This is a genomic window from Parabacteroides faecalis (assembly GCF_022809355.1).
In the GTDB taxonomy this organism is placed as follows: Bacteria; Bacteroidota; Bacteroidia; order Bacteroidales; family Tannerellaceae; genus Parabacteroides; species Parabacteroides faecalis.
The window spans coordinates 1-57,671 of record NZ_JAKZMM010000010.1 but is presented as its reverse complement, the minus strand read 5'-3'; the positions used below and the strand labels follow the sequence as shown (position 1 = coordinate 57,671).

47 protein-coding genes (1 of these 47 running past the window's edge) are annotated in these 57,671 nt (G+C 42.8%); 27 read left to right on the top strand and 20 right to left on the bottom strand.

All coding sequences use genetic code 11. The features are described from left to right. Together MUN53_RS05550 and MUN53_RS05545 are read left to right on the top strand one after the other, a co-directional pair. A protein-coding gene (locus MUN53_RS05550; RefSeq protein ID WP_243323783.1) for a corrinoid protein crosses the window boundary here: on the top strand, positions 1-631 show its 3' portion. Its footprint begins 8 nt before the window's first position; 631 of the gene's 639 nt are visible here — the last part of the coding sequence; its start codon lies beyond the left edge, outside the window; its stop codon occupies positions 629-631. Between the two features lie 18 nt (positions 632-649). After that, positions 650-2,545 (top strand): right-handed parallel beta-helix repeat-containing protein, encoded by a 1,896-nt coding sequence (locus MUN53_RS05545; RefSeq protein WP_243323782.1) that lies wholly within the window; start codon positions 650-652, stop codon positions 2,543-2,545. 21 nt (positions 2,546-2,566) lie between these two features. On the opposite strand, the gene MUN53_RS05540 is transcribed toward MUN53_RS05545, so the two are convergent. After that, positions 2,567-2,935 (bottom strand): YraN family protein, encoded by a 369-nt coding sequence (locus MUN53_RS05540; RefSeq protein WP_243323780.1) that lies wholly within the window; start codon positions 2,933-2,935, stop codon positions 2,567-2,569. Positions 2,936-3,002: 67 nt separating this feature from the next. Here MUN53_RS05540 and MUN53_RS05535 point away from each other — a divergent pair, with 67 nt between their 5' ends. Then, positions 3,003-3,230, top strand: a complete 228-nt coding sequence (locus MUN53_RS05535) for a hypothetical protein (protein WP_243323777.1) — start codon at positions 3,003-3,005, stop codon at positions 3,228-3,230. Continuing rightward, complete coding sequence (locus MUN53_RS05530) at positions 3,227-3,673, top strand: nucleoside deaminase (protein ID WP_243323776.1); 447 nt, start codon at positions 3,227-3,229, stop codon at positions 3,671-3,673. Before MUN53_RS05535 ends, MUN53_RS05530 begins: the two co-directional genes overlap by 4 nt. A gap of 112 nt (positions 3,674-3,785) precedes the next feature. Here the strand turns inward: MUN53_RS05530 and MUN53_RS05525 are convergent, their stop codons facing one another. The 14 genes from MUN53_RS05525 to MUN53_RS05460 all read right to left on the bottom strand — a co-directional run bounded on the left by MUN53_RS05525 (position 3,786) and on the right by MUN53_RS05460 (position 21,687). After that, complete coding sequence (locus MUN53_RS05525; RefSeq protein WP_243323775.1) at positions 3,786-4,952, bottom strand: redoxin domain-containing protein; 1,167 nt, start codon at positions 4,950-4,952, stop codon at positions 3,786-3,788. 34 nt (positions 4,953-4,986) lie between these two features. Further along, positions 4,987-5,292: a DUF4834 family protein gene (locus MUN53_RS05520; RefSeq protein ID WP_022456133.1), complete on the bottom strand. Its 306-nt coding sequence runs from the start codon at positions 5,290-5,292 to the stop codon at positions 4,987-4,989. A gap of 57 nt (positions 5,293-5,349) precedes the next feature. Beyond that, the gene (pssA, locus tag MUN53_RS05515; RefSeq protein ID WP_243323774.1) at positions 5,350-6,051 is read right to left on the bottom strand and encodes a CDP-diacylglycerol--serine O-phosphatidyltransferase; all 702 of its coding nucleotides are present in this window, start codon (positions 6,049-6,051) and stop codon (positions 5,350-5,352) included. A gap of 4 nt (positions 6,052-6,055) precedes the next feature. Continuing rightward, the gene (locus tag MUN53_RS05510; RefSeq protein ID WP_022456131.1) at positions 6,056-6,727 is read right to left on the bottom strand and encodes a phosphatidylserine decarboxylase family protein; all 672 of its coding nucleotides are present in this window, start codon (positions 6,725-6,727) and stop codon (positions 6,056-6,058) included. Positions 6,728-6,797: 70 nt separating this feature from the next. Then, on the bottom strand, positions 6,798-10,016 hold the full coding sequence (locus MUN53_RS05505; protein ID WP_243323773.1) for a UvrD-helicase domain-containing protein: 3,219 nt from the start codon (positions 10,014-10,016) through the stop codon (positions 6,798-6,800). 30 nt (positions 10,017-10,046) lie between these two features. Further along, positions 10,047-10,394 carry a translation initiation factor gene (locus MUN53_RS05500; RefSeq protein WP_243323844.1) on the bottom strand — a complete coding sequence of 116 codons (348 nt, stop codon included), beginning with the start codon at positions 10,392-10,394 and terminating at the stop codon, positions 10,047-10,049. Between the two features lie 319 nt (positions 10,395-10,713). Further along, positions 10,714-11,190 carry a 2-C-methyl-D-erythritol 2,4-cyclodiphosphate synthase gene (ispF, locus tag MUN53_RS05495; protein ID WP_243323772.1) on the bottom strand — a complete coding sequence of 159 codons (477 nt, stop codon included), beginning with the start codon at positions 11,188-11,190 and terminating at the stop codon, positions 10,714-10,716. Between the two features lie 9 nt (positions 11,191-11,199). Next, positions 11,200-12,393 carry a type IX secretion system outer membrane channel protein PorV gene (porV, locus tag MUN53_RS05490; protein WP_243323771.1) on the bottom strand — a complete coding sequence of 398 codons (1,194 nt, stop codon included), beginning with the start codon at positions 12,391-12,393 and terminating at the stop codon, positions 11,200-11,202. A gap of 56 nt (positions 12,394-12,449) precedes the next feature. Continuing rightward, on the bottom strand, positions 12,450-15,818 hold the full coding sequence (porU, locus tag MUN53_RS05485) for a type IX secretion system sortase PorU (RefSeq protein WP_243323770.1): 3,369 nt from the start codon (positions 15,816-15,818) through the stop codon (positions 12,450-12,452). Positions 15,819-15,909: 91 nt separating this feature from the next. Continuing rightward, positions 15,910-16,524, bottom strand: coding sequence for a fumarylacetoacetate hydrolase family protein (locus MUN53_RS05480; RefSeq protein ID WP_243323769.1), 615 nt, complete (start codon positions 16,522-16,524; stop codon positions 15,910-15,912). A gap of 1 nt (position 16,525) precedes the next feature. Next, on the bottom strand, positions 16,526-17,203 hold the full coding sequence (locus MUN53_RS05475) for a redox-sensing transcriptional repressor Rex (RefSeq protein WP_394803041.1): 678 nt from the start codon (positions 17,201-17,203) through the stop codon (positions 16,526-16,528). Between the two features lie 84 nt (positions 17,204-17,287). Next, positions 17,288-17,911, bottom strand: a complete 624-nt coding sequence (gene udk / locus MUN53_RS05470; RefSeq protein ID WP_243323767.1) for a uridine kinase — start codon at positions 17,909-17,911, stop codon at positions 17,288-17,290. A 359-nt stretch (positions 17,912-18,270) separates the two neighbouring features. Next, positions 18,271-19,026 carry an exodeoxyribonuclease III gene (locus MUN53_RS05465; protein WP_243323765.1) on the bottom strand — a complete coding sequence of 252 codons (756 nt, stop codon included), beginning with the start codon at positions 19,024-19,026 and terminating at the stop codon, positions 18,271-18,273. 21 nt (positions 19,027-19,047) lie between these two features. Further along, positions 19,048-21,687 (bottom strand): glycosyl hydrolase 2 galactose-binding domain-containing protein, encoded by a 2,640-nt coding sequence (locus tag MUN53_RS05460; RefSeq protein ID WP_243323764.1) that lies wholly within the window; start codon positions 21,685-21,687, stop codon positions 19,048-19,050. An 87-nt stretch (positions 21,688-21,774) separates the two neighbouring features. Here MUN53_RS05460 and dgt point away from each other — a divergent pair, with 87 nt between their 5' ends. The 3 genes from dgt to rprY all read left to right on the top strand — a co-directional run bounded on the left by dgt (position 21,775) and on the right by rprY (position 25,587). Further along, complete coding sequence (dgt, locus tag MUN53_RS05455) at positions 21,775-23,100, top strand: dGTP triphosphohydrolase (RefSeq protein ID WP_243323839.1); 1,326 nt, start codon at positions 21,775-21,777, stop codon at positions 23,098-23,100. A gap of 247 nt (positions 23,101-23,347) precedes the next feature. After that, complete coding sequence (locus MUN53_RS05450; RefSeq protein ID WP_022454759.1) at positions 23,348-24,853, top strand: sensor histidine kinase; 1,506 nt, start codon at positions 23,348-23,350, stop codon at positions 24,851-24,853. Between the two features lie 2 nt (positions 24,854-24,855). Further along, entirely contained in the window at positions 24,856-25,587 is a 732-nt protein-coding gene (gene rprY / locus MUN53_RS05445) for a response regulator transcription factor RprY (RefSeq protein ID WP_022454758.1), read from the top strand. Positions 25,588-25,684: 97 nt separating this feature from the next. On the opposite strand, the gene MUN53_RS05440 is transcribed toward rprY, so the two are convergent. Beyond that, complete coding sequence (locus MUN53_RS05440) at positions 25,685-28,156, bottom strand: bifunctional UDP-N-acetylmuramoyl-tripeptide:D-alanyl-D-alanine ligase/alanine racemase (RefSeq protein ID WP_243323763.1); 2,472 nt, start codon at positions 28,154-28,156, stop codon at positions 25,685-25,687. A 3-nt stretch (positions 28,157-28,159) separates the two neighbouring features. Continuing rightward, complete coding sequence (locus tag MUN53_RS05435; protein ID WP_243323762.1) at positions 28,160-29,146, bottom strand: GSCFA domain-containing protein; 987 nt, start codon at positions 29,144-29,146, stop codon at positions 28,160-28,162. Between the two features lie 120 nt (positions 29,147-29,266). Between MUN53_RS05435 and MUN53_RS05430 the strand changes: the two genes are divergently transcribed. Beyond that, positions 29,267-29,578: a T9SS type A sorting domain-containing protein gene (locus MUN53_RS05430; RefSeq protein WP_022455084.1), complete on the top strand. Its 312-nt coding sequence runs from the start codon at positions 29,267-29,269 to the stop codon at positions 29,576-29,578. 69 nt (positions 29,579-29,647) lie between these two features. On the opposite strand, the gene MUN53_RS05425 is transcribed toward MUN53_RS05430, so the two are convergent. Together MUN53_RS05425 and MUN53_RS05420 are read right to left on the bottom strand one after the other, a co-directional pair. After that, positions 29,648-30,595 (bottom strand): hypothetical protein, encoded by a 948-nt coding sequence (locus tag MUN53_RS05425; protein ID WP_243323761.1) that lies wholly within the window; start codon positions 30,593-30,595, stop codon positions 29,648-29,650. Positions 30,596-30,639: 44 nt separating this feature from the next. After that, positions 30,640-31,605, bottom strand: a complete 966-nt coding sequence (locus MUN53_RS05420) for a hypothetical protein (RefSeq protein ID WP_022455086.1) — start codon at positions 31,603-31,605, stop codon at positions 30,640-30,642. 841 nt (positions 31,606-32,446) lie between these two features. Between MUN53_RS05420 and MUN53_RS05415 the strand changes: the two genes are divergently transcribed. From MUN53_RS05415 to MUN53_RS05325, 19 genes are all read left to right on the top strand, one after another. Then, positions 32,447-33,271, top strand: coding sequence for a DUF6261 family protein (locus MUN53_RS05415; RefSeq protein ID WP_243323759.1), 825 nt, complete (start codon positions 32,447-32,449; stop codon positions 33,269-33,271). Between the two features lie 94 nt (positions 33,272-33,365). Beyond that, positions 33,366-36,590, top strand: a complete 3,225-nt coding sequence (locus MUN53_RS05410) for a SusC/RagA family TonB-linked outer membrane protein (protein ID WP_243323758.1) — start codon at positions 33,366-33,368, stop codon at positions 36,588-36,590. A gap of 19 nt (positions 36,591-36,609) precedes the next feature. Next, a complete protein-coding gene (locus tag MUN53_RS05405; protein ID WP_243323757.1) occupies positions 36,610-38,070 on the top strand; it encodes a SusD/RagB family nutrient-binding outer membrane lipoprotein in 1,461 nt (486 codons plus the stop codon). Between the two features lie 142 nt (positions 38,071-38,212). Next, entirely contained in the window at positions 38,213-38,578 is a 366-nt protein-coding gene (locus tag MUN53_RS05400) for an MmcQ/YjbR family DNA-binding protein (protein ID WP_243323756.1), read from the top strand. Next, positions 38,571-39,323 (top strand): biotin--[acetyl-CoA-carboxylase] ligase, encoded by a 753-nt coding sequence (locus tag MUN53_RS05395; protein ID WP_243323837.1) that lies wholly within the window; start codon positions 38,571-38,573, stop codon positions 39,321-39,323. Before MUN53_RS05400 ends, MUN53_RS05395 begins: the two co-directional genes overlap by 8 nt. A 240-nt stretch (positions 39,324-39,563) precedes the next feature. Next, on the top strand, positions 39,564-40,481 hold the full coding sequence (rsmH, locus tag MUN53_RS05390; RefSeq protein WP_243323755.1) for a 16S rRNA (cytosine(1402)-N(4))-methyltransferase RsmH: 918 nt from the start codon (positions 39,564-39,566) through the stop codon (positions 40,479-40,481). A 15-nt stretch (positions 40,482-40,496) separates the two neighbouring features. Continuing rightward, positions 40,497-40,850, top strand: coding sequence for an FtsL-like putative cell division protein (locus MUN53_RS05385; protein ID WP_243323752.1), 354 nt, complete (start codon positions 40,497-40,499; stop codon positions 40,848-40,850). Between the two features lie 2 nt (positions 40,851-40,852). Continuing rightward, positions 40,853-43,021, top strand: a complete 2,169-nt coding sequence (locus MUN53_RS05380; protein ID WP_243323750.1) for a penicillin-binding protein — start codon at positions 40,853-40,855, stop codon at positions 43,019-43,021. 2 nt (positions 43,022-43,023) lie between these two features. Continuing rightward, entirely contained in the window at positions 43,024-44,484 is a 1,461-nt protein-coding gene (locus MUN53_RS05375; RefSeq protein WP_243323749.1) for a UDP-N-acetylmuramoyl-L-alanyl-D-glutamate--2,6-diaminopimelate ligase, read from the top strand. Positions 44,485-44,489: 5 nt separating this feature from the next. Continuing rightward, positions 44,490-45,749, top strand: a complete 1,260-nt coding sequence (mraY, locus tag MUN53_RS05370) for a phospho-N-acetylmuramoyl-pentapeptide-transferase (RefSeq protein ID WP_022454540.1) — start codon at positions 44,490-44,492, stop codon at positions 45,747-45,749. A gap of 2 nt (positions 45,750-45,751) precedes the next feature. Then, entirely contained in the window at positions 45,752-47,089 is a 1,338-nt protein-coding gene (murD, locus tag MUN53_RS05365; RefSeq protein ID WP_243323748.1) for a UDP-N-acetylmuramoyl-L-alanine--D-glutamate ligase, read from the top strand. 19 nt (positions 47,090-47,108) lie between these two features. After that, positions 47,109-48,422: an FtsW/RodA/SpoVE family cell cycle protein gene (locus MUN53_RS05360; RefSeq protein ID WP_243323747.1), complete on the top strand. Its 1,314-nt coding sequence runs from the start codon at positions 47,109-47,111 to the stop codon at positions 48,420-48,422. A gap of 5 nt (positions 48,423-48,427) precedes the next feature. Continuing rightward, a complete protein-coding gene (gene murG / locus MUN53_RS05355; RefSeq protein WP_243323746.1) occupies positions 48,428-49,537 on the top strand; it encodes an undecaprenyldiphospho-muramoylpentapeptide beta-N-acetylglucosaminyltransferase in 1,110 nt (369 codons plus the stop codon). Between the two features lie 30 nt (positions 49,538-49,567). After that, on the top strand, positions 49,568-50,950 hold the full coding sequence (gene murC, locus MUN53_RS05350; protein WP_243323744.1) for a UDP-N-acetylmuramate--L-alanine ligase: 1,383 nt from the start codon (positions 49,568-49,570) through the stop codon (positions 50,948-50,950). Beyond that, positions 50,947-51,675: a cell division protein FtsQ/DivIB gene (locus MUN53_RS05345; RefSeq protein ID WP_243323743.1), complete on the top strand. Its 729-nt coding sequence runs from the start codon at positions 50,947-50,949 to the stop codon at positions 51,673-51,675. Before murC ends, MUN53_RS05345 begins: the two co-directional genes overlap by 4 nt. A 6-nt stretch (positions 51,676-51,681) precedes the next feature. Further along, positions 51,682-53,106 (top strand): cell division protein FtsA, encoded by a 1,425-nt coding sequence (ftsA, locus tag MUN53_RS05340; RefSeq protein WP_243323740.1) that lies wholly within the window; start codon positions 51,682-51,684, stop codon positions 53,104-53,106. Between the two features lie 15 nt (positions 53,107-53,121). Continuing rightward, the gene (gene ftsZ, locus MUN53_RS05335; protein ID WP_243323738.1) at positions 53,122-54,477 is read left to right on the top strand and encodes a cell division protein FtsZ; all 1,356 of its coding nucleotides are present in this window, start codon (positions 53,122-53,124) and stop codon (positions 54,475-54,477) included. 21 nt (positions 54,478-54,498) lie between these two features. Continuing rightward, on the top strand, positions 54,499-54,948 hold the full coding sequence (locus MUN53_RS05330) for a GatB/YqeY domain-containing protein (protein ID WP_243323736.1): 450 nt from the start codon (positions 54,499-54,501) through the stop codon (positions 54,946-54,948). Positions 54,949-55,060: 112 nt separating this feature from the next. Next, on the top strand, positions 55,061-56,473 hold the full coding sequence (locus MUN53_RS05325; RefSeq protein ID WP_243323735.1) for a carbon starvation CstA family protein: 1,413 nt from the start codon (positions 55,061-55,063) through the stop codon (positions 56,471-56,473). 67 nt (positions 56,474-56,540) lie between these two features. On the opposite strand, the gene MUN53_RS05320 is transcribed toward MUN53_RS05325, so the two are convergent. Beyond that, entirely contained in the window at positions 56,541-57,299 is a 759-nt protein-coding gene (locus MUN53_RS05320) for an endonuclease/exonuclease/phosphatase family protein (protein ID WP_394803042.1), read from the bottom strand. Between the last annotated feature and the right edge of the window lie 372 nt (positions 57,300-57,671).

Sequence of the window (57,671 nt, the reverse complement as noted above, 5' to 3'; positions counted from 1 at the left end):
TTTACAAGATTTATATAATGCGATTCTGAATGGTAAGCTGGAACAGGCAGTTGCCGTTACACAAGAAGCTATTAACGAAGGTATTTCACCTACTGAAATTATCAATCAGTATATGGTGAAGGCAATGGAAGAAATTGGTGCCCGCTTTGAGGCAGGAAAGGCTTTTGTCCCGAATCTGTTGCTGGCAGCCCGTGCGATGAAAGGTTCTTTGGAGTTGCTGAAACCATTAATGCGGGATAAGAATACGGCAACGATTGGAAAAGTTGTGATTGGTACGGTGAAGGGTGATTTGCATGATATTGGGAAAAACCTGGTAGCCTCTATGTTTGAAGGCTGTGGATTTGAAGTAATCAATCTGGGAGTGGATGTGAGCAGTACGAAGTTTATAGAAGCAGCCAAGGAACATCATGCCGATATCATCTGTATGTCTGCTTTATTGACCACCACCATGATGTATATGGAGAAAGTAGTTCAGGCTGTTGAAGCTGAAGGTTTGAGAGATCAGGTGAAGATCATGGTTGGCGGAGCTCCGGTAAATAATGCTTTTGCCCAGAAGATCGGTGCGGATGCTTATACTTCCAATGCCAATCAGGCTGTACAGGTAGCCAAACAGTTGTTAGCCGCTAGTTGAACTTAACCGTCTGTCATTATGAAGATAAAGTATTTCTTGTTATGGGCCTTGCTGAGCGTGGGCAGTACGGTTTGGGCTGTCGAATATCATGTCTCGGTGAAAGGAAAAGATACGAATAGCGGGACGATAGATGCTCCGTTCCGGACAATCGGTCAAGCCGCAAAGTTTGCTTATCCGGGCGATGTGATTACTGTTCATGCCGGAACTTACCGGGAATGGGTAAATCCACCTCGTGGCGGAGAGAGTGATTCCCGACGGATTGTTTATCGGGCAGCTCCCGGAGAGCGGGTTGAAATCAAAGGCTCGGAACGTATTACGAACTGGAAACCCGTAGAAGGACAAAAAGGGGTTTGGAAAGTTGTGTTGCCGAACTCTTTCTTTGGTTCCTATAATCCTTATATAGATGAAATCTATGGTGACTGGTTTGATAACTACGGTCGTGTACACCATACCGGTGAAGTTTTCTTGAATGATAAGTCTCTGTATGAAAAAGAAACGCTTGAGAAAGTTTATCATCCGGAAGCTCTTCCGAATGCGCAAGATCCGGAAGGTTCGACTTATACATGGTATTGCGAACATAATGAGCAGGAAACAACCATTTGGGCAAACTTCCATAAAGCTGATCCGAATAAGGAACTTGTCGAAATCAGTGTGAGAAGAACTTGTTTCTATCCGGAGAAAAAAGGAATCAATTACCTAACGATAAGTGGATTCCATATCAGTCAGGCTGCTACACAATGGGCAGCTCCGACTGCAGAGCAAATCGGAATGGTGGCAACACATTGGAATAAAGGCTGGATTATCGAGAACAATGTCATAAGCAATTCGAAATGTTCCGGCATTACCTTGGGAAAAGAACGTAACAGCGGTCATAACAAATGGCTGAGTGATACTAGTATTGATGGCTCTTTACATTATATAGAAGTAACATTCAATGCCATTCGCGAAGGTTGGAACAAAGATAATATCGGCCATCATATTGTACGTAACAATACGATCTTTGCCTGCGAACAAACCGGTATGTGCGGAAGTATGGGAGCTTCTTTCTCGGTGATCGAGAATAACCATATTTATGATATTTGGACGAAACGTCAATTTAGTGGAGCTGAAATCGGTGGGATTAAGTTCCATGCGGCTTTGGATGCCCGAATTGCCCATAACCGGATTCATAATACTGGCCGTGCTTTGTGGCTAGACTGGATGACACAGGGGACACATGTCTCTTCTAATTTGTTTTATGGCAATGATCTGGAAGATATTTTCCTGGAAGTCAATCATGGACCGTTCTTAGTTGAGAATAATATCCTGGCTTCTCACCGGAGTATCTTGGAGCAATCACAAGGTGGCGCGTATGTGCATAACCTGATTTGCGGTAAGATCCATAATTACGTTGAACATGGACGTTATACTCCTTACTTCTTGCCTCATTCTACAGAAGTTGCCGGTTTGTCTATTATTCCGGGTGGAGACGATCGTTTCTATAATAACCTTTTTGCTACGGTAGATTTTGAAAACTCCGATAAAGCGCTTGGCTCTTTTGGTCTGAAAGGGTATGAAAAGACGGCTTATCCGATGTATGTGGATGGAAACGTTTATTATGGAGCGGCTGTTCCGTTTGTGAATGAAGACCATAAATTGGTAGATGCCTCTTTTGTTCCTGATGTCAGGATTGAAGAAGAAGGTGATAAAGTCTTTCTTGTTATTAAGAACAAGGATTTAAAACAGGTTGAGACGCAAATGATCACGACAGATAAGTTGGGAACAGCGAAACTGCCGAAGCAACGGTATGAGTATCCGGATGGGAAACCGATTCAGATCAACTATGATTATTTGGGAAATCCACGGGGAGAACATCCGACAAGTGGACCGTTGGAGTCCTTGCAGGCAGGTGAAATGAGAATTCAGGTTTGGTAAAAATAGAATTACTGGCGGTATTCAGTGTACTGGAGCATAAAAGGCATCTTCAATATGCTCTTGGACTGAATACCGTCCGTTTTCTTTCTGCATTGTGATAATATCAAAACGAACAGGAAGCGGGTTGTTGAAATATCGGATATAAGCATCGGTAGCAGCTACAATGCGTTTGATCTTCTTTTGGTCGACGGCTTCTTCGGGCGGTAACAGGCAACCGACCGATCGTGTCTTTACTTCTACGACGATTAATTCACCTTCATAGATAGCTACCAGGTCAAGTTCGTAATGATGAAAGTGCCAATTGGTATGTAATATTTGATATCCTTGTTTTTCCAGGTAAGCACGAGCTTCCGATTCACCTTCTTTTCCTGTATTATTCCTTTCCGCCATAATTAGGTTTTTCGCAAATATACAGATTATTCTTTTGTATTTCCACGAAGCCTTGTACTTTTGTAACATGAAACGGACAAAGAAATATTCAGTGGCACAGCCGAATCATCCCAGGATTCATAAGATTACGTTTATGCTCAACGATGATGAGTATAAGACGGTGCAGCGTTATCTTGATAAATACCGGATTGCCAATAAATCGAGGTGGTATCGGGAAACGATTCTTTCGCATATTATGCGGACACTGGAAGAAGATTATCCGACATTGTTTAATGAAAATGAAATGAGAAGATGATCAACCCGTACGACGACATATATTTCATGAAACAGGCACTTCAGGAAGCGCAGGCTGCCGCTGAAGAAGGAGAAATTCCCGTCGGAGCCGTCATTACTTGCCAGGGAAAAATCATTGCCCGGGCACATAATCAGACGGAACGGCTGAATGATGTGACGGCACATGCCGAAATGTTGGCTATTACAGCGGCAACCAATGTGTTGGGAGCAAAGTATCTGACGGGTTGTACCTTGTATGTGACGGTCGAGCCTTGTATTATGTGTGCAGGAGCAATTGGTTGGTCGCAATTGTCAACGGTTGTATATGGAGCATCAGACGAGAAACGAGGATATAGCCGGTTTGCGCCACAAGCTTTCCATCCGAAAGCTGTTGTCAAGAAAGGTGTTCTGGAAGAAGAATGCGCAGCCGAAATGAAACGTTTCTTTCAAGAAAAAAGGAGGTAAAGTCTTTCTCCAAAAAGCCGGCGTATTTTTATGAAAAGCCGGCGTAAATTGACAAAAATACGCCGGCTTTTTCTCCATTGCTTATTACCTTTTTTCAGAGCTCTTTTTTATCCTATTTTTTCATTAAAGCATCCAGGTGTTTGTAAAACTCAGGATCTTCTCCTACAACCGTTTTTACAATATTTCCTTCTTTATCCAGAATAATCTTGGTCGGAAAACCTTCTATTCCGTAAAGCAAAGTTACATCCGGATTACCTTCGTTGCGGACATGAATCCAGGGTAAAGTATGTTTCTCAACGGCTGCTTTCCATTTCTCCTCTGTATCATTGCAGTCAATTCCTACAATTTCCAGTTGACCCTTATATTTCTCATAAGCTTTCTTCAGATCTGGAATGCCTTTGATACACCAGCCGCACCAACTTCCCCAAAAATCCAGGATGACATATTTACCTTTCAGAGAAGAAAGAGAGAAGTCCTTTCCATTAATATCTTTCAAGGTAAATTCGGGAGCAGGAGCACCTTCCTTAATCTTTTCCTGTGCTTTCCGACGTTCTTCCTGTTTTTCGTATGCCTGCTTGATCGATTGATACATGGGGGCCATCACGCCGTTGCGTACTGGTTCGGCTATCAAGTCAAGTAATTCTTTCAATTCATCACCTTCCAAAGCTCCATGTGTCAGTAAAAAAACAGATACATCCTGATCAGCATGCTCTTTTATAAAATGAATATAAGTTTCCTTAATTTCTTCTTGTACTTTCTCGATTTGGGCTGCAACCTTTTGAACTTCTTCTTGTGAAACACCTTCCTGAGCTTTCTTGCGATATGCAGACGACAAGGAATCTGTCTTTTGAACAATAGGTTCCATTTTAGTATTCAGCTCATTCAAGGATTCATAGAAAGGTGCACCGCCTAATTTATATTTATGTAATGAACCTTCGACCGTTACATATTTTCCCGGTAATAAAACGAGAGGAATCACTTCCATAGATACTGCAGGTCTGCTTCCATCTGGATTGGATTTAGATGAAGGAAATTCTCCGATTTGAACATATCTTAAATCAGTGCTATTTCCTAGGTTTAATGAAAACTTGCCATTTACTAATGGAACGGTATCCAAATCTAGTTCCGGACGTCCGGTGTTTGTCGGATACATAACAAATGAACGAACAAGTAAGGTGTCACTTCCAACTCCTGATAACGAACCGGAAATCTCACCAGGTTGATGAGAGGAACAGGCTGCCAATAAACAACAACCCATGAAAGAAAACAACTTTTTCATGCTATTATAATTATGTATGGTTTTATTTACCTTATTATTTTACCTCTTCATAATCGACATATTCACCTTCGTTTTGGCTATAAATTTTTCTTCTGCGTTTCCAACTACGAGGTGGATCTTCTACTTCTTCAGCGTTTGCATACGAGTCGGTAGATGAAGTCTTTTGAGAGCCATACGTTTGGTTTTGAGATTGCGAGGTTGTTCTTCGTTGGTAAGTTTGTTGTCTTTGGTTTCCTCCGTCACCAAACAAGAATCTTTTCAATCCGCGTAACAAGGAAAAGCCCAATAAGAATACGAGCAGAAAGAAAAGAAACACTATAAAAAATAAGAATTTAAACATAAACACTATATAGAATTAAGTACTCAAACAGAAAAACAAATTCTCATGAAGAGAGGTTTACTTATTCCTGTTAAAAAGAGACAAGATAAAATAAAGCACAATGGTTCCGGCTATTCCTAAGTAGCCCCAAAACGCAATAAATAGAATCGCAGCCAAAAGCAAGATGTATCGGCATTCGTTCCCTTTCCATGAAACTGATTTGACTTTCATGGAGAACATCGGTATTTCAGAGACTAACAGATAGGAAGTAAGACACGCTAAGATAATGCCTCCATATAATAACCAGGAAGCATTCATGGGCAACCAAGCTTGTACGGAATAAGCGAGCGAACCCCAAAACAGAGCATGTGCCGGAACAGGCAGACCAATAAACGAGGTTGTTTGCCGTTCATCTATATTGAACTTAGCTAATCGTAATCCGGAAAAGACGGGAATTACAAAGGCACAAAAAGGAAGCAAAGCCAAACAACCTTGTAAATTCATCAGAAGGGCTGCTTGTGAAAACAAAGAATAGAGAATCATTCCCGGAGCAACTCCAAAACTAACCACATCTGAGAGAGAATCCAGTTCTTTACCCATGGGTGAATAGGCTTTCAGTAAACGTGCAGCAAAGCCGTCCATAAAATCGAAGACCGCAGCTCCGACAATCCAGATAAAAGCTGTACGCAAATCACCTCCGATAGCAGCAACAATCGACATACATCCTGAAAATAGGTTCAGGCATGTAATTGTATTGGGAATGTGTTTGATTAGATTCATTTCTTTAGTTGTTTAATTTCCCTAAACGAGCGATAGGAGTTTGGTTTCCTGTTACCTTTTGGTCCATTTCGACCAGGACTTCTGTTCCTACCGGCAAATAAACATCTACGCGGGAACCGAATTTAATGAACCCCATTTGTTCGTCCACATGGCATTTGTCTCCTGGTTTGGCATACGTAACAATACGGCGTGCCAAAGCTCCAGCAATTTGCCGGGCCATTACTTCTACTCCGTTACGTGTTGTAATAACGACAGCCGACCGTTCGTTTTCAGTACTACTCTTTGGTAAATAAGCAGCCATGAAACGTCCGTTGTTATGAGAGACATATTTAACCGTTCCGTTTACAGGAAACCAGTTGGCATGTACGTTGAAAACCGACATGAAGACCGAAATTTGCAGGCATTTACGATGCAGGATTTCATTCTCCATTACTTCTTCGATCGCAACAATAGTACCGTCTGCAGGAGAAATGACCAATCCTTCCGAATCATAAGGGAAACGGCGGAATGGACTCCGGAAGAAGTTTAATACCAACAAAAAAAAGACGGTTGTTACAAAAGCAACGGTATAGAAAAGTCCTCCTTTGCCGACAGTATGATACAAGACAAGATTTACAATAAAGAATATTGTAAATAAAGCAAGCAGTAAACCGGTTCCTTCTCTGTGTACCTTCATTTTTCTAACTGAATCTTTTTTTGTTATAGATTGCAAAAGTATTTATTTTTATGGAATATCCCAAATAAAATCATGCTTTCACCGCTTCAATGCGGGATAATGTGACATACCATAAGTATGCGGAAACGTTTTTGTATCCCATTTGCCGGATCAGCCGGATATAATTACGCATTTGTGTCTGGTGACTACGACTGATCTTTCCTCCGAATTTATAATCGAGGATGACCACTTCATCTGCATAAATCATAACTCGGTCGGGCCGCTTGGTTTCGCCTTTCCCGAATAAGATATCAACTTCATTCAGTATTTTGGCCTGACCGTTATACCAGCGTTGTACTTCTGGTTGTTGCAGACAGGCTTGTAATTGTTGGATTAACTGAATCTCTTCTTCTTGACTAATCACACCTTGTTCCTGATACCGGTGGACAGCTTGAGGAATATCTTCCGGAACACGAACAATACTCAGGACTTCATGCATCAGCGAACCTTGTTTACGTTGGTTGTCATCGAAGAAATAGTTTCGTCCACGTAAGCGCAGATGCAATCGGTTATCAGACGAGATGGATTGTAATTTACCCAATGGAAATTCCTGTATCAATGTATTGGCCGTCTTTTGCTCAGGTTTCCACCAATGTCCTTGTTCGAATAGGTTGTTTTCCCAGTCGAAAGAAGAGGCAAGCGGGATAAGTTGTTCGCCTTCTGAGGTATCAGGAATAGCTTGTAGCAAACTACTCCACAATAGATCGGAAATGCTGCTGATTTTTTCCAAGGAACCATCGTCTTTGACTTTTTTCGGACGTGGCGAGAAGATAATCAATTCTTCTTTCGAGCGGGTGAACGCTACATACAACGTATTCAGGTTGTCGATGTAGGCATGTAAACGTTCCTGAAAGTAATCACGGGCGAAAATAGTAGCTCCCAACGATGAACTATAACGAACCGGGACAAGATGTAACCGATTGAATGGAGCTTTTTCCGGATGGCACCAAAGGACAACCGGTTTCATAGGCTTATGATCAATTTCCCAGTCGGCAAAAGGTAAGATGACGGCACGGAAACCCAACCCTTTGGATTTATGTACCGTCAGAATACGGATGGCATTTTGTCCGTCGGGCGTGGCGATCGTCTTTCGGATGCCTGAATCTTCCCACCAAGTTAGGAAACGTCCTAAATCCGTATTCTCTTTCTGTACATATTCTGCAATCAGATCGAGGAAGGCAAGGACAAAGACTTGCTCTTTCTCGTGGATATATGAATCAAACAGACGATACAAACCCTCCACCATTTCGTATAAAGGCAAGGTTGATAGGCGATTCATTTCAGCCTTCTCTTCCAATGTGAAGTCGGCTCGCTGCCAATCGGAAGTCAGAATCCTGTAGGAGAATAGAAGCATTTGTGCCCATGTCGGATTATCCGGACTTTTCAGATGATGCAGAATGGCGATGAGGAAACGCACGGCTGCCGAACTGTTTACATATAAGGCTTCGTCGGAGATCAGGTCATAACTGAACCCATCGTCGGGATGTTCTTCCTTATATTGCAGCAGATAGTTGGCTACTTGAGCTCCTTCATTGTTGGTACGTACCAGAATGGCGATGTCTTTTAAGGCATAACCGTTGGTTTGCAGTTGCTGCAAGACAGAGGGAAGACGTTCGAGAGCTTCATCTTTCCAGTCGGCTTCTTCTTCATCTGCTACAAATTCCACGCGTACATGTCCGTCTTTCTCCTGAAAAGGTTTGGGAACACGCTGGTAACTTCGTTGATAGGCTGCCATGATGCGGGTAGAAAAAGCGGCCTGAGCGTCGGCATCCAACGATGATTGGCTTAGATCGTCGTTGTAGGTAGACTGTAACAGATAGGGTGCAGCGGTGAAAAGAGCATTGTTAAACTCTACAATATGGCGGCAGCTTCGCCAATTGTCTTTCAATGTCTCTTCCCGAATTTCTTCTACCGGGAAATTGCGAGCTACTTGTTCATCCAATAGCTTCCAGTCGGAGTTACGGAAGCGGTAGATACTTTGCTTTACATCGCCTACAATCAGATTTGCACGATTGTGTGCCAAACTTTCTTCAATCAGCGGACGGAAATTCTCCCATTGCATTCCGCTAGTATCTTGGAACTCGTCGATCATGAAGTGATCGATCTGTGTACCTGTCTTTTCGTAGATGAAAGGCGCGTTGCTTCCGGCAATCACCCGGTTCAGCAGTTCAGTTGTGTCGGCAATCAGCATCACGTTCTTTTCTTCGCGATAGGCCGAGATCTCATTGGATATATCGGTGAGAATGCCCAATGTATAATAGTAACGGGTGATCTCGCGGGCGGTGTTGTAGTCTATCATTTGCTCAAAGCGGGCAATGGCTTTCTTGATGCACTCATTCAATCCGTTCTCGAAAGCTGTACCAATGATTGCTTTCTGACTGGCATTCATCTTTTGGGTAAAGCATGCCTCCAGATTATCGGCAAAGCTACAGAAAGTCATGGTTGGCTCTTTGATTTCACCCGCCGCCCATCGGCTGAAATGGAACATTTGTGATGTTTTCCCGCCTTTGAAATCGGCAGGTGTCAAGCCAAACTGTTCCATGATTGCCAAGCCTTTCTTTCCAATCTCCTGAATTTCCTTTTCTACCGCACGGATGATGCCGTAGAGTGTGTCTTTGTAGGTTTCTAGGGCTTGCTTGTCGCTGATGTCGCGGGCTACTTCTTCGCTGAATACTTTGTAGCTTTCCTTGAATACCTCGCGTCCCAATGCCGTGATGTCGCGCCGCAAATTCCATTCGCCACCGTCTTCTACTTTTACTTCGGCGAAACGAAGCAGCCAGCCCAGCAACTCTTTGTTCTCCGGTTGATCCAAGTCGCTCAAGAGGCGATCAATGGCTTCGGTAAGTACTCGTTCCTGATCCATCTCAATACCGTATCCACCCTGCAAACCGATCTCGCGGGTAAAGGCTCGCATGGTTTGCTGGAAGAAGCGATCGATTGTACTGATGTTGAAGGCTGAATAGTCGTGCAGGATGGCAATCAATATCTTCCGTGCCTGGCGGCGCACTTCGTCTTCCGTCAGCTGATAGGAAGAAACCAATAGCTGTACATAATCTGATGGCTGTCCGCTGGCCAAATGGAAGAGTTCTTCCACGATGCGGCCTTTCATCTCGTCGGTGGCCTTGTTGGTGAAGGTCACAGCCAAGATACGCCGATATGCGCCCGGCTGGCTGAAAAGCAACAACAGATATTCACCGGTCAACCGATGGGTTTTTCCGGCTCCGGCAGATGCACGATAGATGGTCAGCATATACGGGGAGATTTAGGAATGAGTTCTTGTTTAGCGGATTACTTTTACCTGGGTATAGCCTTCTTTCCGAAGGATCTCTTCTACCTTTTGGCGGAAGTCGCCTTGCACGATGATTTCGCCGTCTTTGGCCGAGCCGCCCACGCCACATTTCACCTTGAGCAGTTTTCCCAACGCTTCCAGATCGGCTGTTGTTCCACGAAAGCCGGTGATGAGCGTCACTACTTTTCCGCCCCGGTTTCGTTTGTCGAGGGCGACACGCAGTACCTGTTTCTCTTTGGGCAGCGTTTCTTCCTCTATTTCCTCGTTCGTTTCATATTGAAAATCCGGGTTCGTCGAATACATGACTCCCAGACGGCTTTTCCAATCATTATTTTTCATCTTGATTTGCTTTTTTCCGTGTAAAGCTACAAATAAAAACGGGATTCGCAAGGCGGAGGAAGTCTCTGAGATGATGAACAAGAGCTTTTTCATACCGTCCGAAGCCTCCGGAGGGGTAAAAACGACCTTTTTCATACCTTCCGAGGCTTCCGAAGGGGCGAAAACGACCTTTTTTATGCTTTCCGAGGCCTCCGTTGGTGTGAAAACGATCTTTTTCATGCCTTCCGAGGCTTCCGCCGGTGTGAAAACGATCTTTTTCATACCATCCGAGGCCTCGGATGGTTGAATAGGCCTATTTTTCGGGGAGAAAAAGGAAAAATTATTGCTGGATCAAGACCGTCGCATAGGCTGCCATGCCTTCCTGCCGGCCTGTGAAGCCTAATTTCTCGGTGGTTGTTGCCTTGATGGAAATGTCATCTTCGTCCACCTCGAGGACAGACGCCAATACACGTTTCATCTCCGGAATGTGCGGATTCAATTTCGGACGCTCGGCTGCCACGGTTGCGTCGATATTTCCTAATTCATATCCGGCTTCGCGGAGCAAAGCCATCGTCTTGCGAAGAAGAATCTTGCTGTCGATGTTTTCGTATTCGCCCGCCGTGTCGGGAAAGTGGAAGCCAATGTCGCGCATATTGGCCGCACCGAGCAAGGCGTCGCAGATGGCATGAATCAATACATCGGCATCACTGTGCCCCAACAAACCTTCTGTATGTTCAATCTTGATGCCGCCCAACCACAAGTCGCGCCCCGGTACCAGCTTATGTACGTCGTATCCAAATCCAACTCTGATCTTCATGATGGTCGTTTACTTGAATAAGTTCTTGATGCCATCCATATCGAACGAGAGCGAGAAACGTAAGGTCTGGTCCAACGGGTTGCTCGGCACGGTGCTGACCAGATAAGCCGCATCCAGTTGGAAAACACTCATGCGGAAGCCGGCACCGAACGAGAAATACTGGCGGTTACCCATGTTCTGATTCTCGTAGTAATAACCACCACGGACGAAGAACTGTTGGTTATAGCTGTATTCTACACCGATAGAAGCCATGATCTCTTGTAATTCACCTTTGAATCCTAACGGAGAGTCACCAAACGACTTGATCATACCGCCGATTGACGACATCGAGTTGTATTCTTGTACCCGGTCGTTGTAATCTTGGTCGTCTTCCTCGGTAGTTCCGGTCCGTTGCGGTTCGCTTGGCACCAGGTATTTGCTGATGTCCACGTAGGCACCGATCTGGTTGTAGTCGTCAATCGGGTACAATAAACCTGTTCCGATGGCCAGTTTGGTTGGCAAGAACTGGTTTGTTCCACCACCATCGTATGAGATTTTTGTACCAATATTAGAGATGTTGAAACCAAAGCTCCACAAAGCTTCTGCCTGGCCCATGATGACGTAACGTTCCAGATAACCGGCAATGTCAGCCGAGAAGGCATTACCAGGAACCATTTCGGCTGATGGGTCAGCTCCTTGGTCGGAACGGATATAACGTAATGCAACCGCCATAGAGAAAGCATCTGATAACTTTCGGCTATAGCTGACGTCTAATGCCATTTCGTAAGGATTCAATGTCATCAATGTAGCACCACTTTGTTCGTCGTTATTCTGTACTTCACCGAAAGAGAAATAACGCAGTGAAGCTCCAATAGCCTGACGGTCGTCACTTCCCAGCTTGTAATATCCTGATAAATTCACTAAGGCTACATCGTTTACCAATTTACGTAACCAAGGCGTATAAGAAAGAGAAACACCTGCCTGACTGTAATTGAATACATACTTGGCCGGGTTCCAGTATTGCGAATTGACATCGGGGAGCGTTGCCACACCATTATCACCCATACCACCACCACGGGCATCCGGCGCGATAGACAAGGATGGAACAGCTGTATTGATCGGGGCAAATTCCTTCTTTATCTGTTGTGCCAATAGATTATTTGCAGTGAATAAGAATACTAACACAGCTAGACTCCAAAGTTTCAAACTACGATTTTTTATCATCTTATTTTAAATATAATCTTATTACGAATCACTTATATAACTACTCTTTTCTCCTTTTATTGTGCCAGGATAATCATTTTATTCGCACCCGTCGCCGTTTTCGAGTTGCCCGATCGCAACGATGCCCGGTAAATATATACGCCCGGACGCAAACGTGCATTGCCATTACCCATCATATTCCATTCCAGCTGATAGTCTTTGAAGGCTTCCGACGAACCGCTCTCTTCGTGATTCCAACGCAGGCGGCCTGCCATGTCGTACACTTCTATTTTGACTGTCAGTTGAGATTCCGGGAAATTATGCTTCAGATGGAAAGTCACCTTTTCGCGAGCCGGAATTGGTGTTGCATATACGGAAATCAGATTCGGCTTCATGTCTTTTACTACCTCAAATGTAAAGGTCTGTGTCGTCGAATTGTTCAGTACATCCCAAACTTTGAATTCTGCTGTATGCAAGCCCGGTTCCAATTCAGGAATAGAGAAGATGACTTGTCCGGCGCCATCGCTACCTACCAGTTGATAATAGTCATTTAAGTTGTAACTCTTGGATGTCTGATTATCGATAATCAGCATCATGTCGTGACCGATACTGCTTCCGGTGATGTTGATACCACTTTTGTCCCAAAGCGAAGCCACAAACAACGGAGTGGAATTAACTTGTCCGCCGTCTACAAATGTCGTGTCGTTCAGATACAAGTAACGGATTTCTGGTCCTTCCGTATCGTCTCCTCCTGTATCCGAAGTCCCGCCAACCCGAAAATCGAGGAACGAACCTTGTGCCTCAATGGAATCTTGATTATTAAAGGCATAAAAGTTCATTTTACCGAAATCGTTCGAGTAGGCAATGTCTTTAGGAACTGTGAAGGAGAAAGAAAACTCTCCGTTACGTACGGAATCATTTCCTATATATAAGGTATTAGGATAATCTTCATATTGGAACTTGGTTCCTGTACTGAAATTATCTAATGTAGTGATAGTCGCTTTACTGTCGAATATGGTTGATTGCAACGGACCTGTAAATGCACTGTCCTTTGTCCCGTCCGGTTTACGCACTTCTCCTTTGATGGTTACTCGCTCTAAAGCTTTAATCGTAATATCTTCAGACGAATCAACCGGTTTTCCATTGATTTCTGTTACAGCTATGCTATAATCCGGGAAAGTCAGTGTCAAGGCCGGATCACCAATCAGCGTAAAGTTCAATTTATTGGAATCGTATCCCATGCTTTGTTTGGCCTTCATCATGATTTCTCCCAACGTATAACGCCGGTTCCCTTCACGTGAAAATAGATTCCGGATAATTGCTTGGTTAATGACCGCATTGTCTTGCGAAAACACCGCTCTCGTAGTTGTGAATAAAGCGATACCGCCACTTTTCTCGTTCAGGAAAACAGATTCTCCGGCCGATGTGGCCAGAGCATCAAAACGGGTAAAGTCGCATGTCGCTGTAATCCATAAAGGCAAGTAAGGATAAGTAGCCTGCTGGATATACGATTGTGTCATTACGGCTTCGTCACTCCAGCTGGTGGTATTACCGTGTCCTGTATAATTCAGGACCATTAATCCGTTCTTCAATTGTTTCTGTAAAGCGGCTTCCACATCCGGATAAGAGGCATTTCCTCCTGTCCGGTCTTTCGTATACGCATCGAAGTAAAGCTTATTTACCCGAAATTCCGGATGGTCTTCTTCTACAATTTCTGCCAGTGTATTTGCTTGCTGCATGTGGATGTTCTTGTTACTATCTGCATTACTTCCATCATCGGCAACGAACGTAATATTGTTCTTCCAGTTTCCCGGAAGCGTATTGTCCATATAAGAAATGATTTTATCTACAGCCGCTTTAGCCTCGTCGTTCGTACGTATAGGTAAGCGGCCGATTCCTACGCAAAGTTTGGCAGAAGCCAGTGAAGCACCGCTGCCATCTTCCAGGAAACCGAAATAATCGTCGGTTGTATAGGAATAGATGTCGACTGAATTCTGCGACTGATAGGTGAGAAGCATATTGGCCAGCAGCGAACTGTTTTGCTGCCATTCGCGTGTCAGTCCGCGGTTGTCGTAACAGCCGTCACCAAACAAAAGTAAGTATTTCAGCGTTTCCGGTTTCCGATCATAAAACATCTTCAGTAAACGACGGTAGGCAGTTGCATCCGGTGTTCCGCTTGAAAACTCATTATAGATAGGTTCCGGATTGATTACCTCAACCGTCAGGCCATTTCGTTGACGATGTATTTCTGCCAAGCGCTGGGCTTGTGTTGTAAATGCCGTAGGAACGATAATCACCATGTTCGGTGTTTCCAGTCCGTGCAGGTTTTGTGTGGAAACTTCTCCCACAATTTCCGGCGTGTCGGTCAGTTTATTCTTGTCAAAGGCGATATATTCCCGTAATTGACTGGAGGCTGCAGCCGTAAAAGACAGATTCGTACCGTTTAACGTTGTCTGCATCCGTTTCGGATTCGTTACGTCGGTTACATCCAATACGATAGTTGATTCAGAAGCATCTGCCAACTCAAAGCGGGAAACATTGTTGATGGCGTCCACACTGCGGAAAGCGGTTTCTGCTCCATATAGTTTCAAGGCGCGTTTCATTTGGAAACGGATATAGTCCAGATATACATTTTGGTCTCCTGTTTTTCCGTAGGTGACTTCCATCTTGACGGACTCGCTTTTTTCTCCTTCCCAAGTCACATTACCCGAGGCAACAACAGCCTTGGTATAACTGGCATTGGTTGTCGGGGCTGAGATAGATAAGGAAAGGACAGCATCGCCTACCGTTAATGTAACCGGAGTACGTCCCGTTGTCCGGGCTATAAAACGCATGGAAACTTCCGCATCATCGGAGGTGATTCCTGGAACAGAGAAGGTAAAATTACGAGTTGTTGTCGAAATGAACGATTCTCCGAATAATTCCCGTCCGGATTCGTTGACCGCTACCTCATCTTTCTCCCACACCTGATAATCATCAAAGGTAGAGATTTGCCGAACGGCTCCCTCTACCGAAGCTTGTTCCGGCATATCATGTGTATCGGTAGCATCCGTTACAAAATAATATCCGGCTGTAGCATAAGGATTATTCGTATGAACAAACAGCTTGTTTTCATAACTCCATTTGACGGTTCCTCTTGCATAAAAATAAAGCGTCGAGCCGTCTCGCCATACTGGAACAGCCGGTAGGTCGTCATGATAAGCAGAATCCGAGAACTGTTCGTCAAGAATCCAACCTCCATATCCGTAAACCGAAACTTTCGACGGGTCGGAAAATCCCATTTTATTCAGGTCGGAAGCCGTCAGTTTATAAACTCCGTTCTTGGTGACTTTGATCTTCACCCATCGTCCGGAAGAAAGGACTGACTGTGACGCATAATTCCCTTCTGCCCAAGCGGATGAGAAGGAAAGAAGAATAGCTATTAAGAAAGATAAAAATCGTTTCATACTACATACAGTACTCCAAAAATTGACAATTGAAAATGATGAATAATCAGTTGTTAATTTTTACTTGTTAATGGTTGCTTGTATGAGCCTATCAACGTACATGGAAGTCCAGTAGTTTCCGTTCGCCTAAGTATCCTTCCAGATGATCACCAATGCTAACCGGACCAACGCCGACGGGTGTGCCGGTATAAATCAGGTCGCCGATCTTCAACGTAAAGAAACGGCTGACATAAGCGATAATCTGATCTACGGAAAACAACATATCTGCAGTGTTTCCCTGTTGTACAGTTTTTCCGTTCATATCCAGATGGAACGACAACTGATTGACGTTTCCTGCTTCTTCCAGCGGAATGAAGGTTCCGATAACGGCCGAGTTATCGAATGCCTTGCTGATTTCCCAAGGCAAGCCTTGCTCACGCAGACGACGTTGCAAATCCCGGGCTGTAAAATCGATACCGACAGTGACTTCACTATAGTACCGATGCGCAAAACGCTCGGCAATGTTTTTCCCTAACCGGTCAATCTTTACCACCAGCTCCGTTTCGTAATGAATCTCCGACGAGAAATCCGGAATAAAAAAAGGTTTTCCGTCTTTCAACAGCGAAGAATCAGACTTCATAAAGATGGTAGGCTCTGTTAATTCTAACGTATGATGCAGCTCTTTATTGTGGGCCGCATAGTTCATTCCAACGGCAATTATTTTCATTTTAACGATTTGTTGAATTCAGACGATTAAACATCACCGCCAGATGGGCGTACATGGATGTATTCTGTATGACAATATTTTCGGGAACCCGAATACGGAACGGAGTAAAGTTCCATAAACCTTTGATACCTCCGGCTATGATCTGGTCGGCCACTTCCTGTGCTTTGTCTACCGGTACTGTGATTACACCGATTGTGGCTCCCAATTGCTCCCGCATGGCCGGAAAACGGTCAATGTGATAGACCGGAATACCGTTGATGATTTGTCCATCCAGTTCCGGACGGACATCAAAACCGGCAACAATATCTAATCCGTATTGTTTCAGGCCGGAATCGTGTAGTAACGCAGCACCCAAACTTCCAACGCCAAACAGGAATGCTTTGTGTGAAGACGTGAATCCCAGAAAATCTTCCAGCTCTTCCACCAAAGCGTCAATTTCATAGCCGACACGGGTTTTCCCGGTTACATTTACAAAAGACAAATCCTTAGCTACCTGACTGGAATCTACATTGATCTCTTTCGAGATCTGGGTGGACGAGATGACAGTTTCTCCTTTCCCTCTCAACAGTTTCACAAAAGCCAAATACCACGGAAGCCGGCGTAAAGTCGGTTCTGGCACCTTTGTCATTGTTCTTATCTCATCACGGGTCATTTGTTCAATCTTATTCATTAATACCATGTCTGCCGCATTGGCATAAGGCGATTGCAAAAGTACGATTTTTCCTCGACTTACGCGGGTATGTACAGTCAGTTTTTGAACGAATCACATATTCACTTCGTGATGTAAATGCTTCTCGATATACATCTTTAGGATATGAATGGCAATTTCATTGCTTCCTCCTTCGGGAATAATCAGATCGGCATATCGTTTGGTGGGTTCGATAAACTGTTGGTGCATGGGTTTAAGGACACGGGTATAACGTTCCATTACCGCTTCGGCTGTTCTTCCTCGCTCTACAACATCTCGTTGGATTACCCGGATTAATCGTTCGTCGGGATCAGCATCTACAAAGATCTTTAAGTCTATCATGTTGCGCAAGTCCGGATCGCACAAGGCTAAAATTCCTTCAATAATGATTACCGGACGCGGCTCTACATGGATGGTTTCTGCCAGTCGCGAACTTGTCTGATAGTGATAAACCGGTTGTTCGATACTTTTTCCTTCCTTCAGCATCTGAATGTGCTGTAACAACAATGGCCAATCGAAAGCATCCGGATGGTCAAAATTAATCTGTTGCCGCAATTCTGCCGGTACATGACTGCTGTCTTTGTAATATGAATCTTGCGGAAGGAGTACGACTTCGCCCGGGGCGAGGCTGTTTACGATTTTTCTCACTACGGTTGTTTTTCCAGATCCGGTTCCTCCAGCTATCCCTATAATAATCATACTTCAGTGTTTTATATCGTTGAAATACAAAAGTACAAAATATTATGAGGTAATAAGCATAATCAGGCAAGAACTTCTCGAATGTTTTTTCTGACGAAGCAGCAAGTCTGTTTCTTCAAAAGTCGGGTTCTTTGCCAGTCAACTTCTTTTATTTATAAAGAGATTTTAAGTCAACCAAATCCATAAAATAGTACTACTAAATCCGTTTGATACGATATTTTTATCGTTCCACGGCAGTGGAACGATCGTCTCACCTACGTGGAACGATCGTTTCACAAAGGTGGAATGATCGTCCCACCCGGGTGAAACGATAAAAAATAAAAGGAAAGACGAATCTTTCCTTTTATATACGCAAGTATTTATAATGCTAAAGTAACTTCTACCGGGCAATGATCGGAACCAAAGATTTCGGTATGGATTTCGGCTCCAGTCAGTTGTGGTTTTAATCGTTCGGATACCAGAAAATAATCAATACGCCAACCAGCGTTTTTCTCACGGGCTTTGAATCGGTAAGACCACCACGAATAAATACCTTCGCGGTCGGGATAGAAATGTCGGAACGTATCTACAAATCCGGCATCCAGCAAGGTCTGGAACTTTTCCCTTTCCTGATCGGTAAAACCGGCATTCATTCGATTCGTCTTCGGGTTCTTCAAATCGATTTCCCGGTGAGCTACATTCAAATCACCGCAGACGATCACCGGTTTGTGGGCATCCAATCTTTTCAGATAAGCCCGGAACTCATCTTCCCATGTCATCCGATAATCCAATCGTTTCAATCCATCTTGCGAATTGGGTGTATAGACCGTTATTAAATAAAAGTTATCCATTTCCAACGTGATGACACGTCCTTCCTGATCGTGCTCTTCCAAACCCAGTCCATACGTTACCTGAAGCGGCTGATGGCGGGTAAAGATAGCTGTTCCGGAATATCCTTTCTTCTGCGCATAGTTCCAAAACGACTGATAGCCGTCGAACGATAAATCTAACTGACCTTCCTGCATCTTGGTTTCTTGCAGGCAAAAGAAATCTGCATCCAGCGATTTGAATGCATCGTGGAAACCTTTGTCGCAACACGCCCGGATTCCATTGACGTTCCAAGAGATAAATTTCATATATTCTTATTTAATTGATGATTACTTATTAAATCCTTCCACAACGACCTCGATCTGACTTTCGGGTAATTCAGACTGAAAACTGAATGTTACTGTCTGCTGATCACCCGGCATCAAAGTAATGTAATTATCCGAATAGTGTACCGGAAGGATACGTTTGCCCGTTTGTTTATCGAATAGTTTGATCCGATTAAAGAAACTGATATGAGCATCTGCTGTAAAAACAGTTTTCCCGGTATAAGTGTTGCCGTCTTTCGTGAAAGTCGTTTTTATATCCGGCGATGACTTCGGCAGCTCGTGCAGTGTCCGGTAATCTTTGGGCGTGGTGGTCAGCCAATAGATGTTGCGGGTCAGTTCTGTTTTCTGCCCATTCCATAAAGAAAGTTTCAGGAAATAAACACCACTTACTTCCGATGGAACCGGAACTGCAAAGATATCTTTTACCTGACTGGCTTCGGCATTTGCCTGAGCAGACTGTTCCCATAGCTTTTTCCCTTCGCGGTTGAAGATTTCAGCCTTTACAGTCAGATTGTTTACGGCTTCTACTGTGGTATTTAATAGTTGTACCTGTTTAGTCACCAGATTATAGAACGGATGGAGCGGTTCGCATCCTTTCTTGGTCCCGTATAGCGAAGCATTTACATCCAGATACCAGTCGTACATTTGTCCGCGTAAAGCAGTCCACGGGTTCTGTGTCTTCCAGATCAGGATTCCTGTGTACCAATCCCACATATGCGAAGCCCAACCTTCCATGAAACTGCGGTACTGGTCGTAGTTGACCAACTGAGCATACCGGCAATAATCTTCAATTGTCTGTAATTCTCCGTATCGTTCGAGATGATCTCCATACCCTAAGTCTTTATGATAAATCCAGTTGGGATTACGAGTCCGACTCTTTCTGGGAAAGGCTTTCAAGTCTTCTTCCGGCATGAAAGCCCGGAAACTTTCCACTTCCGGCGAACCGACTGAACCGGCTTCGGGATTAAACGGATGCGAACGGAAGGTAAAGAACCACTCCGGTTCCTGAATACCGTAAGGACCGTCGCCATTATCTCCTAAATAATTACGGGTAAATACCGAATCGGTAGAGTAACTGGCAAAAAGACGGTTGGGATCAAGTCGGGGAAGAATATCGTTCTTCAAGGCTTCGTCGATATCTTTGGCTAAAGGCCATTCGTTGGCACCGCACCAAAAGCAAAGACTCGGGTGATTGCGGATCATCTTGATCTGGTCTTCCGCCATTTGTAGGAACAAAGCATGATTATCCGGATATTCCCAGCGGCGTTCACGGGAATCGAGTTTTGTCAGGTCTTCCCAGGCGCCGTTACAGTCGCCACTTCCCCATAAATCCTGGAAGACTAAGATACCATATTTATCACATGCCTGGTAAAACTCCGGACGTTCGAGTAAGGCTCCGCCCCAGACACGGATCATACGTAAGTTCATTTCAGCATGGAAACGGACTTCATGGTCGTATCGCTCGGGAGAAAGCCGGAGCAACCAGTCGGAATCAATATAATTTCCGCCTGTGATATAAATCCGTTGTCCGTTGACGTAAAATTCCCGTCCGCCATTCTGTTCGTTCTTTCGGGTCTGGATTTCCCGGATACCGAAACGAACCGACTGTTGATCGCTGACTTGTTGCGTAGTTTGTTCGATAAAGGAGAAATGGATTTCTTCCAAAGGCTGCTGCCCGATACCATTCGGCCACCACAACTTAGGATTACGGATTGTTTCTTTAGGGAAAGAGACAAGCTTCTTTTCACCCGGTTCCAAAGAAACCTGAACCCGAAGTTCCTTTCCTTTATAAGAAGCAACTGCTGTTCCTTTTTGGATTTGGTCAGACACATTTTCCAATTCGACAGAAGTTTCCAAGTAAGCGGGTTCCTGTTTGCTTGCACTTGGTATCCGGACTCCGGGAACTTTCGTTACCACGTACGGATGCTGTACCCGGACATCTTTAGTAACAGCAATGGAAACTTCATCCCAAATACCCGTATTGCGGTCTCGAACTGGTTGAATCCAATCCCAGCCCGGCGTATATTGCATGGTACAATTGCGGGCAATCTGTCCGTCGCCACCTTGTCCGCCATTCGGATTGCCTACATGATCGGGAGGAAAAACCAAAACAGCCAGCACATTCGTGCCGTTTTCTTTCAGGTAAGACGTGATGTCGTACGACTGACGCAGGAACATGCCTTCGTGTGTCACTGCATTGACACGTTTCCCGTTGAGGTAAATCTCAGCTTTATAATTGATACCCCGGAAATTCAACCACGCATGCTGTCCCGGAAGTAATGCTTCCATGGTAAAGGGACAGGCAAACCAATACGTATAAAATACGCGTCCGACGTGAAATATATCCGGAATCAGTTGATTGTTCAGTCCGAATTCAGGAGCCGGATATAGCTTGTTCTCGAGTAAAGTAGTTAATACCGTTCCGGGAACTTTAGCTTTCATCCATCCGGTTGCTTCGAAAGGTTGTCCGGTAAGGCGATTCCCGTCTTCTCCGATTTCACTGGCCTTGCGGGCAAACCAGCCTTCGTGCAGACATGTTTTCTCTCCAGCTTCGAGCCGTTGAATCTTGACAGGCGATTGGGTGAATGCTGGCAGATAACATAATAAAGCCAGTAACCAATAAATGTACTTCCGTGTTTTCATTTGGATATTCAATTAATAATATGGAGTAAAGATAAACATTCTCACTTAAAATCCGTATATTTGAAGTCAATTATAACCATGAATGATATGAATTGGACACAACTACTTTCCGGAAAACGCTTTGGTTTGGAAGAATATCATGAGCGGAAACATGAACGGACCGATTTCCAACGAGACTATGACCGGCTGATATTCTCTTCTCCTTTCCGGCGCTTACAAAACAAGACGCAGGTGTTCCCTTTGCCGGGTAGTATATTTGTCCATAACCGATTGACGCATAGCTTGGAGGTCTCTTGCGTAGGTCGTTCGCTGGGAAATAATATCGCGAAAGCTTTGATGCAAAAGTATCCGGGTGGAAGTGTGAACTTTCCGGAGATAGGTTCTATTGTCTCTGCGGCTTGTCTGGCCCATGATATGGGAAATCCGCCTTTCGGTCATTCCGGAGAGCGAGCCATTACAGCTTATTTCCTCGAAGGTAATGGCATGAAATGGGAGGAAAAAGTACGGGAAGAAGGAGGACGTTGGGAAGATTTCCTGCATTTTGAGGGAAACGCTAACGCCATTCGTTTGTTGACGCATCAGTTTATCGGGCGACGCAAAGGAGGTTTTGCCATGACATATAGTACGTTGGCCTCCATTGTCAAATATCCTTACGCTTCAACAGAGGCCGGAAAGAAAGGAAAATTCGGCTTCTTCCAGTCGGAAGAAGAATCTTATCTGCGTATTGCCGCAGAATTGGGTATTGAACGTAATCCGAAGGATCCGAACAAGTTTGCCCGTTATCCGTTGGTTTATCTTGTTGAAGCGGCCGATGACATCTGCTATCAGATTATGGATATAGAAGATGCCTGCAAATTGCATATACTGACGGCCGATGAAGCCATTCAATTATTGTTGAACTTCTTTGATGATGATCGTTTGGACCATGTGCAGCGTATTATGAATATGGTAGATGATACCAATGAACAGATTGCTTATTTGCGTTCTTGTATTATCGGCCTGCTGGTAGATGAGTGTAGCCGGATATTCCTGGAACATGAGGAAGAACTATTAAAGGGAACATTTACCGATTCATTGATCGAGCATATTTCAGACAAAGCCAAACAGGCGTATGAAACATGCTCGGCTACGGCTTACAAGAAAATATACTGTTCGAAAGAGGTATTGGATGTGGAACTGGCCGGTTATCATATATTCAGCCATCTGATCGATAGTTTTACAGAAGCCGTAATGAATCCGAATCATGCTTATAGCAAGTTACTGTTACAGCGAGTGCCCGAGCAATATAATGTCAAAGCAGTCGGAACGTATGGAAAAATACAGTGTGTATTGGATTATATTTCAGGAATGACAGACGTATATGCTCTCGATTTATACCGGAAAATAACGGGAATGAGTCTGCCGGCAGTATAAAAATACAGTTGGATTGTATACTCCTGCTGATTTTCAGAACAAAAGATGAAATTTCTCTGTTATATTAAATGGATAAAGATCTGATAACGAAAATATACGTTTGCATGAAAAATAAAGATAAAATTAGCAAAATGAGAATAGACAAAGTATTATTAACATTTTAAGCGCTCTGTTTTTACTTTTTTTGTGTAAATATTTATCCAAAAGACGCGTTATTTGTCGTTAGATATAAGAAAGGAAAAATAAGATGAAGAAATCAACGATTTGGTTACTTGCAGTCGTGATGGCGTTTGCTTTTGCAGGATTGTTGTATCTGCAGATCAACTATGTTGATATCATCCTGAAAACAAGAAGTGAACAGTTTGACGAAACAGTCAAACAATGTTTGCATCAGGTCTCAAAAAACCTGGAATTAGACGAGACCCGGCAGTATTTGGAAGATGATATTAATCGGGATCAGAATAGCTTTCTGTATCAGAATGTCATCATAACGGATTCAGACGGAGGCGTGCAGCAAATAGAATTACAGAGTTTTAGTAGTCCGAAGTTTCAGCCTCGTTCTTCGTTGAGTAATCAGCAGACCAATTCGATCGTCAATACATCGCGTGATTTGCAGAAAACGTTGAAACAACGTTATCAGTATCAGGGTGGACTGATTGATGAAGTGATTTATAACATCTTATATACAGCTAATCTGAAACCGATTCAGGAGCGAGTCAATTTCAAGAAGCTGAACAGTTATTTAAAGAATGAATTTATCAACAGTGGATTAAACCTTCCCTTTGTTTTCTCTGTCATAAATAAAGATGGAAACGAAGTGTATCGAAGTGGAAAGATTGATGGAGAACCTCTTGCTTCAGATATTATTACGCAGGTATTGTTTCCTAACGATCCTCCTTCCAAGCAGAATTATCTGAAGGTTTATTTCCCGACGAAAGGAGATTATATTTCTAACTCGATTACATTTATTGTGCCGTCGGTCATCTTTTCGATGATTCTGTTGATTACATTTATCTTTACTATTTATATAGTTTTCCGTCAGAAGCGTCTGTCGGAAATGAAGAACGACTTCATTAACAACATGACTCATGAGTTGAAGACTCCGGTCTCTACGATTTCGTTGGCGGCTCAGATGTTGAAAGATTCGGATATCACCAAAAGTCCGGAAGTGTTTAAGCATATTTCGGGTGTGATTAACGATGAAACCAAGCGATTGGGCTTTTTGGTTGAGAAAGTGTTGCAGATGTCTTTGTTTGAACGTCAGAAGGCAACGCTGAAGTTGAAAGAACTGGATGCAAACGACTTGATTATTTCGGTGGCCAATACATTTGCATTGAAGGTCGAGAAGTATGGTGGAACACTGGATCTGGATTTGGATGCTTTGGATTCGACTATTTACGTGGACGAAATGCATATTACCAATGTGTTGTTTAACTTGATGGATAATGCTGTTAAGTACCGTCGTCAGGATGTTCCGCTTGCGTTGTTGGTGCGGACATGGAATGAAAACGGTAAGTTACATATTTCGGTTGAAGATAATGGTATCGGAATCAAGAAAGAATATCTGAAGAAAGTATTCGATCGTTTCTTCCGCGTACCGACAGGAAATAAACATGATGTGAAAGGCTTTGGACTTGGATTAGCTTATGTGAGGAAAATCATAGAGGATCACAAAGGTTCAATCCGGGCAGAACAAGGCAATAACAATATAGGAACAAAATTTATTATTACTTTACCTCTTATAAAAAGTTAGTTATGGAAGAAAAAATGAAAATCTTCTTTTGTGAAGACGATGAAAACTTGGGAATGCTTCTGAGAGAGTATCTGCAGGCAAAAGGATATGTTACAGATCTTTTCTGCGATGGAGAAGCAGGATACAAAGGGTTTACAAAGGCGAAATACGATCTTTGTGTGTTGGATGTGATGATGCCGAAGAAAGATGGTTTTACGCTGGCTCAGGAAATTCGCTCGGTTAATCCGGATATTCCTATCATCTTCCTTACTGCCAAAACGCTGAAGGAGGATATTCTGGAAGGTTTCAAGATTGGTGCAGATGATTATCTGACAAAACCTTTCAGCATGGAAGAATTATTATTGCGTATTGAAGCAATCTTGCGTCGTGTGAAAGGCAAGAAGATGAAAGATATTCCTTTCTATAAATTAGGAAACTTCTTGTTTGATACGCAAAAGCAGACATTGACAATTGGTGAGAAGGTTACAAAACTGACTACCAAGGAATGTGAATTGTTAAGTTTATTGTGTGCACATGCAAACGAAATCCTGGAACGTAATTATGCGTTGAAGACAATTTGGGTTGACGATAATTATTTCAATGCTCGAAGCATGGACGTTTATATTACCAAATTGCGTAAATTATTGAAAGATGATCCGGGAATTGAAATTATCAATATCCACGGTAAGGGGTATAAGTTGATTACTCCGACTGCCGAAGATATGTTCCGCGAAGAAAGTACACAGGTTTTATAAGCTTTTTAACGAGAGGACACGGGTTTCACCAATTTAACAGGAAGAATAACTTCCTGTCAATTGGTGCAATTCGTGTTTTTATTTACTCCTTTTTCTCTTATTCCCAATAATACACGCGTTTTACACGGGGAGAAACGGATGTAAGGATTTCATAAGGTATTGTCTTTAGCCGGTCTGACAGTTCGGATACGGGCAGTTCTTCACCGAAGACGATAACGCTGTCGCCTTCTTGTGCGTCTGAATCCGTAACATCAACCATACAAGCATCCATACATATATTACCAATAATCGGACAACGTTTACCTCGGATGATGACTTCTCCGTGTCCGTTACTGAAATGACGGTCTAGTCCGTCGGCATATCCGATAGGAATAATGGCTATTCTGGAATCTCTTTCTACGTAACTGCGGCGACTGTAACCAATGGAATCACCAGCCGGGACGTGTTGTATTTGCAAAATGGTCGTTTTGAGTTTGCTAACTGTTCTCAATCCGTTTACTCCAGATGCGCTGACACCATATAATCCGATGCCTAAACGTACCATATCCATCTGCCATTGAGGGAATCGTTCGATACCGGCAGTATTGAGAATATGTTTAATGACCGGATGTTCCAATCCTTTTTCCAACGTGGTTGAGGCTTCTTTGAACTTCTCCAATTGTTGTTGTGTGAAGTCGTCGAATACGTATGAATCACTACCTGCCAAATGAGAAAAGACGGAACGAACCTTAACTCCGCTCTGTGTCTTCAGTCGTTCGATCAGTTGTGATACTTCATATGGCTGAAAACCTAAACGGTGCATGCCTGTATCAATCTTAATATGTATCGGATAAGCAATGATACCACGGCGTTCCGTTTCTTTGATCATAGCATCCAATAGACGGAAACTGTACACTTCCGGCTCCAGATTATACTCGAACATGGTATTGAAGCTGCTGAATTCCGGATTCATGACGATGATCGGAATGGTAATACCTTCTTTCCGTAGGGCAGCTCCTTCATCGGCTACGGCAACAGCTAAATAATCACAGCGATGTTCCTGCAATGTCTTGGCCAGTTCATAAGAACCGCTTCCGTAACCGAAGGCTTTCACCATGCAGACCATCTTCGTTTCCGGCTTCAGTTTTGACCGGTAGAAATTGAAGTTGTGGACGATGGCTGATAAGTTGACTTCCAAGATGGTTTCATGTACTTTCTTTTCCAGTAGTTCCGAGATGCGCTCGAAGTGGAAATGCCGTGATCCTTTCAGCAGAATAACTTCATTGTTGAATTGCTTGATTTCAGGAGAAGCGATGAATTCGTCGGTTGTCTGGTAGAATGACTTTTCCAGTTGTTCTCCGAATACCGAAGCAAATTCTTTCAGATCTTTGCCGATGCCGATCAAGCGGTTTACCTTTTTCCGTTCTACCAAATCGGCTACTTTCTTATACAATGATTTAGGGAGTGTTCCTGACTGAAGAATATCGGAAAGAATTAGCGTTGATTTCAGATTCTTGGCTACTTTCCGGCTTTGCAGGAAATCAAGGGCAATATCCAATGAATTGATGTCTGAATTATAAGTATCGTTGATCAACAGGCAACCTTGGATTCCTTCCTTTACATCCAGACGCATTTCGACAAGTTCGAGATGTGCAAACTTTTCTACATCGTTCACAGTGGTCGGCTTTAAGTATAGCATGACGGCCAGACAGTGAATAACGTTCTCGATAGAAGCGTCATCGACGAATGGTATGGTATATGTCCGGTCAAAGCCCAGTAATGTACAATGGATAACTGTTTCATCTTGTCTCTTTTCAATTGACTCGATAAACAGAGGAGCTTCTCGGTCGGTCCGGCTCCATGCGATTGCTTTGTGCGACAAGCAGGCCGATTCGATCAAAGTTGATATGAGAGGATTATCTCCATCGTAGATAATTGCTTCGCTCTCGTTGAAAAGCATCAGTTTTTCGAGACATTTCTGGTTGACAGAAATAAAGTTCTCTTGGTGAGCTTCGCCGATGCTGGTCAGTACGCCGATGGTTGGTGCAATAATGGGTTGCAGCTTCTCCATTTCATCTGGCTGTGAAATGCCGGCTTCGAATATACCCAATGTGTTCTTTTCGTTCATTTCCCAAACGGAAAGTGGCACACCGATTTGTGAATTATAGCTGCGGGGAGAACGGACGATATCAAATTCGTTGTGCAGTAATTGATACAGAAATTCTTTGACTACGGTCTTTCCGTTACTTCCCGTAATACCGATGACCGGGATCTGGAAGCGTTTGCGGTGATATGCCACCAGTTTCTGCAAGGCTGCCAACACATCTTTTACCAACAGAAAGTTGGCTTCTTCCATTTGTTCGAACTCGGGTAGCATTTTGCTGACTACAAAGTTTCTGACACGAAGCTTATACAAGTCTTGTACATACCGATGTCCATCGTTTGTCTTTGTCGCTAACGCAAAAAACAGACTCGTCTCAGGAAATGATAACCGCCGACTGTCTGTTAGTAATATACTAATCGTGCAATCATGTAACGCCTTTGTTCTTGCCCCGATAATCTGGGCTACGTCTTGTATTGCGTATTCCATCTCTTACTTCAATTTAGTCTTTAAAATATTCCGCTCTTTTGAGTAGTCAAAGAAAGTCATTTTCTCGTTAAGTCGGTCAATCTTTAACAAAGTTTGAAGAATAAATTTCCGGTAGGCTTCGCTGTCTGGATTGAAAGGTTTGTGCGCCATGGCTTTCTGTATTTCCAGACAATCCTTTAGGATGTTTTGACTTTCTGCATCCAGTTCGTTGGTTACGAATTGTTCCCAAATATAATCAATGGCCTGAGCCGAAGGATGCAACATATCGTCGGCATAGAAACGATAATCGCGCAGTTCATCCATCATGATTTCGTACGACGGGAAATAGCTTGTTTGCTCGGGAAACAAACTGTTCAGTTCGTCGATGGCAAGTAACAAGGCGGCTTTACTGAGCTGATTCCCGTGAGCTCCGTCTTTCCAGTGGCGAATCGGACTGACTGTGAAAAGAATTTTCAACTCCGGATTGATGTCTTTCAGTTCTTGTAGCAGGGATTTCCAGTCATTTACTATCTCTTCAACCGTAAGGCGCTGGCGGATAAAATACCGCTCGGGCAGTTTATGGCAATTGCCCACTATCGTGCCGTTCTCTTTTTCCCGATAAACCCATGAAGTTCCCCAAGTGACAATCAATCGCTGGCATTGCCGGAGAAAACGCGCCGAAGATTCCAGTCGGGTATTAATCTGATTCAAACAGGCTTCGGCTGTCAATGCCGAAAAACGACTGTGATGGTCAAAGCTATGGAACAAACCTCCGGATGCAAACAAGTCTTTTTCCTGATACGGCTCAGCTTGTATCAGGCGTCGGAGTGCATGACTGATGGAAGCCGGGTTATAGAGTGTACCGAAAGGATTGACGTCGGTTTGGAACTTTAAATCCGTCATTCGTGTTCCGATATTCTCAACAAAACAAGAACCGATCAGCAGGATCGGGTTTTTATAAGAAAACAGAAAAGACGGCTTTGCGAATGTCAGTTGCGTATAGAAGTTCATATATTGAATGAATTATGATTCAAAGATACTGGATTTCGGCTGATCGTAGGAAAAATGACAGAATAATCTTGTGATAATTACCTAAAACTTCGTACATTTGTACGAAATTAAGGCAGGAGTATGAAAACTATTTGTGGAATTATCCTATGGGCGGCGATGATTCTCCCATCAGCGTATGCGGAGAACGCTACTTCTTTTGTCCCTGCCATCCATCAGACGGAGCCAAAGTCTGTTGAAATCTCAGCCTACGACAGTTGTATTAAAGTCAAAAATGCTCCTACCGGCAGCGTATTGGAAATATATAGCGTAGTTGGGATTAAGGTAAAAGAAATCAAACTTACTTCTTCCGACGGAGAATATCCTGTCAATATACCAAAAGGTTACTACATTATCCGTATTGGCGAAACTGTCCGTAAAGTCGTTATCCGTTAATTGGCCGAAAGCAAATCCCATTAGGTATGATTGAAGAGAACTTGCTTCCGGCTTATCTTTTCCCAGGCGTCAGATCATGTTTTTAAGGAATGAGATCCCTTTAATCTTGTTTGTGATGTCTGGCTTGTATGTTTTCCGTAATTCTTCACGCTCTTTGTCTGACGAGCATTTCTCGATATAATCCCACTGCCAGCGGACAATCCTCTCCAGCTCGTCGAAACTCTTGAAGAATAGCTCCATGTCTTCTTGTTTGCTCTCCGGTCGCCATTGTTTGGCGCGTGTGAAAAAACGCCGCAGGATTTCTCTCGCATTCGGCGTGTTGAATATTTGTATGAACTTGAGTGTCTGATCGTACCATCCGGACGCTTTTTCACAATCCGATAGTTTGGCGATCATCTGTTCTTCTTCATAGATTTGGGCTTTGTAGCGGCTCAGGTTCTCTTGGTCGAGGAAGGTGATGAAAGTCCGCAGGTCTCCTTCATCGGCGACAACAATCAGCCCTTGTGGGGAGATGAGGACAAATCTTTGTTCCATATCCTCTTCCGTCCAGTTCTTGGGCGTATAATTACTCATTTTTCGTTCTCCACCCAGGCAAAAGAAATAGAGGGCCGGCGAGATACCTCCCAATTTGACATGATTGGGTTCCAAATATCGCTCTTTATACCGCTGGAGGAAGTGTGTCGTAATCAGGTTGGGTAGACACTCTGTCGCAAGATCCAGTATGAGGTATTCGCTGGTCCCATCATATTTGTTAAGCTGGATGTAGATGCATCCTACTGCGTGCATACGGGTAGCGGCATAGTCGCGTATATAAAGGAAGAACGTCCACGTATTATGGCGGCGTGTTTTGAATGTCCGTGTGTGGACGATAGAACCCATGATACAACTGTTATTGTATTTCCTATTGTATCTGCGTCCGAACGCGTTCAGTTCTACTTGCATAAATGCCTTAAGCTGGTTAAAATCCTGCTTGGCTTCTGCCACTATTTCTTCGCGAGTCATTGAAGGTGTAAACATAGTTGCTTGTTTTTATTGTTTGGTTTGGCTAATAAAAAACTTCTTCATTTAGATTCGTTTGCACGAATCTTCATAAAATCATCGATGGTCGTACGGACAGGTAAACCGGAGTAAGCGCACTTCCATAAATCTTTACGTTGTTTTTCCGAAAGGTTTTCCATTTCCTTCCAACGCTCCCGGATTTGTTTCTCCAACATATCCCACAGGTCCAATCTCCTTTGACAATTTTCTTTAAAACCCGGACGGTTCTGTTGTATTTCCGTGCGTTTGATGTACCGTTTCTGGATTTCCCGGCAGTTCGGCGTGTTGAACACTTGCAGCATCATCAGGAACTGTTGGTAATCCTTCTTTTCCTTATAGGCTTTCATGAAGCGGTTCATCAAATCTTCTTCTTCATAGATCTCTGCCTTATAGCGGCTCAGGTTTTGCAAGTCAAGGAAGGTGACCAGTACCCGAAGGCCATTGTCTTTGACTGTTACGATCAATCCCTGCGGTATCTGATAGATCGCCTTGTTTTCCATATCCTCTTCTGTCCAGTTGTTTGGGATAAAATACGTCTGCCGGTATTCCATATTGGATCTGAGGTAATAGAGTGCCGGATTCATCCCTTGTAAATTAACTTTGTTGGGTTCCAAATATCGTTCTTTGTATCGCTGGATGAAATGTGTTGTAATCAACTCGACAAAAAATGTATCTTTCAGGCTGATGAATAGATATTCCACAGAACCATCACTCCGTTGTAGTGGTGTATATGCTGTCGTACTGGCTTTGATGGTGTTTTTACTGTAACCGTGGACGTACATTTGCATGGTCCAACTATTGTGGCGGCTGCTGCGGAATACACGTTGCTTTGACAACGAGCCTAATATTCTTTGCTGATATTTGTTGATGCTGCTTCCGTATTGCCGAAAAAAAATTTCCGTTTCGATATCAAAACGCGATTTAAGCTCATAGTAATCATGTTTAGCTTCCTCATAAATCTCTTTGCGTGTCATGGTATGTGTAAACATAGGCTTTTTTCTTTTTTTTTGTTAGATCATATAATAAGGAATAAGGATATGATTGGCGCACTCACTGATTCCTTTTCTATTAATGGAATCAAAGGTAGTGATTATCTTATAGATTCAAAATGATCTATTATAAATTTTATCCCTAGATTTGGCTATCTGATTTTTTTTACGGATTTCTTTTGAAATGTTTGGATTTAAAATTTCTGCTAATTATATTTGCGATTGTTAAACAAAAGAAAGTATTTATAATATTACATTAGTATTATTTATGAAGATGTTTTTTGCTGAATCAAATAAAAGATTAGCCAGCCAGCCAGCCAGCCAGCCAGCCAGCCAGCCAGCCAGCCTAATCCATTATATAAAAGAATTGACGAGCGGAAGCCCGGTTACGGGAGGATTTTATCCTTCAGTAACCGGGCTTTCGCTCGTTCTTTTCTCTTGTGGTGAAGATTTAGCATGCTGTGCTTCTGAGTGACTCGGAAAGAGTAAAAATAGAAAAGTGGATCTTTTGAGTGACTCAGAAGGAGTAAAAATAGAAAAGTGAAGCTTTCGAGTGACTCAGAAGGAGTAAAAATAGAAAAGTGGATCTTTCGAGTGACTCAGAAGGAGTAAAAATAGAAAAGTGGATCTTTTGAGTGACTCAGAAGGAGTAAAAATAGAAAAGTGAAGCTTTCGAGTGACTCAGAAGGAGTAAAAATAGAAAAGTGGATCTTTTGAGTGACTCAGAAAGGATAAAAATAGAAAAGTGAAGCTTTCGAGTGACTCAGAAAGGATAAAAATAGAAAAGTGAAGCTTTCGAGTGACTCGGAAGGAGTAAAAATAGAAAAGGAAGGAGATTTTTATGGCTGTATTTAAAAAGTTTGAGGGAAGCAATGCTTCTCGTTACAACAACTCCCTGCACGCTGCCTATCACACGGCACAATTAAAGCAGTTGCAGGCGGTGGGTGAAGAGACATTGGAGACCATGAATGTTTCGGGTGAACTACTCGAGGGGTATGCGATGGTAGTTGATGATCTGACTGAGCGGTCGATGGAAGCCCAAGCAAGTACCTCAACCGGCGATACGACGGCTCTCGATGTGGAGCGCGACCGTCTGTTGTCGATGTTGTTCTTTCTGGTGGCTTCAGGATTGTTGTCGGCTGTAGCAGAAGAACTGGCAGCTGCCAAGACATTGGATGTGATCCTTCGGGTTTATAAAGGCATCCAAGGGAAGGCGATGGATGTGGAGACGCAGATGATCAAAGGCTTGCTGGTTGATCTGAAGAAAGACGGAGCTGCCGAAGCCGTGACTACATTGCGTTTGAACGAGATCCTGACACAGCTGGAAGCAGCAAATAACAAGTTTGAGGAGGTGAAAGAGGCTCGCGTCAAAGATCGCCAGACAAAACACCTGCAGGTCAAGACTCCGGAGATGCGCTCGCTGGCAGACTCGCAGTTGGAAGAAATCCAGGACTTGATCCGTGCCACGGGCATCATCGCAGCGACAGATCCGGAATCGGCGGTTTTGTTGGAGATGGTAAATGATTTGATGGATGATATGAACGGGGTGACCCGTAACTTCAAGACCGTGTTCAACCAAAGCACGGCGCAAAAAGAAGCAAACAAGAAACCGGACGAAGGAGATAGTGATAATGGCGACTTGGAATTTGTCCCGGTGGAGAAATAATGAATCATAAAAAACAAATAAGGAGAATGGAGGTGTGGAGTTGCTGCTTCTGTTTTTTCCTTTCAATATTAATAATATAATTGAAAAGGTGCTTATGAAAAGAAATTTGACATTAGCCTTATTATGCCCGGTCTTTGGTATATGTTCCCTAGTGGCTCAGAACCGAACCGTGGTTGGAACCGTGACTTCCGCTGACGATGGGCAACCTGTTATCGGGGCGTCTATCGTAGTAAAAGGAACAACAATTGGAACCGTCACAGACATGGACGGAAAGTTTACCTTGGAAGTTCCGGAAAATGGAAAGATCCTGAGTATCTCGTATGTTGGTATGAATCCTCAAGACGTTGCCGTGAAATCGAGTGTGTATGTGGTCATGCAGTCGGATACGCGGAACTTGGAAGAAGTGGTTGTAACGGCGCAAGGTTTGACTCGTAAACAGAAATCTTTAGGATATGCAACCCAGCAGATCAAATCGGATGATTTGATGCAGGCTCGCCAAACGGATTTAAACAATGCCTTGGTAGGTAAGGTATCAGGTGTCCGTTTCTTCGGGTCGTCTGGTGCGACTTTCGATGCCGGTAAGGTGGTTTTGCGTGGTACTTCTTCTTTGAGCAATGCTGGCGGTGATGAGCCAATCTATGTGGTTGATGGAGTGATTACGAATAATATGTCGTTCAACATGGATGATGTGGAGTCTGTCAATGTATTGAAGGGTCCGGCTGCAACAGCGTTGTATGGTGCGCGTGGTGGTAACGGTGCGATCATTATCACAACAAAGGGCGGAACGACCGGAGATCATGGTGAGATTTCGGTAAGCCATACGATCGCTTGGGACAAGGCCGTATTCCACAATGACATCCAAAAAGAATACGGAGGTGGTTATCTGGGTGCACAAGGAGAGATGCCTACCTTTAAATATGATCCGAGCATACATCCGGATTATCTGGCCCAGATGGATGGAGTACGGTACTACGATTATGGTAATGATGCCAGTTGGGGACCTCGTTTTGATGGTAAACCATATGCGCCTTGGTATGCCTGGGACCCGACACATCCGAAATTCGGACAAACAGATGCTTGGGATTCGCGCATGGACTTAGGCGATTTGTTCCGGACCGGTTTGAGCAATACGACGAATGTGGCAATGACCCGTTCGGGTAATAATTATATGAGCCGTATCTCATTTACCAATGTCTCGCGCCAGGGTGTTACCCCGAACAGTGACGCTGCCCGCCGCTTCTTGTCTGTCAAAACACGTTTTAAACCCATTGATCGTTTGACTGTATCATTGGATTATAAATATACTTATCGTAAGAACCATAATGCTGCATCAGAAGGTTACGCGGAAGCCGGTAACGCCTTATATTCTTATCAGCAGTGGGGACACACGAATGTGGATTTGGCCGAATTGAAGAACTATAAACGGGAAGACGGTAGTAACCGTTCTTGGAATATTACTAGTCCGACCAATCTGACCCCGACATTCCATGAAAACCCGTTCGCCATATTTAATGACTACAACCGTAGGCAAACCTACCAGTGGAATGTATTTAGCGGAGATGCCGAATTGGATATTATCAAGAACTTGAAAGCTGGTATCCGCGTGAATGGAAATATGCGTAGTTATAAGTATGAAGAGGAAATTCCGCAAAACCTGTTTGGTATGACTTCTTCATACAAGCAAGATCAGAATCAGCTGATGGATATCCAGACACAGGGACGTTTGACGTGGAACGATCATTTCTTCAACGAACGATTATCTGCTGATGCCGCTTTGTTTTTTGAAGATCGCGTATATGATTTAGACGAGTTGGGAGCATTCACTCGCGACGGCTTGTTTATGGATAAATTTTTCAATATGGCAGCCTCTTCTGGTTTGGCAGGCGGTAGTAATAAGAAGACCCGCCAGCATGATCAGAGCGTATATGGTACGGCTACATTAGGTTGGGATAATACTTACTATTTGGATTTCTCATTGCGTAATGACTGGACATCTACGTTACATCCTGATAAAAATAGTTTTTTATATGGAGGTGTTTCTGTAGCTGCTATTGCTAGTAACTGGATTAAGACTGATTGGTTGGATTTCTGGAAGCTGAGGGCTTCTATGGCACAAGTCGGTTCAACGATGTCTCCTTATAATGTTTATCCGACTTACAATGTGAAAGATAGTAATGGTACAGTCATCAAATACGGACAGCTGTCAACCATGTGGCACAGCTCAAATCTGAGAGATCCGTATATTGAACCGACTATTTCTACTTCTTATGAAATCGGTACGGAATGGCGGATGTTCAATGACCGTTTTTGGGGAGATTTCAACTTCTATAATCGTGATTCAAAGAACCAGATCATCAACGTGAACACAACCCCGGCAAGTGGATACAGAAGCCGTAAGATGAATGCAGGTTTGATTCGTAATCGCGGTGTCGAATTGTCATTGGGTGGTGAAATCATTCGTACGAAAGACTGGTCTTGGGAATTGAATGCCAACTTGGCGCACAACCGTAATACATTGGAAGAGCTGGTTGAAGGACAGGATGTCTATCAGATCTATTGGTTGAGTTTCTCTTCTCGTGTTTATTCATATGCAGAAGTTGGGAAACCTATTGGAGTAATTCGCGCTTCAACTTGGAAGAAAGATCCGGAAGGACGTATTATTTTGACCGATCGAGGTGATCCAAATCATCCATACGGACAATATGCTCCTCAACTCAATACAACAGCTCAGGAAGAAGTAGGTAATGTGCAGCCGGACTTGACCGGAGGTTTTTCAACTTCACTTCGTTTCAAGAATTTCCATTTAGGAGCTTCGTTCGACTTCCAGATTGGTGGTTGTTTGGCTTCTGTTACCAACATGTTCGGTGAAGGTTCCGGTTTGTTGGCTTCTACAACAGGATTGAATGATAAAGGTAATCCGGTACGTAACCCGGTATCCGAAGGTGGTGGTGTGCGAGTGGACGGTGTTGTTGAGAACGCAGATGGTTCATTTACCCCACAAACAGCATACGTTGATGCTAACTACTATTACCAGGGTCGTAAAAGTTTGATTTGGGAAGACTATGTATATGATGCCAGCTATGTAAAGATGCGTGAATTGTCTATTGGTTATGATGTCCCCAAGTCTTTCTTGCAAAAAGTGAATTGTGGTGTAAAACAAGCCAGCGTATCTTTTGTTGCACAGAATCCTTGGCTGATCTATTCGGCTGTACCGAATATCGATCCGTCAGAAATGGGTGCTGCAGATTATAATTTCTTGGAAGGAGGTCAGGCCGTTTCTGTACGTACTTTTGGTTTTACTGTGAATCTTACGTTCTAACTTAAAAGATGATTAGTTTATGAAAAAAATAAAATTATATGCATTAGCACTTGCCGGATTGTTGTCGTTTGCCGGTTGTGGGGATTTTGGGGATGATAATATAGATCCAAACAATCCGTCGAAGCCAGAAACCCGCTTCATGTTCACGTATGTCTGCCGGAATGTGGCTCAGTTTGCCTATATCGGCAACTACAATCCATGGACGCAACTGTTCCCACAGTATTTGGCGGAACGCCAGAATATCCAGTATTCAAATTATGAATTGAAAGACTTCAATACGGGTCCTTATTATTACGAATATATCCGTAACCTGAATGCGATTATCAAATTGAATACTGATGAGGCAACCAAGTCTGAATCGAATGTGGTGAATTTGGGATCTACCGAAAATCAAATTGCCGTTTGCCGTACTTTGCGTGCATACTATTATATGCATTTGACAGATATGTTGGGGATGATTCCTTATACGGAAGCTGTTATGGGCGATGAAGGTAATTTCAATCCTAAATATGATACTCAAGAGTTTATTTATGAGGATTTGGATCGGGAATTGACTGAAGCTTACGCCCAATTTAATGAAGGTGGATCATTGAACGAAACTTATGATATTCTTTACAACGGAGATGTGGCGAAGTGGAAGAAATTTAACGCTTCGTTACGAATGATGATGGCTATCAAATTATCTGATGTTGCTCCAGAAGTTGGTAAAGCTCGTTTTGCAAAAGCTTTTGCTGACGGTGGTATGAAAGATAATAGCGAAATGTTCCAATACAAATATCTGATGGAAAATGCGAATCAGAATCCATTGTATGAAAATATCGTTGTACAAGGTCGTCGAGATTTTGCTCCGGCAAAGACGATTTTGGATCAGTTGATTGCATATAATGATCCTCGTTTGGCAGAATATGCTGTGCCGAATTCCAAAGGTGAATATGCAGGTGTTCCTTTTGGTATCACACAGTCTGAAATTGTCAACTACACTGATCAAGCAGGTTTTAATGAACGCTATTACCAACAAAATTCACCGATCGTGATTATTTCACCCTCCCATATCCTGCTGATTGAGGCTGAAGCAGCTACACGTGGTTGGATCAGTGCTGATCCCGAAGAATTATATAAAGAAGGTATTAAGGCTTCTTTTGCCCAGTATGGCCTAGAAGACAAATTTGATGCCTATTATGCGCAGGCGGATATTAAATTCGATGGCTCTGTCACGCAGAAGATCGAGAAGATTGCTATGCAGCGTTGGTTGGCAAACTATATGCAGGACGGTGTGGAAGCTTGGTCTGATTGGCGTCGATTGAATGTGCCGAAGTTATATCCAGGTAGTGCAGCTGCTGTAACACATATTCCGTATCGTCGAGTTTATTATCCAGACGATTATAATACGAATCTGGATAATTATAATGCTGCTATTGCGGTACAAGGTGCAGATGATATGGATACCCGTGTATGGTGGGATGTCGCAGACAATAATTGACAACCTTTTCATAAATACACAATAGCCTTATAGATTAAGGTCACATAGAAAATGTATAGGGGGGCATGCTTGTGAAAGTGTGTCCCTCTTTTTATAGAACATTGTCCGATTTTTCTGTAAGTTTGCGGAAAAAGAAACAGATATGAATATAGAAGAAGCTCGACAATACTGTTTGTCTTTAAAGAATGTGACAGAAGGCTTGCCTTTCGGTGACGATTTTCTCGTGTTTAAGGTTGAGGGAAAGATGTTTGCCCTGCTTCCGCTGGATGGAAATGAGCCGAGGATTACATTGAAATGTCATCCGGACTTTACTGACGAGCTTCGTGATCACTTTTCGGCTGTCGAACCGGCTTGGCATTTTAATAAGAAATATTGGAATACGATTTTTCTGGATCGAGATATGAGTCGGGAAGATATTTGTCATTGGATCAGCCATTCTTATTGGGAAGTGATTGCCAAATTACCTAAGAAAATAAAACTTTTATATCCGCATGAATCAGATGAATGAAGAGAATTTACCTATGTTGATACATATTTCGGAGACAAGTTCGACGAATACCTATATGCATGAATTACTGGAGCGGGAAAAAGTACCCGAAGGCTCTTGTGTGTGGGCTGATTTTCAAACGGCAGGCCGTGGACAGATTGGAAATGTATGGGAATCGGAAGCCGGGAAGAACTTGACATTTAGTATCGTGATTTATCCGAACTTTTTACCGGCGAACCGTCAGTTCCTGATTTCGGAACTTTCGGCTTATAGTGTGAAGGAATTGTTGGATAAATATACTTCGGATATTACGGTAAAGTGGCCGAATGATGTGTACTGGAAAGACCGGAAAATTTGTGGTATGTTGATAGAAAATGACTTGTCAGGGCAGAACTTGTATGCTTCTGTTTCAGGTATTGGTATTAATCTGAATCAAAAGGAGTTTTTTGGTGGAGCTCCGAATCCGGTTTCTTTATGGCAAATACTGGGACATGAAGTGGATCGGGAAACATGCATGCAGGAGTTTCTTGATATATTTTATGCCAATTACATATTGATTCTGGAAGGACGTGAAAATGAATTGCACGATAAATACATGCAGTCATTGTATCGGAAAGAAGGGTTTTACTGGTATGAAGATGCCAACGGGCGTTTTGAGGCAGCCTTGCAAGGAATCGAACCTACCGGGCATCTTTTGTTGGCCTTGAAAGACGGGACGGTTCGTCGTTATGAATTCAAAGAAGTGAAATATATACTTCCCGGTTGACCGATTTGATTGGAAAAAGCGAAGGAAAAAGAAGCTGACGAAAAAATTTTATAGAAGAAAAGCCGATGGAATCGCCCTATTCGAATAAGTCACACTTACCTGTTGATAACTTTTTTATTCTTTATTTGGAAGGTAAATAAGTAAATGTGTAATTTTACAATCCGAAATCGACAGATGTTTACAAATCAAACAGGTACGCCAATTTCGAGAAGTAAAGTTTTAACTTAAAAAGGGAATGAGATGAAGGAGCAGGAGATCGTTTATCATGTGCCGGTCTTGTTGGAGGAAAGTCTGGAAGGTATGGCTATTCGTCCGGATGGCGTCTATGTAGATGTCACCTTTGGTGGTGGAGGACATTCACGCGAAATCCTGCGTCGTTTGGGTGATCAAGGGCATCTATATGGTTTTGATCAGGATGCGGATGCCGAAAAGAATATACCCGATGATCCTCGTTTTACTTTTGTAAGAAGTAATTTCCGGTATCTGTATAACTTTATGCGTTATCATCAGGAAGTCGGAAAGGTAGATGCTTTATTGGCCGATTTAGGCGTTTCTTCTCATCATTTTGATGATAAAGAACGAGGTTTCTCCTTCCGTTTTGAAGGGCAGTTGGATATGCGTATGAATACGCGCGCCGGACAGACTGCGGCAGACATACTGAATACTTATACTGAAGAAGCTTTGGCAGATGTGTTTTATTTGTATGGGGAAGTAAAAGTGGCCCGAAAGTTGGCTTCAATGGTTGTTAAGGCCAGAGAGGTAAAAGCTTTTGAGATGATAGAAGATCTGCTGGAAGTGGTCAAGCCTTTTATTGGCAGAGACAAGGAAAAGAAATTCCTGGCACAGGTATTTCAGGCATTACGTATAGAAGTAAACGATGAAATGCGTGCTTTGCGCGAAATGCTGATGGCAACGCTGAAGGTGTTGAAGCCGGGAGGAAGGTTGGTAGTTATTACTTACCATTCTTTGGAAGATCGTCTGGTAAAGAATTTCCTGAAGAGTGGAAACTTTGAAGGAAAAGCCGAACAGGATTTCTTCGGAAATGTCCAGTCGCCTTTCAAATTGGTAAATAATAAGGTGATCGTTCCTTCAGCAGAGGAAGTAGAACGGAATCCACGGTCAAGAAGTGCCAAACTGCGGATTGCGGAACGAAAATAGAAAGGATTTATGAGTATGGAAGCAACGGATAAAACTACTAATCAGGATAAGAAGAGAAAACATTTTTCTTTTCTTTATGTATTGGGTGGAGGTTTTCTGAAAGAGGATTTCTTCACACGCCATACACGTATGATTGTATTGGTGGTGATTTTGATATTCTTCTTTATCGGGAACCGATATACTTGTTTGCAGAAACTAAGAGAAATAGACCGTTTGCAGCAGGAGTTGAGAGATGTCCGGTTTGAGGCACTCTCTATTTCATCTGAGCTGACCGGTAACAGTCGTCAGTCGCAGATCGAAATGTTGATAGAAGAACAAGGTATTGACTTGGAAGGAGCCACAACTCCTCCGTATGAATTGAAGAAATAAGCATGGCGGATGATACGAACATAGAGGATAAAAAAGTCAAGGACGGCAGCATCTTCTTTTCCTATTTGGTAGTTGTCTTGTTCTTGGCTGTATTGGCAGTCTTGATTGTCATGAAGGCTTTGAATACGGCCTTTGTGGAAAAAAATCGCTGGCTGGCATTGGCAAAAACTCAGATTATGCCTGATAGGACCGTTTTACCAAGTAGAGGTAATATCTATTCGTTTGATGGAAAGCTGATGGCTACTAGTGTGCCTCGTTATTATACCTATTTGGATTTCAAGGCCGATGGTTTCCTGTTGGATACTTTTTTATACTCTAAGCGGAATGGAATAGATTCTTTGTCGGTCTATTTGTCGAGAAAATTTAAGGACAGGAGCCCTGCCGGATATAAAAGTCATTTGTTGCGTGGCTTGAAATCGAAGAGTCGTCAGTATCCGGTTCATATTGGGAAAGTATCTTATTCCGACTTGAAAGAAATGAAGAAGTATCCGTTCCTGCGGCTGAATCGTTTCAAGAGTGGCTTTTATACCAAAGAAATGGTCGATCGCCAACGTCCGTTTGGAACATTGGCAGCCCGTACGATTGGAGATGTATATGGTGAGATTGATACTTCTGGGGTAACTAAAGGTAAGAACGGACTTGAACTGCAATATGACTCGTTGTTGAGAGGAAAACCAGGTGTCAGCTCAGTTCGTCGTATCGGAGGTCGCTGGACCAATGTGATCGAACAGGAACCTGAAGAAGGAATGGATATTCGCTCAACTATTGATATCGATATTCAGGATATCACAGAGAAATCTTTGTTGGATATGCTGAAGAAGATTGATGCTGCTTCCGGAACAGCAGTTGTCATGGAGGTAAAGACTGGAGAGATAAAGGCCATTACCAATATGGGACGTATTCGGGAAGGTGTGTATGGAGAAACGGTGAATCATGCCGTAGCAGATGAAACGGAACCGGGTTCAACATTCAAGGTTGCCTCTATCATGGTTGCTTTGGAAGACGGGGTTTGTCAACCGGGTGATACTGTTGATACGGGGAATGGTATATATATGTATAAAGGTTCCCGTATGACCGATCATAATGCGAACAAAGGTGGATATCATGAGATCACGGTAGAACAGGCTATTTGGTATTCATCGAATATCGGTGTGGCTAAGACTATTTTGAAAGGATATGAGAACAATCCGACGAAGTTCGTGGAAGGTTTATATCGGATTGGAATGAATGCGGATCTGCAAATAGATATACCGGGTGCCGGGCGTTCCAAGATTCGTCGGCCGGATGATAAGAAACATTATTGGTCGAAAACGACATTACCGTGGATGTCTTTTGGATATGAAACACAGATTCCTCCCATTTCTACATTGGCATTTTACAATGCGATTGCCAATAATGGTACGATGATGCGACCCTATTTTGTCAAGGAAATCATGCATCGGGGGAAAAGTGTTCAGAAGTTTTCTCCACGTGTGCTCATTCCTTCGATCTGTTCGGATAATACATTGCATATAATCCAAAAGATGTTGGTTGGGGTTGTAGAACAAGGAACCGGGAAAGCAGTACATTCGGATATTATCCGGATAGCCGGTAAGACGGGAACTGCTCAGATCGCTTCGGGAGGTGTGTATCGGCAAGCAGGACACCAGGTTGCTTTTGCCGGATATTTCCCGGCCGATGATCCGATGTACAGTTGTATCGTGGTGATTCGTCAGCCGAGAATCGGGTATCCTTCAGGTGGCACGATGTCGGGTGGAGTCGTGAAAGCTATTGCAGAAAAGATTTATTCAAGTCATATTTCGATTCCGATAGATGAGATGAAACCGGATTCGACGGCGGTCTTCTTGCCCATGGTAAAGGGAGGAGAGAAAAGAGCTGTCGAAAATGTGTTGGATGAACTGGATATTACATTTGATAGTGACAGTACAGAAACGAACTGGGTAAAGACAACCTGGGATAAAGAACGGAACCGGATTGTTTTGGAAGATGTCACAGTACGAAATGGATTGGTGCCGGCTGTATTTGGCATGGATGCGAAAGACGCCGTCTTTTTGCTAGAGTCTGCAGGATTGCGGGTTACATTGTCGGGTGCCGGTCGTGTAACTTCCCAGAGTATTTCTCCGGGACGTCGTATTTCAAAAGGACAAACTATATTATTAACATTAAAGTGACTATGGAATTACAAAAACTGATTCAAGTATTGGATGCTCCTGTTGTGACAGGAACTCTGCAAACAGAGATTGCAGGAATTCAGTCCGATTCCCGTCGGATTGAACCAGGTTTTCTGTTTGTAGCCGTTCGGGGAACAGCGGTAGATGGTCATACCTATATTGCTGGAGCATTGGAAAAAGGTGCAGCAGCAGTGGTCTGCGAGGAAATACCGGAAGGCTTGAATGATCAAAGTATATTCGTGGTGGTAAAAGACTCTGCCGAGGCTTTAGGTAAGTTACTTTCCGCATGGTATGGCCACCCTTCAGATAAACTGGTATTGGTGGGTGTTACAGGTACGAACGGAAAAACAACGATTGCGACCTTATTATATCAGATGTTTCGGAAACTAGGACATAAGGTCGGACTTATTTCTACGGTTTGTAATTATATTGATGGCGAAGCTATTCCAACAGAACATACAACTCCCGATCCGATAACGCTACATGCGTTGATGGCTCGTATGGTGGAAGCTGGGTGTGAATATGCTTTTATGGAAGTAAGTTCACATTCGATCGATCAGAAACGCATTAGTGGTCTTTCTTTTAATGGCGGTATTTTTACGAATCTGACACGAGATCATTTGGATTATCATAAAACGGTAGAGAATTATCTGAAAGCGAAGAAGAAATTCTTTGATGACCTGCCGAAAACTGCTTTTGCTCTGACAAATCTGGATGATAAGTCTGGAATGGTAATGCTGCAAAATACGGCAGCCAAGAAATTGACTTATTCTTTACGGACATTAGCTGATTTCAAGGGAAAGATATTGGAATCACATTTCGACGGAACGGAACTGTTGATAAATAATCGGGAAGTATCGGTTCACTTTGTCGGTCGTTTCAATGCATATAACTTGTTGGCTGTCTATGGTGCTGCCGTGAGCTTGGGAAAAGATCCGGAAGACGTTCTGCTGGTGTTGAGTACCCTGCATTCGGTTTCTGGTCGGTTTGAAACGATCCGTTCGCCTAAAGGATATACTGCAATTGTGGATTATGCTCATACTCCTGATGCCCTAACCAATGTATTGAATGGTATTCATGAAGTGTTGGATGGCAATGGAAAGGTAATTACCGTAGTCGGATGTGGAGGAAATCGGGATAAAGGAAAACGTCCGATGATGGCCAAAGAAGCTGTTCGACTGAGTGATCAGGTGATTTTGACCTCTGATAATCCTCGTTTTGAGGAACCGGATGCCATTATACAGGATATGGTAGCGGGATTGACACCTGCTGATCTGGAACAGACGTTATGTATTACAGATCGGGAGCAGGCAATCAAAACGGCTGCCAAACTGGCACAGAAAGGCGATGTCATTCTGATTGCAGGAAAAGGACATGAAGATTATCAGGAAATAAAAGGTGTGAAACATCATTTTGATGATCGGGAAATAGTAAGGAACTTGTTTGCTAATCAACAAGCGTAAGAGACATGTTATATTATTTGTTTAATTATTTGGATCAGTTGGATTTTCCGGGTGCGGGTATGTTTAAGTACGTCTCCTTCCGTTCGGGTTTGGCATTGATACTTTCATTGTTTATATCCACGGCAATCGGTCGGAAAATCATAGATCGGTTACAGTATTTACAGATCGGGGAAACGATTCGTAATTTGGGACTTGAGGGAGAATATAGCAAGAAGGGAACGCCTACCATGGGAGGTATTATCATTATCATTGCGATTCTGGTCCCGACATTACTTTGTGCCCGATTAAGTAATATTTATGTCTTGCTCATGCTTGTTACCACTCTTTGGTTAGGAGCCTTAGGCTTTGCCGATGATTATATTAAGGTATTTAAGAAGAATAAGGAAGGCATGCATGGCCGGTTCAAGATTATCGGACAGGTTGGGTTGGGATTGATCGTTGGTTTGGTTTTGTTTCTAAGTCCCGATGTGGTAATTAAGGAAAATATGGAGGTTCGCCATGATAATGTGATTGAAACGGTGAAATTCCATACGCTGGAAAAGAAATCTACCAAGACAACCATTCCGTTCGTCAAGAACAATAACTTTGATTATGCCATGCTGGTTGACTGGGCAGGTGAATACAAGCAAGAAGCGGCTTGGATATTATTCGTCGCCATGGTGATTTTTGTGGTAACAGCTGTTTCTAATGGAGCCAATCTGACAGACGGATTGGATGGATTGGCCGCCGGAACATCGGCTATCATTGGTGTTGCGCTGGGTATTTTGGCATATATGTCATCCCACTTCCAGTTTGCCTCATTCCTGAATATTATGTTTATTCCAGGAGCCGAGGAATTAACTGTCTTCGCATCAGCCTTCATTGGCGCTACTATTGGGTTCTTGTGGTACAATGCTTTCCCGGCGCAAGTATTTATGGGAGATACAGGAAGCCTGACGTTGGGAGGAATTATCGCTGTATTTGCCATTATCATCCGGAAAGAATTGCTGATCCCGATTCTATGTGGAATCTTTTTGGTAGAAAGTCTGTCGGTTATCTTACAGACTTGTTACTTTAAATATACAAAGAAGAAATATGGAGAAGGACGTCGTATCTTTAAGATGGCACCTTTGCACCATCATTTCCAGAAAGCCGGAAATGCCGGTATTCAGGCGTTGATACAAAAACCGTTGAATAAAGTGCCAGAGTCGAAGATTGTGGTTCGCTTTTGGTTGATCGGTATTATTCTGGCAGTTATTACGATTGTTACGTTAAAGATGAGATAAAGATGAGTAAGAGAATTGTTGTATTGGGGGCAGGTGAAAGCGGTGCAGGAGCTGCGGTTCTGGCTAAGAAGGAAGGCTTCGATGTGTTTGTATCTGATCTTTCTGCTATCAAACCCAAGTATAAGGAAATGCTGGATTCCCATGCGATTCGCTGGGAAGAAGGACAACATACGGAATCTGACATCTTGAATGCCGATGAAGTAATCAAAAGTCCGGGAATTCCGGATAAGGCACCCATTATTCAGAAACTGAAAGCGCAGGGTACACCTATTATTTCGGAGATTGAATTTGCTGGTCGTTATACGGATGCGAAGATGATTTGTATTACCGGTAGCAATGGGAAGACAACGACTACCTTGCTAACTCATCATTTGTTGACGGAAGCTGGTGTAGATGCAGGATTGGCTGGTAATGTAGGAAATAGTTTGGCTTTACAAGTAGCCGAGAATCCACATCCGGTTTATGTTATCGAATTAAGCAGTTTCCAATTGGATAATATGTACGATTTCAAAGCTGATATAGCTATTCTGCTGAATATTACTCCTGATCATTTGGATCGTTATAATTATGAAATGCAGAATTATGTGGATGCCAAATTCCGTATTATTCAAAATCAGACAGAGAAAGATGCTTTCATCTTTTGGAATGATGACCCGATTATCGCCCGCGAGATCAAGAAACATCATCCAAAGGCAACTCTTTACCCTTTTGCTGAAACTCATGAAGAAGGTACTAAGGGATATGTGAAAAATAATCAAGTAATCGTAGAAACTGAAAACGGGACTTTCACAATGGAACAAGATTTATTAGCATTGACAGGAAAACATAATCTGTATAATTCGCTGGCATCAACTATTGCAGCAAAGATTATGGATATCCATGACGAGAAGATCCGGGCTTCTTTAAAGAACTTTGCTGGTGTTGAACATCGGTTGGAGAAAGTAGCTCGTGTACGTGGCGTGGATTATATCAATGATTCGAAAGCGACCAATGTCAATTCTTGTTGGTATGCCTTGCAATCAATGCGTACTCCTGTCGTTTTGATCTTGGGTGGAACTGATAAAGGTAACGACTATACTGAGATAGAAGCATTGGTAAAAGAAAAGGTACGGGCTTTAATCTTCTTGGGTGTTGATAACCGGAAATTACATACCTTCTTTGATGATAAGATTGCTCAGATAGAAGATGCCGGTTCGATGGAAGAGGCCGTGAATAAAGCGTATCGGTTAGCACAGAAAGGCGATACTGTGTTGCTTTCTCCGTGTTGTGCCAGCTTCGACTTGTTTACTTGCTACGAAGATCGGGGAGATCAGTTTAAGGCGTGTGTCCGTAATCTCTAACAAATAGAAAGGTAATATTATGGATCTGGCGAGTAGATTATTTAAGGGCGACCGTGTCATTTGGATCATATTCATGTTTTTGTGTCTGATCTCGGTGACGGAGGTATTTAGTGCGACCAGTACGATCGCTTATCGGAATGCAAATTATTGGATGCCGATCATTCGCCATGCCTCTTTTTTATTGATGGGTTTTACTGGCGTATTGATCTTGCATAATCTCCCGTATAAGGTCTTTATAGGATTTGGATTGTTCTTGCCTGTTGCGATTTTCCTTTTGGCGATTACTCCTTTTGTTGGTGTTGAAATCAATGGAGAACCTCGTTGGATGGAGATTCTTGGCATTCGTTTCCAACCTTCTGAATTGGCGAAGCTATCTGCCGTTTGTTATATGGCATTGGTTTTGAGTAAACGGGATAAATTTACCGATGCCCAAATGTTTAAGTATATTTTGATTGGGGTAGGTTTGGCCTGTGGTTTTATCTTCTTCAATAATGGTTCAACGGCAGTGCTTCTTTTTACCATCATGGTGATGATGATGTTTATCGGGCAAATCCATCTGAAGCGAATCTTTAAATTGGTCGGATTTTGTGTTGCCTCGTTAGTTTTGTTGTTGACTTTATTGTTTGTGACTCCTGATTCTGTGATGGAATATATGCCCGATCGTTTCCATACATGGAAAGCCCGTATCGAACGATTCTCTTCTTCTGGAGATCGTTTAGATACCAAGGAAGGTAAAGTATTAACTCTTGACGACGAACATTATCAGGAAGATCACGCTAAAATAGCCATTGCTCAGGGTGGTTTATTGGGAAAGAAACCTGGGCATGGTCAGCAACGAGACTTTTTGCCGCAGGCTTATTCTGATTTTATCTATGCCATCATTATTGAAGAGATGGGATTGGTGGGCGGTTTCTTCGTCTTGTTCTTATATCTGGCGTTGATGATACGCGTGGCGATGATTGCTAGAAGATGTCATACTTTGTTCCCAAAATTCTTGGTTTTGGGATGTGGGTTACTAATTGTAACTCAGGCATTGGTAAATATGGCGGTAGCTGTGGGTGTTTTTCCTGTGACCGGTCAACCTTTACCTTTGATTAGTAGGGGTGGAACTTCAACAGTGATTAGTTGTGTCTATATTGGTATCATTTTAAGTGTAAGTCGTTTTGGAGCGAACATCGGGAATGAGGAAGATTTGATGCCGGAAGAAGAGAAGCCGAATGAGGCTGAAACTGCATTACCGGGTGTGACGCAGGAAGAAATCAATCAGTGGGTTCCAGTAGTGGATAGCGAAGATTCGAAGTCAGAATCGGAAGGATTTAAAGAAAAGAATTAAGGAATATGAAACAGTATAAAGTGATCATCAGCGGAGGTGGAACGGGTGGCCATATCTTCCCGGCAATCTCTATAGCCAATACATTAAAGAAACGGATGCCTGACGTTCAAATTCTGTTTGTCGGAGCGCAAGATCGCATGGAGATGGATAAGGTTCCTGCTGCCGGATATGAAATTGTTGGTCTGCCGGTAAAAGGATTTGACCGTGCGCACTTGCTGAATAATATAAAGGTAGTCCGTTGTCTGTTGAAAAGTTTATCGTTGGCTAAAAAGACGATACGGGATTTTCAGCCTGACATCGCAGTTGGTGTTGGAGGTTATGCCAGTGGTCCGACGTTGTGGATAGCCTCATCGTTAGGAATTCCAACTTTAATACAGGAACAGAACTCGTATGCTGGTGTGACCAATAAGTTGTTGGCGAAGAAAGCCAATCGTATTTGTGTTGCTTATGAAGAGATGGAAAAGTTTTTCCCTGCCGAAAAGATTGTAGTAACAGGAAATCCTGTTCGTCAGGACTTGGAAGAGGCGCAAGAAAAGAAAGAAGAGGCACTTCGTTTCTTTGGCTTGTCACCCGAAAAGAAAACAGTGTTGGTTGTAGGTGGTAGTCTGGGTGCTCGTACGATTAATCGAAGTATACAAGGTGATTTGGACAAGTTTTTTGCATCTGATGTGCAGTTGATTTGGCAAACCGGACGTTATTATCATGAAGAAGCGACCCGTCATTTGAAGGCTTATAGAGGAATGCCTGTTTGGTGTTCCGACTTCATATCACGTATGGATTATGCTTATGCGGCAGCTGATTTAGTGATATCAAGAGCTGGTGCCAGTTCTATTTCGGAATTGTGTATCTTAAAGAAACCGGTAGTTCTAGTCCCTTCACCCAACGTTGCAGAAGATCATCAAACGAAGAATGCATTGGCTTTGGTCAACAATCAGGCTGCTGTGATGGTTACCGACAAGGATGCACCTCAGAAACTGGTGGATACAGCTTTGTCGATTGTACACGACAATACCCGGCTCGTTTCTTTATCCCAGCAGATTGGGAAAATGGCACATTTTCATAGTGCTGAACAAATTGTCGATGAAATTATGAAAATAATAGAAAGAAAATCGTAATTTTGAATCGTTTGTATTGAGGATTGAATTATGAAGATGCAAAAGATAACATCTGTTTATTTTGTGGGTGCTGGTGGTATTGGCATGAGCGCTTTAGCTCGTTATTTTCGGGCAAAAGGAAAGCAAGTCGCTGGTTACGACAAGACTCCATCGGATTTGACAGCCACTTTGATTGAAGAAGGTATCCGTATTCATTATACGGATGATATTACTTTGATCCCTGAAGATTGTAAACAGATTGATTCTACTTTGGTCATTTATACTCCCGCTATACCGGAAACGCATACTGAACTGAACTATTTCAAGACGAATGGTTTTACGTTAATGAAGCGGGCGCGAGTTTTGGGTGAGATCACGCGGACAGAACGAGGCTTGTGTGTGGCTGGTACGCATGGAAAGACAACAACTTCATCGATGTTGGCCCATTTACTCAAGCAGTCGCATGTAGATTGTAATGCCTTTTTAGGTGGAATCCTAAAGAATTACAACAGTAACTTGATGCTTTCGGATAAAAGTGATTTGGCCGTTATCGAAGCAGATGAGTTCGACCGTTCATTCCATTGGTTGAATCCTTATATGGCTGTGATAACGGCTGTAGATCCTGATCACTTGGATATTTACGGTACTCCAGCGGCTTATCGGGAAAGTTTTGAACATTTCACGTCCCTGATTCGACCGGATGGATGTTTGGTTATGAAGAAAGGTTTACAACTTCAACCTCGTTTACCGGAAGGAACGAAACTTTATACTTATTCTGCAACGGAAGAAGCTGATTTCTTTGCCCGTAATATTCGTATAGGTAATGGTGATATTCTATTTGACTTTGTAACTCCTGATGGATGTATACCAGATGTAAAACTAGGAGTACCAGTTAAAGTCAATATTGAAAATGGAGTAGCTGCAATGGCATTAGCGTGGCTGAATGGCGTTACTTCTGAAGAAATCCAAAGAGGAATGGCGTCATTTGCAGGACCGGTAAGACGTTTTGATTTTCATTTGAAGAAAGATGATATTGTCCTTCTTGATGATTACGCGCATCATCCTGCAGAATTGAAAGCCAGTATTCAATCTGTCAAGGAATTATATCCTGATAAAAAAGTAACCGGTATATTTCAGCCTCATTTATATACCCGTACAAGAGATTTTGCTGCTGATTTTGCTGCAAGTCTTTCTCTTTTGGATGAATTAATCCTGTTGGATATTTATCCAGCTCGTGAAGAACCTATTCCGGGCGTGACATCACAAATTATTTTCGATCGGGTTACGATACCTAATAAGCGAATGATTCGGAAGGAAGAATTGTTGGATTTAGTACAAAAAGAAGCAGCTTCTTTTGAAGTCGTATTGATGGTCGGTGCTGGAAATATAGATCGGTTGGTTGAACCTGTAAAACAAATATTGGAAAAACGGTGATTCGAGTTTTATCTATCATATTAGCCACGTTGTTATCCTGCTATGTGCTGGTGGTCGCATTTTTCTTTCGGGATGTGAAAGAGGATGGACTGTGTGAAGGCATGGAAATCGTTTTGCGAGATAGTTTGGAGAAGCATTTTGTGACAGATGGTGATTTAGTATATCTCTTGAAACAGGCAAAATTATATCCAGTCAAAACTCCGATGAATGAAATTAATACCGAGGAGATAGAAGAAAAGCTGTTGAGTAATAATATGATCTCAAAAGTTGAAGCCTATAAGACGCCTTCGCGGTTGATTAAGTTGGAGATTGAACAGAAAATGCCTATCTTGCGGGTAAATAGTCCGGCTGGTAATTATTATGTGGATAATTTGGGTAGTATGATGCCTTTGAGCAGACATTACGTCGCTCATGTCCTCGTAGCCAGTGGGCAGATAGATGAAAAACTGGCTTTGGGAGATCTGTATAGATTTGCACTTTTCTTGGAAGAAGACGATTTTTGGAATGATTGGATCGGGCAAATATATGTAGATAGCGATAATAACGTAGAACTAATCCCGCGTGTAGGAAATCATAAAGTGGTCTTAGGTACATTTGATGATTATCAGACAAAATTGGAAAATTTGCGATTGTTTTATGAACAAGCGATTCCTAAAGTGGGTTGGGAAAAATATAGTGAGATAAACTTGAAGTATAAAAACCAGATTGTTTGTATTAAAAGATAAATATATATGACATACACAGACTTTATAGCGGTAATAGACTTAGGTACATCCCACATGGTTGGTATGGTGGGAACGAAGAACGAGAACGGCGTTCTTTCGATTATTGCCTATGATGTAGAAAAATCAGAATCCTGCATTCGCAGAGGATGTGTATATAACGTGGAGGAAACTGCCAATAAGATAAAACGCTTGATCCTGAAACTCGAAAATAAGTTGAGTGGCAGTAAGATTGGGAAAATATATATCGGCGTTGGATCCAAATCTATTCGGACAATTGATCATACGGTATCGAAGGTGCTGGGTGCTGAGGGCGAAGTTACTTCGGCTGTATTGAAGCAGTTGGAAGATGAATGCAGGGCTTATCAACCTTCTATGTTGGATGTCTTGGAAGTGACTTCTCCGGTATATTTGTTAGATGGAAAAGAGGAAAACGAACCTTTAGGTATTTCTTGTTCCCGGATTGAGGCTCGGTATAAGTTGATTGTTGCTCAGCCAACAATTCGGCGTTCTATTATGACAAATATAGCAGACCGTATTAAATTGCCTATTGCCGGGATTATTGTGGCTCCGTTGGCTTTGGCTGATTTAGTGCTGACTCCTGCAGATAAGCAAGGTGCAGTCTTAATTGATTTTGGAGCAGGTGTTACATCTGTTACTATATTCAAGAATGGTCGTTTGGTAGCTTTGACCGTTGTTCCTTTAGGTGCTGGTCTGATTACACGTGATATCATGTCATTGCGGGTAACAGAAATGGAAGCAGAACGTTTGAAGCGGACGTACGGAAGTGCTCTTCCTTTGGATCGGGATAAAGAACAGCAGAAGATAGAAATCAATAAAATGGATGATTATCGGTCGCAAGAAATGCTTTTGGCCGATTTGAATGAAATCATAGAAGCCCGTTCTCGTGAGATTGTGAAGAATGCTTATGCTCGATTGGAAGACGCAGGCGTTGCCAAAGAACCTGGCTTTTCTGTAACTATTGCGGGATGTGGATCAGCTCTGAGTAATTTACGGGAAGCTGTTAGTGAATGCTTTGATATGGAGGTGCATTATCCATTGATACGCAAAGGGACGATTGACAGTAGTGTAGAAATGATTGCCAATAATCCGGATTTTACAACGGCAGTTGCTTTGTTGTTGCATGGGAAAGAAAACTGTGCTCTTCGTCAAGAACCTAAAACAGAACCTAAAGTAACTCGTGTACAACCTAAGGTTACTGTAGAAGAACCGACTCCCAAAGTAGAAGTCAATCCGGTAACATTCGAGAATGATACGCCTACCAAACCTGTTGAGCCTGTTCAACCGACACGTAAGCCTACGGTGCAGGAACAACCTCAGGCCACTCCTCAAAAGGAAAAGATCAGTTGGTGGGAAAAGCTGAAGAAGAAGGCTGATTCGACGGCGGGAGATTTATTTAATGGTGAAATCTAATAACACAAGAACATAATGGACGACAATTTGATAAACTTAAATATGCCGACAAATCCGGATGCTATCATTAAGGTAATCGGTGTTGGCGGTGGCGGTGGTAATGCTGTCACCAATATGTATAAAGAAGGTATACATAATGTCTCATTTGCTTTATGTAATACGGATCAACAAGCATTGAATGGGTCTGATGTTCCGGTGAAGTTATTATTAGGACGGACAACAACCTGTGGATTGGGTTCAGGAGATCAACCTGAACGTGGTCGTGCTGCTGCGGAAGAAAGCGAGGAAGAAATCCGTCAGATGTTGAGTGACGGTACAAGAATGGCCTTTATTACGGCTGGTATGGGTGGTGGAACCGGTACGGGTGCTGCTCCTGTGGTTGCTCGTGTTTCCAAAGAAATGGGAATCTTGACAGTTGGTATCGTAACAATTCCCTTTGAGTTTGAAGGACAGTTCAAGATTGTGCAGGCATTATTGGGTGTAGAAGAGATCTCAAAGAATGTGGATGCACTGCTGGTCATCAATAACGAGCGGGTTCGTGAAATTTATTCCGATATTGGTATGAGTGCATCGAAAGCTTATGCGAAGGCTGATGAAACTCTTACTATTGCGGCAAAAAGTATAGCGGAAATTATTACGATTCGAGGCGTTCAGAATTTGGACTTTGCCGATGTGAAGACAACCATGAAAGATGGTGGCGTTGCGTTGATGAGTAATGGTTATGGTGAAGGAGAAGGTCGTTTGCAGCAGGCTATTGATCAGGCTTTGAGTTCTCCGCTCTTGAATAATAATGATGTATATAATGCACAGCGTATATTATTCAATATTTATTCAAGCCACGATAATGAGTTCCGTATAGATGAAATGGGCGAGGTTCATAAGTTTATGGCTCGTTTCCGTACGAAGTTCCGTGTAAAGTGGGGATTTGCATTTGATGATACATTAGGTGATAAGATTAAGATCACGATTCTTGCAACGGGATTTGGTTTGGATGATATTCCGGAAATGGCACAACAGCATCGGGCTGCTCAGGAATTACGTACAGAAGAAGAGCAGCGAATGGAAGCCGAACGTCGTGCCCGCGAAGAGTCTGAACGGAATTTGATGAAGAAATACGGTTATTCCGTCAATCGTTTGCGTTCACAGGTCGAAGTGGTAACATTGACTGCAGATGAATTAGATGATGATACGCTGATTGTCATGTTGGAAGATTCTCCTACCTATAATCGGGATATACGAAAGATTAATCAGTTGCGTCGGGGAGGTGGATTTGATGCTCCGGAAACCAATACGTCTTTTACTTCTACAAATACAAGTACGACGTATAAGAAACCGGATAATAACTCCAATTCTGTGATTAGTTTTAGATAATTTGATGTTAAATACATAATTATGGATTTATTTGAAAGAGTCAGCGAAGACATTAAAAACGCAATGAAGGCAAAAGATAAAGTTGCCCTCGAAACTTTGAGAAATGTAAAGAAGGTTTTCTTGGAAGCAAAGACTGCTCCGGGAGCGAATGATACATTAACAGATGCGGATGCTCTGAAGTTGCTGCAGAAACTGGTGAAGCAGGGAAAAGATTCGGCTGCTATTTATGTAGGTCAAGGCCGACAGGATTTGGCAGATGGAGAATTGGCTCAGGTAGCTGTTCTGGAAAAATATTTGCCGAAGCAAATGACTCCTGAAGAACTTGAAGCTGAACTGAAGAAGATTATTGCTGAAGTGGGTGCTTCTACAGCGAAGGATATGGGTAAAGTGATGGGCGTTGCTTCAAAAGCTTTGGCCGGAAAAGCCGAAGGTCGTGCTATCTCGGAAGCCGTTAAGCGTTTGTTAGCTTGATTTGGAAAAACTGAAATAAGAAAGAGGAGTGATGAGAATGTATTATGAGTTGATGCATTCTCATCATTTTTTATAATGTGACAGATTGCTTTTAATTTAAACACTATATGAAATGATATCTTTTACTTGTTGTTTTATAGCTCTCGTTGTTGGCTATTTTGTTTATGGAAAATTTATTGAGAAAATCGCTGGCGTTGATCCGAAACGTGTAACCCCTGCTTTTACCAAACAAGACGGTGTTGACTTTTTGCCTCTTCCTACCTGGAAGATTTTCATGATTCAGTTTTTGAATATCGCTGGACTTGGGCCGATATTCGGTGCTATTTTGGGAGCCAAATTTGGTTCTGCTTCTTTCCTTTGGATCGTTTTGGGTAGTATTTTTGCGGGTGCCACACACGACTTCCTTGCCGGATTTCTGTCTTTGCGGAAAGATGGAGCCAGTTTACCTGAAATTGTGGGAATGTATTTAGGCGATCGCTTCAAACAATTTATGCGTGCATTTACCATCGTTCTAATGGTATTGGTCGGCGTTGTGTTTGTGGCCGGACCTGCCGGATTGTTAGCCAGCTTGACGCCTGAATCATTGGATACCATGTTTTGGATTGTTGTTATTTTCTTGTATTATGTCTTGGCAACGCTGTTGCCGATTGATAAGATTATCGGGAAAGTATATCCTTTGTTTGCCATTGCGCTCTTGTTTATGGCTGTCGGAATTCTTATCATGTTGTATGTGCATCATCCGGATCTGCCTGAGTTTACAGATGGCTTTACCAATACACATCCGCAAGGATTACCGATTTTCCCGATTATGTTTGTAAGTATCGCTTGTGGTGCAATCTCCGGTTTCCATGCAACACAAAGCCCGTTGATGGCACGTTGTCTGAAGAGTGAGAAATATGCTTGTCCAGTCTTTTACGGGGCTATGATTACCGAAGGTCTCGTGGCCTTGGTTTGGGCGGCAGCAGCTACTTACTTTTTCCACGAGAACGGAATGGGCGAAAGTAATGCGGCTGTGATTGTTGATTCGATTACGAAGAATTGGCTGGGTGCTGTCGGCGGTGTGCTGGCTGTACTGGGTGTCATTGCAGCTCCGATTACTTCAGGAGATACGGCTTTCCGTTCAGCTCGTTTGATCGTAGCTGATTTTCTGCACATGGAGCAGAAGAGTATGACAAAGCGTTTGATGATCTCGGTTCCTCTTTTCTTGATTTCGATTGCCATCCTGATTTATTCATTGAAAGATCAGGCTGGTTTTGATATGATCTGGCGTTATTTTGCTTGGACGAACCAGACGCTGGCAGTCTTTACGCTGTGGGCTTTGTCGGTTTATTTGCGTCAGGAAGGTAAATTGTATATAGTGACGTTGATTCCGGCTTTGTTCATGACGATGGTTTGTTCTACTTATATCTTTGTGGCTCCCGAAGGATTTGGCCTTTCATATACATTGTCGCTTGTGATTTCAGCAATTATTACATTGGCATTGCTTGGCTTATTCTTATATAAGGGAAGAACGAAAGAGAGTTGATAAGTTCATGTGCTAATAGGATAAATATTTATAGGCAAGGATACTTATCCTATTAGCACATGCTTATTTAGAATTCCAATAAAGCCATGTGTGGATTATGATCGCTCAAATAACCTGTTTTTGTTTCAGGGTTTTGGGCAATTTCTGTATTTAATACTTTGATTTGTGGGGTGACAAAGATGAAGTCAATCTTTTCACGTTTATCCATTGCATAGCGGCCGAAGTCATGGAAAGTATAATTCGGTCCAGTCTTTTGATCGGTCATCTTATACGCATCTTTCAAGACAAACTCATTCGTTGTGATGGTCTTGTAGGCTTCCGACTGATCGTTCACATTAAAGTCTCCAGTTACAACGGCCGGTTGATCACCAACAATCTCTTTGATCTTTTTAATGATTAACAATGCACTTTCGCGACGGGCTTCCGTTCCTACATGATCGAAATGTGTATTCACTCCCATGAAAATCTTTCCTGTTGCTTTATCCTTAAACTTGGCCCAAGTAGCAATACGGGTACAAGCGCCGTCCCAACCGATGAAGCCTACACTGTCCGGATACTGAGACAACCAGAATGTATTACTTTCAAGCACTTCATATTTGTCAGCCCGGTAGAACAACGGAGAATATTCTCCTTTCTCTTTTCCGTCATCTCGCCCTACGCCAATCGCAGCATAATTAGGCAAACCCGCTTTCAAGTCTTCCAATTGGTTGTGTAGTACTTCCTGCATGCCAATAATATCCATCTTCTTGTCAAGGATGTATTGGCAAACCGTATCTTTCCGGTATTGCCAGTTGTTAAGGCTATCACCCGGATTATCATAACGCATATTGAATGTAGCCCATTCGATTTGTAAAGAAGAGGCCGGTAGAGCCGTTTCGGCCGGTTGCTGTGTCTTTTTTCCGCTGCAAGCCATCAACATGACGGCACATAAGGCAGCACTTACTAATTTCTTCATGATCTTTTTGTCTGTTATAAATTTTAGAGTAAAGGTAGAGAATAATTTGTGATTATGTGAACAAGATCAGAAGAAATCCTCGTGTGACCAATAATTCCCTTAATCACTAGAATTATATCCGTTTATACTTGGAATGTCTTTTTGTAAATAAGGTTGACTCCTAAAAAGCAAGAAGATGAAAGAAAGCAATTATGAACAAGAGAAGTTTCGGAAGAATTTGGAAAGAGAGATTTTCCGTTTGGT

Bases quoted from the DNA above. Each gene is read 5' to 3' on its own strand.
- pssA (WP_243323774.1), bottom strand. From the start codon at position 6,051: ATGAATCTAATCAAACACATTCCCAATACAATTACATGCCTGAACCTA.
- MUN53_RS05360 (WP_243323747.1), top strand. From the start codon at position 47,109: ATGGATCTGGCGAGTAGATTATTTAAGGGCGACCGTGTCATTTGGATC.
- MUN53_RS05410 (WP_243323758.1), top strand. From the start codon at position 33,366: ATGAAAAGAAATTTGACATTAGCCTTATTATGCCCGGTCTTTGGTATA.
- MUN53_RS05405 (WP_243323757.1), top strand. From the start codon at position 36,610: ATGAAAAAAATAAAATTATATGCATTAGCACTTGCCGGATTGTTGTCG.
- MUN53_RS05415 (WP_243323759.1), top strand. From the start codon at position 32,447: ATGGCTGTATTTAAAAAGTTTGAGGGAAGCAATGCTTCTCGTTACAAC.
- rprY (WP_022454758.1), top strand. From the start codon at position 24,856: ATGGAAGAAAAAATGAAAATCTTCTTTTGTGAAGACGATGAAAACTTG.
- MUN53_RS05395 (WP_243323837.1), top strand. From the start codon at position 38,571: ATGAATGAAGAGAATTTACCTATGTTGATACATATTTCGGAGACAAGT.
- MUN53_RS05465 (WP_243323765.1), bottom strand. From the start codon at position 19,026: ATGAAATTTATCTCTTGGAACGTCAATGGAATCCGGGCGTGTTGCGAC.
- dgt (WP_243323839.1), top strand. From the start codon at position 21,775: ATGAATTGGACACAACTACTTTCCGGAAAACGCTTTGGTTTGGAAGAA.
- mraY (WP_022454540.1), top strand. From the start codon at position 44,490: ATGTTATATTATTTGTTTAATTATTTGGATCAGTTGGATTTTCCGGGT.
- MUN53_RS05520 (WP_022456133.1), bottom strand. From the start codon at position 5,292: ATGTTTAAATTCTTATTTTTTATAGTGTTTCTTTTCTTTCTGCTCGTA.
- MUN53_RS05480 (WP_243323769.1), bottom strand. From the start codon at position 16,524: ATGAAAATAATTGCCGTTGGAATGAACTATGCGGCCCACAATAAAGAG.
- MUN53_RS05460 (WP_243323764.1), bottom strand. From the start codon at position 21,687: ATGAAAACACGGAAGTACATTTATTGGTTACTGGCTTTATTATGTTAT.
- porU (WP_243323770.1), bottom strand. From the start codon at position 15,818: ATGAAACGATTTTTATCTTTCTTAATAGCTATTCTTCTTTCCTTCTCA.
- udk (WP_243323767.1), bottom strand. From the start codon at position 17,911: ATGATTATTATAGGGATAGCTGGAGGAACCGGATCTGGAAAAACAACC.
- MUN53_RS05425 (WP_243323761.1), bottom strand. From the start codon at position 30,595: ATGTTTACACCTTCAATGACTCGCGAAGAAATAGTGGCAGAAGCCAAG.
- MUN53_RS05330 (WP_243323736.1), top strand. From the start codon at position 54,499: ATGGATTTATTTGAAAGAGTCAGCGAAGACATTAAAAACGCAATGAAG.
- MUN53_RS05475 (WP_394803041.1), bottom strand. From the start codon at position 17,203: ATGGTATTAATGAATAAGATTGAACAAATGACCCGTGATGAGATAAGA.
- MUN53_RS05420 (WP_022455086.1), bottom strand. From the start codon at position 31,605: ATGTTTACACATACCATGACACGCAAAGAGATTTATGAGGAAGCTAAA.
- MUN53_RS05375 (WP_243323749.1), top strand. From the start codon at position 43,024: ATGGAATTACAAAAACTGATTCAAGTATTGGATGCTCCTGTTGTGACA.
- rsmH (WP_243323755.1), top strand. From the start codon at position 39,564: ATGAAGGAGCAGGAGATCGTTTATCATGTGCCGGTCTTGTTGGAGGAA.
- ftsZ (WP_243323738.1), top strand. From the start codon at position 53,122: ATGGACGACAATTTGATAAACTTAAATATGCCGACAAATCCGGATGCT.
- ftsA (WP_243323740.1), top strand. From the start codon at position 51,682: ATGACATACACAGACTTTATAGCGGTAATAGACTTAGGTACATCCCAC.
- MUN53_RS05440 (WP_243323763.1), bottom strand. From the start codon at position 28,156: ATGGAATACGCAATACAAGACGTAGCCCAGATTATCGGGGCAAGAACA.
- MUN53_RS05325 (WP_243323735.1), top strand. From the start codon at position 55,061: ATGATATCTTTTACTTGTTGTTTTATAGCTCTCGTTGTTGGCTATTTT.
- MUN53_RS05500 (WP_243323844.1), bottom strand. From the start codon at position 10,394: ATGAAAAATAATGATTGGAAAAGCCGTCTGGGAGTCATGTATTCGACG.
- MUN53_RS05380 (WP_243323750.1), top strand. From the start codon at position 40,853: ATGGCGGATGATACGAACATAGAGGATAAAAAAGTCAAGGACGGCAGC.
- MUN53_RS05435 (WP_243323762.1), bottom strand. From the start codon at position 29,146: ATGAACTTCTATACGCAACTGACATTCGCAAAGCCGTCTTTTCTGTTT.
- MUN53_RS05385 (WP_243323752.1), top strand. From the start codon at position 40,497: ATGGAAGCAACGGATAAAACTACTAATCAGGATAAGAAGAGAAAACAT.
- murD (WP_243323748.1), top strand. From the start codon at position 45,752: ATGAGTAAGAGAATTGTTGTATTGGGGGCAGGTGAAAGCGGTGCAGGA.
- MUN53_RS05545 (WP_243323782.1), top strand. From the start codon at position 650: ATGAAGATAAAGTATTTCTTGTTATGGGCCTTGCTGAGCGTGGGCAGT.
- ispF (WP_243323772.1), bottom strand. From the start codon at position 11,190: ATGAAGATCAGAGTTGGATTTGGATACGACGTACATAAGCTGGTACCG.
- porV (WP_243323771.1), bottom strand. From the start codon at position 12,393: ATGATAAAAAATCGTAGTTTGAAACTTTGGAGTCTAGCTGTGTTAGTA.
- MUN53_RS05530 (WP_243323776.1), top strand. From the start codon at position 3,227: ATGATCAACCCGTACGACGACATATATTTCATGAAACAGGCACTTCAG.
- MUN53_RS05525 (WP_243323775.1), bottom strand. From the start codon at position 4,952: ATGAAAAAGTTGTTTTCTTTCATGGGTTGTTGTTTATTGGCAGCCTGT.
- MUN53_RS05535 (WP_243323777.1), top strand. From the start codon at position 3,003: ATGAAACGGACAAAGAAATATTCAGTGGCACAGCCGAATCATCCCAGG.
- MUN53_RS05510 (WP_022456131.1), bottom strand. From the start codon at position 6,727: ATGAAGGTACACAGAGAAGGAACCGGTTTACTGCTTGCTTTATTTACA.
- MUN53_RS05450 (WP_022454759.1), top strand. From the start codon at position 23,348: ATGAAGAAATCAACGATTTGGTTACTTGCAGTCGTGATGGCGTTTGCT.
- murG (WP_243323746.1), top strand. From the start codon at position 48,428: ATGAAACAGTATAAAGTGATCATCAGCGGAGGTGGAACGGGTGGCCAT.
- murC (WP_243323744.1), top strand. From the start codon at position 49,568: ATGAAGATGCAAAAGATAACATCTGTTTATTTTGTGGGTGCTGGTGGT.
- MUN53_RS05400 (WP_243323756.1), top strand. From the start codon at position 38,213: ATGAATATAGAAGAAGCTCGACAATACTGTTTGTCTTTAAAGAATGTG.
- MUN53_RS05505 (WP_243323773.1), bottom strand. From the start codon at position 10,016: ATGCTGACCATCTATCGTGCATCTGCCGGAGCCGGAAAAACCCATCGG.
- MUN53_RS05540 (WP_243323780.1), bottom strand. From the start codon at position 2,935: ATGGCGGAAAGGAATAATACAGGAAAAGAAGGTGAATCGGAAGCTCGT.
- MUN53_RS05430 (WP_022455084.1), top strand. From the start codon at position 29,267: ATGAAAACTATTTGTGGAATTATCCTATGGGCGGCGATGATTCTCCCA.
- MUN53_RS05320 (WP_394803042.1), bottom strand. From the start codon at position 57,299: ATGCGTTATGATAATCCGGGTGATAGCCTTAACAACTGGCAATACCGG.